The organism is Enterobacter sp. KB-221C9, from assembly GCF_041320715.1.
In the GTDB taxonomy this organism is placed as follows: Bacteria; Pseudomonadota; Gammaproteobacteria; order Enterobacterales; family Enterobacteriaceae; genus Enterobacter; species Enterobacter asburiae_D.
Window position 1 is genome coordinate 1 of sequence record NZ_JBGIWG010000019.1, and the last position, 57,671, is coordinate 57,671.

Annotated in this window: 46 protein-coding genes (1 of these 46 running past the window's edge); 43 read left to right on the top strand and 3 right to left on the bottom strand. The window is 52.5% G+C overall.

The genetic code is table 11. The annotated features are described in order from the left end of the window. The first annotated feature begins 213 nt into the window (after positions 1-213). The 8 genes from AB8846_RS20890 to AB8846_RS20925 all read left to right on the top strand — a co-directional run bounded on the left by AB8846_RS20890 (position 214) and on the right by AB8846_RS20925 (position 9,446). A complete protein-coding gene (locus AB8846_RS20890) occupies positions 214-798 on the top strand; it encodes a common pilus major fimbrillin subunit EcpA (RefSeq protein ID WP_032658856.1) in 585 nt (194 codons plus the stop codon). 51 nt (positions 799-849) lie between these two features. Further along, the gene (locus AB8846_RS20895; RefSeq protein ID WP_063144543.1) at positions 850-1,524 is read left to right on the top strand and encodes a hypothetical protein; all 675 of its coding nucleotides are present in this window, start codon (positions 850-852) and stop codon (positions 1,522-1,524) included. A gap of 56 nt (positions 1,525-1,580) precedes the next feature. After that, positions 1,581-4,073, top strand: coding sequence for a TcfC E-set like domain-containing protein (locus tag AB8846_RS20900; protein WP_370733590.1), 2,493 nt, complete (start codon positions 1,581-1,583; stop codon positions 4,071-4,073). Positions 4,074-4,077: 4 nt separating this feature from the next. Then, positions 4,078-5,691 (top strand): fimbrial protein, encoded by a 1,614-nt coding sequence (locus tag AB8846_RS20905; RefSeq protein ID WP_370733591.1) that lies wholly within the window; start codon positions 4,078-4,080, stop codon positions 5,689-5,691. Beyond that, positions 5,688-6,368: a molecular chaperone gene (locus AB8846_RS20910; protein ID WP_370733592.1), complete on the top strand. Its 681-nt coding sequence runs from the start codon at positions 5,688-5,690 to the stop codon at positions 6,366-6,368. Before AB8846_RS20905 ends, AB8846_RS20910 begins: the two co-directional genes overlap by 4 nt. Positions 6,369-6,520: 152 nt before the next feature. Then, positions 6,521-7,201, top strand: coding sequence for a winged helix-turn-helix domain-containing protein (locus tag AB8846_RS20915; protein ID WP_331411926.1), 681 nt, complete (start codon positions 6,521-6,523; stop codon positions 7,199-7,201). Beyond that, complete coding sequence (locus AB8846_RS20920; protein ID WP_370733593.1) at positions 7,176-7,649, top strand: hypothetical protein; 474 nt, start codon at positions 7,176-7,178, stop codon at positions 7,647-7,649. Before AB8846_RS20915 ends, AB8846_RS20920 begins: the two co-directional genes overlap by 26 nt. A 327-nt stretch (positions 7,650-7,976) precedes the next feature. Further along, complete coding sequence (locus AB8846_RS20925; RefSeq protein ID WP_370733624.1) at positions 7,977-9,446, top strand: EAL domain-containing protein; 1,470 nt, start codon at positions 7,977-7,979, stop codon at positions 9,444-9,446. A gap of 40 nt (positions 9,447-9,486) precedes the next feature. Here AB8846_RS20925 and yegD read toward each other — a convergent pair whose 3' ends face one another. After that, positions 9,487-10,839, bottom strand: a complete 1,353-nt coding sequence (gene yegD, locus AB8846_RS20930) for a molecular chaperone (RefSeq protein WP_045355491.1) — start codon at positions 10,837-10,839, stop codon at positions 9,487-9,489. 130 nt (positions 10,840-10,969) lie between these two features. Here yegD and alkA point away from each other — a divergent pair, with 130 nt between their 5' ends. After that, positions 10,970-11,842, top strand: coding sequence for a DNA-3-methyladenine glycosylase 2 (gene alkA, locus AB8846_RS20935; protein ID WP_370733594.1), 873 nt, complete (start codon positions 10,970-10,972; stop codon positions 11,840-11,842). Here the strand turns inward: alkA and AB8846_RS20940 are convergent. Further along, the gene (locus AB8846_RS20940) at positions 11,807-15,136 is read right to left on the bottom strand and encodes a diguanylate cyclase (protein WP_370733595.1); all 3,330 of its coding nucleotides are present in this window, start codon (positions 15,134-15,136) and stop codon (positions 11,807-11,809) included. The genes alkA and AB8846_RS20940 overlap by 36 nt on opposite strands. A 343-nt stretch (positions 15,137-15,479) precedes the next feature. On the opposite strand from AB8846_RS20940, the gene udk reads away from it, so the two are divergent. The 3 genes from udk (at position 15,480) to asmA (ending at position 18,667) form a co-directional block, all read left to right on the top strand. After that, positions 15,480-16,121 (top strand): uridine kinase, encoded by a 642-nt coding sequence (gene udk, locus AB8846_RS20945; protein ID WP_063144535.1) that lies wholly within the window; start codon positions 15,480-15,482, stop codon positions 16,119-16,121. A gap of 91 nt (positions 16,122-16,212) precedes the next feature. Beyond that, the gene (dcd, locus tag AB8846_RS20950) at positions 16,213-16,794 is read left to right on the top strand and encodes a dCTP deaminase (protein WP_023312408.1); all 582 of its coding nucleotides are present in this window, start codon (positions 16,213-16,215) and stop codon (positions 16,792-16,794) included. 22 nt (positions 16,795-16,816) lie between these two features. Beyond that, on the top strand, positions 16,817-18,667 hold the full coding sequence (asmA, locus tag AB8846_RS20955) for an outer membrane assembly protein AsmA (protein WP_370733596.1): 1,851 nt from the start codon (positions 16,817-16,819) through the stop codon (positions 18,665-18,667). A 128-nt stretch (positions 18,668-18,795) separates the two neighbouring features. Here the strand turns inward: asmA and AB8846_RS20960 are convergent, their stop codons facing one another. Further along, positions 18,796-20,379, bottom strand: a complete 1,584-nt coding sequence (locus AB8846_RS20960; protein WP_370733598.1) for a TerC family protein — start codon at positions 20,377-20,379, stop codon at positions 18,796-18,798. Between the two features lie 692 nt (positions 20,380-21,071). Here AB8846_RS20960 and AB8846_RS20965 point away from each other — a divergent pair. The 31 genes from AB8846_RS20965 to rfbB all read left to right on the top strand — a co-directional run. After that, positions 21,072-22,208, top strand: coding sequence for a polysaccharide export protein (locus tag AB8846_RS20965; protein WP_063144532.1), 1,137 nt, complete (start codon positions 21,072-21,074; stop codon positions 22,206-22,208). 6 nt (positions 22,209-22,214) lie between these two features. Beyond that, on the top strand, positions 22,215-22,658 hold the full coding sequence (wzb, locus tag AB8846_RS20970; protein WP_063144531.1) for a low molecular weight protein-tyrosine-phosphatase Wzb: 444 nt from the start codon (positions 22,215-22,217) through the stop codon (positions 22,656-22,658). A 2-nt stretch (positions 22,659-22,660) separates the two neighbouring features. Then, the gene (gene wzc, locus AB8846_RS20975) at positions 22,661-24,823 is read left to right on the top strand and encodes a tyrosine-protein kinase Wzc (RefSeq protein ID WP_063144530.1); all 2,163 of its coding nucleotides are present in this window, start codon (positions 22,661-22,663) and stop codon (positions 24,821-24,823) included. 152 nt (positions 24,824-24,975) lie between these two features. Next, positions 24,976-25,818, top strand: a complete 843-nt coding sequence (gene wcaA, locus AB8846_RS20980; protein ID WP_063144529.1) for a colanic acid biosynthesis glycosyltransferase WcaA — start codon at positions 24,976-24,978, stop codon at positions 25,816-25,818. Beyond that, positions 25,818-26,309 (top strand): colanic acid biosynthesis acetyltransferase WcaB, encoded by a 492-nt coding sequence (gene wcaB / locus AB8846_RS20985; RefSeq protein ID WP_023312402.1) that lies wholly within the window; start codon positions 25,818-25,820, stop codon positions 26,307-26,309. The genes wcaA and wcaB overlap by 1 nt, the downstream gene beginning before the upstream one ends. Then, complete coding sequence (gene wcaC, locus AB8846_RS20990) at positions 26,306-27,523, top strand: colanic acid biosynthesis glycosyltransferase WcaC (RefSeq protein ID WP_370733599.1); 1,218 nt, start codon at positions 26,306-26,308, stop codon at positions 27,521-27,523. The genes wcaB and wcaC overlap by 4 nt, the downstream gene beginning before the upstream one ends. Next, on the top strand, positions 27,498-28,718 hold the full coding sequence (gene wcaD / locus AB8846_RS20995) for a colanic acid polymerase WcaD (protein WP_063144527.1): 1,221 nt from the start codon (positions 27,498-27,500) through the stop codon (positions 28,716-28,718). Before wcaC ends, wcaD begins: the two co-directional genes overlap by 26 nt. A gap of 16 nt (positions 28,719-28,734) precedes the next feature. Beyond that, positions 28,735-29,481 carry a colanic acid biosynthesis glycosyltransferase WcaE gene (wcaE, locus tag AB8846_RS21000; protein ID WP_370733600.1) on the top strand — a complete coding sequence of 249 codons (747 nt, stop codon included), beginning with the start codon at positions 28,735-28,737 and terminating at the stop codon, positions 29,479-29,481. 15 nt (positions 29,482-29,496) lie between these two features. Next, entirely contained in the window at positions 29,497-30,045 is a 549-nt protein-coding gene (wcaF, locus tag AB8846_RS21005) for a colanic acid biosynthesis acetyltransferase WcaF (protein ID WP_029742032.1), read from the top strand. Positions 30,046-30,069: 24 nt separating this feature from the next. Beyond that, on the top strand, positions 30,070-31,191 hold the full coding sequence (gmd, locus tag AB8846_RS21010) for a GDP-mannose 4,6-dehydratase (RefSeq protein ID WP_063144525.1): 1,122 nt from the start codon (positions 30,070-30,072) through the stop codon (positions 31,189-31,191). A gap of 2 nt (positions 31,192-31,193) precedes the next feature. Further along, positions 31,194-32,159 carry a GDP-L-fucose synthase gene (locus AB8846_RS21015; RefSeq protein ID WP_013097874.1) on the top strand — a complete coding sequence of 322 codons (966 nt, stop codon included), beginning with the start codon at positions 31,194-31,196 and terminating at the stop codon, positions 32,157-32,159. A gap of 2 nt (positions 32,160-32,161) precedes the next feature. Further along, positions 32,162-32,641 carry a GDP-mannose mannosyl hydrolase gene (locus AB8846_RS21020; protein WP_023336270.1) on the top strand — a complete coding sequence of 160 codons (480 nt, stop codon included), beginning with the start codon at positions 32,162-32,164 and terminating at the stop codon, positions 32,639-32,641. Further along, complete coding sequence (gene wcaI / locus AB8846_RS21025) at positions 32,638-33,861, top strand: colanic acid biosynthesis fucosyltransferase WcaI (protein ID WP_370733601.1); 1,224 nt, start codon at positions 32,638-32,640, stop codon at positions 33,859-33,861. Before AB8846_RS21020 ends, wcaI begins: the two co-directional genes overlap by 4 nt. Before the next feature lie 3 nt (positions 33,862-33,864). Next, complete coding sequence (gene cpsB / locus AB8846_RS21030; RefSeq protein WP_023336268.1) at positions 33,865-35,301, top strand: mannose-1-phosphate guanyltransferase; 1,437 nt, start codon at positions 33,865-33,867, stop codon at positions 35,299-35,301. A 111-nt stretch (positions 35,302-35,412) separates the two neighbouring features. Beyond that, positions 35,413-36,783 carry a colanic acid biosynthesis phosphomannomutase CpsG gene (cpsG, locus tag AB8846_RS21035; protein ID WP_370733602.1) on the top strand — a complete coding sequence of 457 codons (1,371 nt, stop codon included), beginning with the start codon at positions 35,413-35,415 and terminating at the stop codon, positions 36,781-36,783. Positions 36,784-36,829: 46 nt separating this feature from the next. Then, complete coding sequence (wcaJ, locus tag AB8846_RS21040) at positions 36,830-38,224, top strand: undecaprenyl-phosphate glucose phosphotransferase (protein WP_370733603.1); 1,395 nt, start codon at positions 36,830-36,832, stop codon at positions 38,222-38,224. A gap of 1 nt (position 38,225) precedes the next feature. Beyond that, positions 38,226-39,704: a colanic acid undecaprenyl disphosphate flippase WzxC gene (gene wzxC, locus AB8846_RS21045; RefSeq protein ID WP_331411939.1), complete on the top strand. Its 1,479-nt coding sequence runs from the start codon at positions 38,226-38,228 to the stop codon at positions 39,702-39,704. 17 nt (positions 39,705-39,721) lie between these two features. Next, the gene (gene wcaK / locus AB8846_RS21050) at positions 39,722-41,002 is read left to right on the top strand and encodes a colanic acid biosynthesis pyruvyl transferase WcaK (protein ID WP_063144519.1); all 1,281 of its coding nucleotides are present in this window, start codon (positions 39,722-39,724) and stop codon (positions 41,000-41,002) included. Continuing rightward, entirely contained in the window at positions 40,999-42,219 is a 1,221-nt protein-coding gene (wcaL, locus tag AB8846_RS21055) for a colanic acid biosynthesis glycosyltransferase WcaL (RefSeq protein WP_370733604.1), read from the top strand. Before wcaK ends, wcaL begins: the two co-directional genes overlap by 4 nt. A 12-nt stretch (positions 42,220-42,231) precedes the next feature. Next, positions 42,232-43,623 (top strand): colanic acid biosynthesis protein WcaM, encoded by a 1,392-nt coding sequence (gene wcaM, locus AB8846_RS21060; protein ID WP_370733605.1) that lies wholly within the window; start codon positions 42,232-42,234, stop codon positions 43,621-43,623. Between the two features lie 176 nt (positions 43,624-43,799). Continuing rightward, the gene (galF, locus tag AB8846_RS21065; RefSeq protein ID WP_331411943.1) at positions 43,800-44,699 is read left to right on the top strand and encodes a UTP--glucose-1-phosphate uridylyltransferase GalF; all 900 of its coding nucleotides are present in this window, start codon (positions 43,800-43,802) and stop codon (positions 44,697-44,699) included. A gap of 260 nt (positions 44,700-44,959) precedes the next feature. Then, a complete protein-coding gene (locus AB8846_RS21070) occupies positions 44,960-46,357 on the top strand; it encodes a mannose-1-phosphate guanylyltransferase/mannose-6-phosphate isomerase (protein ID WP_370733606.1) in 1,398 nt (465 codons plus the stop codon). Further along, on the top strand, positions 46,357-47,742 hold the full coding sequence (gene cpsG / locus AB8846_RS21075; protein ID WP_370733607.1) for a phosphomannomutase CpsG: 1,386 nt from the start codon (positions 46,357-46,359) through the stop codon (positions 47,740-47,742). Before AB8846_RS21070 ends, cpsG (AB8846_RS21075) begins: the two co-directional genes overlap by 1 nt. A gap of 32 nt (positions 47,743-47,774) precedes the next feature. Beyond that, positions 47,775-49,091, top strand: coding sequence for an O-antigen ligase family protein (locus tag AB8846_RS21080; protein WP_370733608.1), 1,317 nt, complete (start codon positions 47,775-47,777; stop codon positions 49,089-49,091). Further along, the gene (locus tag AB8846_RS21085; protein ID WP_370733609.1) at positions 49,088-50,224 is read left to right on the top strand and encodes a glycosyltransferase; all 1,137 of its coding nucleotides are present in this window, start codon (positions 49,088-49,090) and stop codon (positions 50,222-50,224) included. The genes AB8846_RS21080 and AB8846_RS21085 overlap by 4 nt, the downstream gene beginning before the upstream one ends. Then, complete coding sequence (locus AB8846_RS21090) at positions 50,217-51,383, top strand: glycosyltransferase family 4 protein (protein WP_370733610.1); 1,167 nt, start codon at positions 50,217-50,219, stop codon at positions 51,381-51,383. The genes AB8846_RS21085 and AB8846_RS21090 overlap by 8 nt, the downstream gene beginning before the upstream one ends. After that, positions 51,380-52,873, top strand: a complete 1,494-nt coding sequence (gene murJ, locus AB8846_RS21095; protein WP_370733611.1) for a murein biosynthesis integral membrane protein MurJ — start codon at positions 51,380-51,382, stop codon at positions 52,871-52,873. The genes AB8846_RS21090 and murJ overlap by 4 nt, the downstream gene beginning before the upstream one ends. 12 nt (positions 52,874-52,885) lie before the next feature. After that, positions 52,886-54,085 (top strand): glycosyltransferase, encoded by a 1,200-nt coding sequence (locus AB8846_RS21100; RefSeq protein ID WP_331411950.1) that lies wholly within the window; start codon positions 52,886-52,888, stop codon positions 54,083-54,085. Further along, on the top strand, positions 54,063-55,244 hold the full coding sequence (locus AB8846_RS21105; RefSeq protein ID WP_370733612.1) for a glycosyltransferase family 4 protein: 1,182 nt from the start codon (positions 54,063-54,065) through the stop codon (positions 55,242-55,244). The genes AB8846_RS21100 and AB8846_RS21105 overlap by 23 nt, the downstream gene beginning before the upstream one ends. Positions 55,245-55,287: 43 nt before the next feature. Further along, complete coding sequence (wbaP, locus tag AB8846_RS21110; RefSeq protein ID WP_370733613.1) at positions 55,288-56,724, top strand: undecaprenyl-phosphate galactose phosphotransferase WbaP; 1,437 nt, start codon at positions 55,288-55,290, stop codon at positions 56,722-56,724. A 65-nt stretch (positions 56,725-56,789) separates the two neighbouring features. After that, on the top strand, positions 56,790-57,671 hold the 5' portion of the coding sequence (gene rfbB, locus AB8846_RS21115) for a dTDP-glucose 4,6-dehydratase (protein ID WP_370733614.1). 183 nt of this gene lie beyond the right edge of the window; only the first 882 of its 1,065 coding nucleotides appear in the window; the start codon lies at positions 56,790-56,792; its stop codon lies off the right edge, out of view.

Sequence of the window (57,671 nt, forward strand, 5' to 3'; positions counted from 1 at the left end):
AATAAGGTTTTAATGTTATCGTCGAGTGTTTCCAACCTATTCCTGCTAAGAAAATTCCTAGATGTGTTAAGTTTTTTCGTATTTTGTGGTGTTGTGGGGAAGGTTATTTCGAATAATACTTTTTTGGCGCAGCAAATCTCGCTCGCAATTAAATGGAGCATCCTGGTTCTTATAAAGAGTGCCTGGTTGCGCGTTTGTTCTCAGGAGAAAAAAATGAAAAAGTTATTATTGGTGGCCTCTCTGGTTTCTGTATTCGCAGCAGCAAATGCAATGGCTGATGTGACTGCATCTGCTACAGCGTCATGGGATGCAACGGCTACAAAAGATACAACCAGCATGCTGGTTGTTACTCCGCTGAACTCACTGACTTTCCAGTATGCGGAAGGCCTGAACGGGTTTAACTCTCAGGACGGCGCTTTTGACGTAACCATTCAGGGACAAGAAAGTGCGACAGATTTCGAGCTGACTGCACAGGTCATCAGCAATACACTGACCAACGCAAGCGGCGATGCGTCTACGCTGGACGTGGGTGTGGCATGGAACGGCAATGCGCTTTCCAGCGCGTCTGAAACCGTTCTGGTTAACTCCTCTTCAACCTCTGGCCTCGAAAGCCTGATGGCGGATGGTGCTTATAACGGTGCTGAGCGCGTGAGCGATCAGTCCAGCTTCAAGTTCTCCATTTCCTCTGCTACCTCTGACGGTACGACTCCGGTAACAGATTACTCAGCGCTGCCTGACGGCTACTGGACTGGCGATGTGAAAGTACAGTTCAACGCGACCTGGACCACTCCAGCGTAATGAATAAAATTCGGGAGAGTGACTCTCCCGAATTTTCTCAGGAAATAAGTAATGACTAAATATGTGCCAATAGCCATGTTGGTAGGGATTGCTACATCCTTTTCCAGCTGGGCAATTAATGTGGGTGATATTACATCGATAATGATTTCCGAAGAGAGTTCATTATCGAAAGAAATCATCAACACGACGGATTCTGCGCGCTACGTGAGTGTGACGGTAAAACAACTCTCCTCTCCGCTGCCCGGCGGCGTCGAGCTGAATGCTAATCCCGGTGAATTATTATCGACACCCGCCAGCCTTATTCTTCCTGGCGAAGCGAAAGATGTGTTCCGTTTTTTCTATAAAGGTCCGGAGGATGATAAAGAGCGTTATTACCGCCTGCAGTGGATAGACGAGCCGATCAGTGAAAGCGCAACCACCAAAGCCGGTAAAGCCGCGACGGCCACGGCCTCGGCGGAGATTGGCACCATTCTGGTTGTTGCCCCGCGCAAGGAGCGCTTCGACTACAGCCGTCAGGGCGACCTGATTACCAATACCGGCAATGTCTCATTTCGCGTGATCGCCTACGGCGCCTGCAAGGACAAGGCGCAGGATCAGGGCAGGGGCTGCCGCGAGCGTTATTACGTCATGCCGGGCACAAAAATAAGGCTGCAAAAAAGCGATGTGTCGAATAGCCGTACCCGTATTGGCATCTGGCACGGCAAGCAATTTATTACAGTGAAGTAAAAACATAACGCCATTACCGGTACCAAAAATTAAAATGCCGATGTGTAAGGATGCGTATGTCGTTTAAATATCTCATTGGGGGAAGTGTATTTCTCTCGCTAGCGTTAACACCAGGCTTTGCACATTCTGCGCCTGTGAAGATCGGGAAATACGTTATTCCTGGCGCGTTTGCCCGTTCGCTGGAGCAGGGAATGACGGTTCCGGTATTTATTCGCTATCAGGAAACGGACGAAAAGAGTCAGCAGAAAATTGCGGACGCGGTGATCTCTCTGGTCGACGGGAACATTACCGTGAAGTCGATTATGGTTTCCGACCTGCCAAATAACGCCGTGCTGTCGGATAAAACCCGCGCCATGGTAGAAAAAATCGCTGACGCTAAGTTTGTGGATAACACCGCGATTGCCCTGACGCCGGAAGCCCGCCTGCAGCTGAACGTTTCGTCGTTTCACCTGGAGATGATCGTCAGCCGGGACGCGCTAACCGAGGCGGTAGTGGCGCGCAGCACCTTATTAGGCCCGTCCAGCGTGGACAGGCTCTCTAACGTGCTTAATTACAATTTCGGCACCTATTACAACGACTATCAGAATGGCAGCAGCTCGCGCAGCTATTTAACGCTGGATAATACCCTGTCGCTTCGGGAGCATCACTTCAATATTAACGGTTCGGTATACGGTATTGGCGAGAGCAACAGTTCGAGCAAGGTGTATCGCGCGATGTACGAACGCGACTACGAGGGCTATCGCCTGGCGCTGGGGATGCTGGATACGTGGAACGTGCAGTCCATTGCCAGCCTGAACGCGCTGAACGGCGGAAAAATCTACGGCGCCAGCTACGGCAATAAAGGCAGCACAGTGGTGGAAAATACCGCGCTGTCGCTGACTCCCATTACGGTCTTTCTTCCGGCCGCCGGGGAAGTCCACGTCTTCCGCGACGGGCGCTTGCTGAGCGTGCAGAACTTCAACATGGGCAGCTACGAAATTGACACCAGCCGTTTTCCCTACGGGGTTTACGACGTGACGGTGGATATCGTGGTGAACGGCCGCACGGTGAACACCCGGGTCAGCCGCGTGAATAAAATCTTCGCGCGCCAGCAGGCCGCCGGGCTGGACCAGCTCTCATGGCAGGTGTTCGGCGGATCGCTGGATTACGATCGCGTAAGCTACAAGCGCAATCACTACCACAATGCCGGCAGCGAGCAGACCTGGATTGCCGGCGGTGCGGCCTCTCTGACGCTGGCGATCCTCTCCGGCCTGAACGTGAAGTCCACGCTGTACGGCTTTGATTCCAACGCCGTGAACGAAACCGACCTGACCTTAAACGTCAACGAATACGTGAGCGTGGGCACCCAAACGCTGGTGGCAAACGACGGTACCTGGCGCAACGTCAGCAGCGTGAGCCTTAACGCTCCCGGCGGGTTTGGCTCGGTGTGGGCGTCACGCGAGGACAGCAAGATTGGCGACCGTTTGCCGGTGCAGGAGCGCGATAACTACTCCATTGGCGGCACGATTAACCTCGGACGCTTTATTCCGCACGGAGGATCGCTGACGGTGAGCCAGACGGAAAACCGCTACTCGGGCAACAAATATCGCAACCTGGATTACAGCACCACGCTGTACGCCGGGCGTTACGCCACCGTCGGCCTGCGCGCCGGGGTGCAGCGCTATTACTACAACAACCAGAATGACGACGGTCGCCAGGAGCGTTACGTCAGCCTCGACTTCTCGCTGCCGCTGGCCTCCTGGCTGAGCGTCGGGGCATCGCGGGATCGTTACGGTGCAACGCAGGGCAACATCAGCGCCCGCAGGCAGTTTGAAGACGGGCCAATTACCTCGGCGGGGATCGCGGCCTCCTCCCGCCTGAGCGGCGAGCAGAACTACGGCAACGATTATTCCGTGAACGGCAACATGAGTTATGCCACCAAATACAACGCCGGGACGGTCTCCGTTACCCGATCGGCGGATAACGCCACCAACCTGAACTTCTCATCCCAGGGTTCGGTTGCCTGGGTGGGGGGCGATTTCGGCCTCAGCAAAGAGCGCCAGCGTTCCGGCATCATCGTGAAAACCGGGCTGGCAGGGGACGGCAAGCTGGCGGCGAAAATCAATAACCGTCACTACGTCCTGAGCGGCAAATCGAGCTTTATCGCATTGCCGCCGTACGCACAGTACAAGCTGGAGATCATGAACGACCGCAACTCCGAGGACAGCTTCGATATCGTCTCCGGGCGTAAGCAGTCGCTGAACCTCTATCCGGGCAACGTTGGCGTGGTGGCGCCGGAAGTGAAAAGCATGGTGACCGTCTTCGGGCGCGTGCGCTATCCGAACGGACAGCTCGCGGCCAATACCGATATTCATAACCACATCGGCAAAACGCGCACCGATGCGAAAGGTGAGTTCGCGATTGATATCGATAAGACATTCCCCGTCATTACCCTTGTTTCGGCGAATGGCAACATCTGCGAAGCCGATTTAGATCTGGAAAAAGCCCGCGGCGCAGCGTGGGTCGGGGACGTGCAATGCGCACTGCAATCGACTATGGCGCAGAGATAATGCTATGAAAAATGTTAACCTTATTCTTCCGTTACTCGTTGCGGGTGCATTGACGCCGCTGGCGGCGAACGCGTTGACCGCGTCATCGTCCGGCTCGGTCAGCAATAACTTTCTGTTTATTGAAAACGCCGTGGACGGTGAGTATTTCATTACCCCCTCTGCGCTCGATCCTCGCTTTAGCGGATCCAACACCTGGGTGAAATACGGCACCTCGCAGGTGAGCCTCGGCTATCTCGGCTACGTGGGCTGGACGGCTCCGGCGAATAACTATCAGGATATGTGGATCGATAATTCGCCGATTGACGGGCCGTTTAGCGGCATCCGCTGTTACAGCGGTACGCAATGCCCAACGTCCGGCTATATCTCCGGTCAGGGCCGAGACAGCAATGGTTTCTACCACGCTCAGGTCGGCTCGGTCGCGGGCGTGGTGGGCGGGGCGTACGGCTTTGCGTCGCTGAGCGATTCGGCCTACGAATATTTTCGCGCGATGCCGACCGGCAGCAGCGAAACTTATGTCTTTAACCGCTGCTATACCTCGATTAACTATGATTACGCGGGGGGCGAGCGCTGTAAGGATCAAAGCACCGGGCGCTGGAACTACGTGAACTACACCTTAACCAAGCGCGGCCATCTGGCGCTGGAATCTACCAGTGCGTTCCAGGAGCTGTGGATCGCCAGCGACGGGACGCCGAGCATTACCAATGACTCTGGCGCCTGCGAGTTGGGGGTTGTCGGAAACGTAAGCGGCGTGATCTGCAAAATGGTCAGCTACAGCCTTCAGCAGACCGCGAATCTGACCGCCTCGCTCACCTTCAGGGCCTATATCGATTCCGCCGCGCTGGGCTTTACCCCAGCGGCGTCAACGGTGCGTTATTCCGGTAACGGCTCGAACTGGTATAACTTCAGCGCGACGACGGCCTATTACAATGTCTTCTCAACGGACGGCCATTACGTCTATCTCTTTTTGTCGAAGACGTTTCTTAAAAACCTTGTCGACTCGGGCTACAGCATTACCAACAGTCAGCCTTTTACCTTTGCTTTCCGCAATAGCTTAACGCCGGAGTCGGGGCATTACGAGTTCACGCCATCGTTGCAGCTGAACATTATTCCGAAGGAGTATGGAATCAGCATTGTCTCGTCGAATAACACCACGTCGGCAAGCGGCAGCGGCACCATCGGCGATGATACCCCGATTGGCATGGACTATGTCGTCACCGTTTCCGGCCCGCGCCAGGCGGACAGTATTACCGCTCAGGTCACGGGGGACACCACGACCATTAACAATACGCCGTACTGCCTGTTTACCTCCGCGCAGGGCGGGATCAGCGTGCCGATCCCGGCGTATCTGCAGTACAGCAACCAGTCGGGCAGCGTGACGCAGGTGCGCAATAGCTGCGACGAGGCACCCATCAGCCTCAACGATGCGTTGTGGCAGCAAACGCCGTGGGATGCGAATAACACCGACGACGGAAGCTACTTCAGCACCGGCTTATCGCTGCTGTTTCCGATGAATGACTCCCGTTCGGCGCTGACGGTTGCAGGCTCCGACTGGGAAGGCGTGGTTAGCGCCAGCGGCGAAATCAAAGTCACCGCAAACTGGCTGGGTGTCACCAAATGAAGCGCTGGTATGCGGCAATCATCAGTGCGGCGCTGCTGAGCTTTTCGGCGCACGCCCTGTATCTCGATTCCACGATTTACGAGATGCCTGCGGACAAGTCATTCATCAGCAAACGTATTTTTAACGACAGCAAAAAGCAGAATGTGTATCGAATTTCTGCGGTGAAAATTGATAAGCCCGGGCCGGGCGGGGAGAAGCGCCAGGATATAGAAGAAGGAGAGCTGATCTTTGCGCCGCTGACGTTCTCGCTGGCGCCGGATGCCGGGGAGTTTTTTAAGATTTTCTACCGCGGCCCGCAGGATGACAGGGAGCGTTATTACCGGGTGCAGTTCACGGAGCTGCCCGTCACGATGTTCCCGGAGCGCAACGGGGGGAAAAGAAGCGAAGCGATACCGGCTATCGCCCTGGATACGATACTGGTGGTGCGCCCGAGAAAAATCGACCTGCGCTATACCCTGGATGAGCAGGACGGGGTGCTTAAAAATACCGGGAACACTTTTTTTAAAATCATTGTGCAGCAGGGATGCAATTCTACGGATGATGAGGCCACTATCCGTTACGTTCTCCCCGGAGAAACGTATCGAAGCAGCGGGTTAAAAAATCAAAATAAAAAATTCATTGTCGCTTTGCACAAGTATATCCCTATTGGCAATGCGTGTTTTAAACCCGACTCATAAAATCTAAATAAAAATATTCTTATATTGCTAACCTGTATAAGGTAAATATACTCTGTATAGGTTGTTTGCATAATGAACGAAAAATATAAGAGTTTGTCTGGATGAGAAAGATAATTAATGGTCGGGTTTTGTACGACTCTGAGAAACGAGAATTGAGCATACAAGATCAACAACTTGTTCTTTCCGCTTCGGTGGCAAGGTTACTGGATTTTTTTATTATAAATAATACTCGCCAATTAAGCCGCGAACTGATCATTGACGAAGTCTGGGCCAAGTATGGCATGAATCCCTCCGGACATAGTCTTAATAAAAGCATTAGTTTGTTACGCAAGGGGTTTTCTGCGCTAGGGATTGACGGTGTTATCATTACCATTCCGCGAGAAGGCTTTATTTTTCAGGCACAGGTCAACGATAACCGTGAACATATATTGGTTGCTACTGAGAAAGACGTAACGAATGTTAATCATGCAGTGACGTTTCCCTGGAACAAAACATTTTTAGTCTGGATTGTTTTTTTTCTGGTTGTGGTGGGATGTATGGGTATTTTTCTCACCGTAATGTTTCGCAGTAACGACGGCGTGGTGCATATTTCAAATGCCGGAGTCTGCGAAGTGTATACGATGGATGATAATTCGTCGGAGAAAATTTTTAAGTTTCTGCATTCGAAGCGATGGGAAGGTTTTAATACCATGTGTAACGGCACGAAGAAAACCATTATATTTTATGACGATAATAGTCTGTCTAAGGGTAATAAACTGAAAGAGCACTTCTTCAGTATTTGTATGATGGATGAAAAAGAGGTGGCGTATGAGTGCCAAAATTATTTTTATTAGCATCATGGCCGCGCTGTTCGCTCTGTTCTCCATTGTACTTCACCGCGGGGCAATCCCGGTGGCGCTGGTCTGTACCTCTAAATATCATATCGAGCTGGACACGCAAAAAGACGGGATAAAAATAAAGGGAGAGGTTCTCCAGGTATTCAGGATCTCTTCGGAAAAAGACGGGATGCTGTCGCAGGTGGGCGTGCTGGACGTCAATGATAAACAGTACGCCGTGAATCGCACAACGTCGCTGCGTTTTTTAGGCAAGGATAGCGACGGATATCTGCGTACAGAGCGCCTGGCAATAGTCAAGAACGATAATGACGATCTGCCTGACGCGATAACGGATCTGCTGATGTCAAAACAGACGCTGTTTTATTACAAGGTCATCCATATTGACGACAATGTGTATGGTATCAGGGATTTGCGCCGCACGCTGATGGTCTGTCGTGCGAAGTGATTCTCTGCCTTACAATAATTTACAGGCATTTTTCTCTGTTGATTGATTTGTTTTTAAAATTTAAGTTTGTCTGGTTGTGAATGTAAGGGCATTTGTTTGTACTTGCCGCAGCCAAGAAAATTCCCTGTTCTGGTGATGGGAATATTCTTATTATTTTAACTCTGATTGTAACCGTAGCCCGGGGGATATAAAAAGCTTTTCCGTAGCTTTGCAATGAGAATATTAATTATCTGACATGTATGTCGTTGGAAACCGAATCAATTGTGAATGTTCTCTCTATTTGAGGGAGGGGTAGCCTTTGCAATTAAAACCATGATGGTGATGATTATGAACACGAAAAAGGTCTTCCTGCTTAGTTATGACATTTATCTTTTCTCAGGGATTAGGTCATTTTTACCTAATCTGATACTGGTGGATACCGGAACCTATATCAACGATTCTGATATATCCACGCCCCAGTACAAAACCTGCCTGTTAATTATTGATAGCCGAATGCCATTTGGCCTGGTTAAAAGGTGGCTGCAAAGAAACAGCAGTCAGTTTATCAGCATCAAGAGCATGGTTATTAGGCTGAGTGAAAATAAATGTATTAACCGAGGCTTTGAATATGCGGAGTTTATCGATGCTAAACTGGACGCTAATGCCGTCTTTGATTCGCTGAAGCAGATTTTGATGGCGAATACTGAAAACGGTGCGCCCGCCAGAATAGGCCTTGTGGATGAATTTCGCCTGAGCGACTTTGAACAGGAAATGCTTAATGCCTCATTCACCCGAACCGGCCAGGAGGAATTTTGCCGGGCAAATTCGCTGGCGGTGAAATCACTTTATCGCTATCGGGATAAAATAACCCATCGTCTGGAATTTGATAATTTCAACGAGTCCATTATTTTTCTTTCCCGTAACGGCCTGCTGGCAGAAAGAATAAGTGGAAATGAAAAACCGCCGCGCTATGTCTGTGATAATAACGAGGCCGATCGATTGAGCCTGGCGCTGAAAAATGAGGAAATTATTCCGTATTATCAGCCTATCGTCGGCAGCAATGGAGAGCTGAGCGGGGTCGAGGTGCTAGCGCGCTGGCCGCTGGGTCATAATTACGCCATTTCCCAGCGTGAGTTTATTCCGCTGGCGGAAAAAAGCGGGCTTATTAATGAGCTGACCAGCTATTTAATGAATAAGGTAGCCAGCGATTTAAATCACAGCATTCACCGGCACGGACAGTCCTTTTTTGTCGCCTTTAACGTAAGCCCTTCAAGCCTGAGCAATCCCGTCTTTTACTGGGAGTGCCTTAACTTTTTAGAGTTAACGGAATCGTTGCCGATAAAGCTGATGATCGAAATAACCGAAAACCAGACGCTGGTGATCACTCCGGCAATAAAAGAGCTGATCCGCTCCCTGCGCAATCGCGGGGTGCTGTTTGCGCTGGATGATTTTGGCACGGGGTATGCGAATCTTTGCTATCTGAACGAGCTTGAACTCGATGTGATTAAAATCGACAAGACCTTTATCAACGGCATCCACGCGCATGAGCAGTCGCTGCCGATGCTGGAGTCGATAATAAACCTGGCCGCCATTCTGGGGCTGCAAACCGTGGCTGAGGGGGTGGAATATGACTACCAGCGCGACTGGCTTGTGGATAATCAGGTCGACTACCAGCAGGGGTACTTTTTTATGCCCCCGGTGGCGCTGGCGGAGTTCAAAGGCTTCATGAAGCGGTGTGAAAATATCACGAGGCCCGTCCGGGAAAAGAAGTCTCCAGGGCAGGAAAAGCAGAATAATCCGCGCCTTACCGCACCCTGAATTCGCTCGCCCCGTATCATAGTCAGGGGCGAGCGTAGTTTTAACTAAACATCACCTGCGCCCAGCGTGCCAGCCCTGCGGTAACGGAGCCAAAGTCATCCCCACCGGCAATCGGAATGCCCGGCAGCTGTTCCGCCAGCGCTTTCTTGATCAGCGGCGAACGGGCGCTCCCCCCGGTCAGGTAGATAACGTCCGGCTTCTCTTTGCCGTTCTCCAGCGCCAGCTGCACCTGCTCCAGAATGCGCTGCAGCGGCTGCGCGAGCGCCGTCTCCAGCCCGTCCTGCGAAATCGCGGTGGCCAGATCGTCGCTGATAAACGGCAAGGAGACCGCATGTTCAGCGCGGTCGGAAAGGGCTATTTTGCTCTCTTCAGCAGTACGCACCACGCGGTAGCTCAGGCGCTGACGCCACACCTTATACAGCAGGGCGACTTTTTCGGCGTCCTGCGCGTCACGCACCAGATCGTTAAGGAAGCGGCCGTTCGCGGTGCTGTAAAAATCACTCTGCGCAGGCACGTCGTTAATGGCAATCGCGTTCCACCACGGCAGGATCGGCAGGGCGATGCCTTTTTCCGTCTGGCCGCCCATGCCGAGCAGCGGCATCAGGCTCTTGAATGCCAGCGCGATATCCAGATCGTTACCGCCTACGCGACAGCCGCTGTGCCCCAGCAGGCTATTTTCGCGATCGCGACGGTTATGCCACTGCGGTCCCATCAGCAGCAGCGAGCAGTCCGTTGTACCCCCGCCGATATCCACGACTAACACGCGCTTCTCTTCCGTCAGCGTGGCCTCAAAATCCAGCCCCGCCGCAACCGGCTCATACTGGAACACCACGTCGCGGAAGCCTGCGCGGTGCGCCGCGCGCTCAAGGATCCCCTGCGCCTGCTGGTTGGCCTCGTCGCCGCCCAGCCCCTGGAAGTTGATCGGGCGGCCAATCACCGCCTGGGTAATCGCATCTGACACCTGCGTCTGCGCCTGATTGCGAATATGCAGCATCATCGCGCACACCAGGTCTTCGAACATCGCCACCTGCTGCGGCTTCAGGCCGCTGGCGCCGAGGAAGGATTTTGGCGACTTAACGAAGTAGACCTCTTCCGGGTCTTCAATATAGTGCCCGAGCGAAGAGAGGCCGAACTGCACGCTGGACGGCGAAACGTCGATGTCTTCCTCGCGGTTAAAGCTGACAGCCCGGCGCAGCAGCGCCTGGGTCTCCGCCGCCGTGGCCGGAACCTGATGGTGGCGGAACAGCCATTCGCTTACCGCTTCACGCGTCGGCGCGCAGAGCATAGAGGGCAGCAGCGTGCTCTCTTTTTCCATTTTCAGGAGCTGTGGCTGTCCGTTTTGCATAATCGCAACCGAGCAGTTTGCCGTACCGTAGTCGAATCCAATAAACACGATGAATCCCCATGCCAGTGAGAAGGGGCGAGACTTTAACGAAATGTCTTCATGGCGACAACAGGAATATGAAAGCAAGGCAATACAAGGTCTTTCCGTTTATGCTGATAAGAACAAAAAAGGAGCAACGATGTATACCCTGACATGGCTTCCCCCTTACGACTGGCAGTGGATGTTTGGCTTTCTTGGCGCGCGTGCGGTGACGGGCATTGAAACCGTTACAAACGACTACTACGAGCGCAGTTTTGCCTGCGAAGGGCATCAGGGGATATTTCGCGTCACGCCGGATATCGCCACCCATACGCTGACCGTCACGCTCAGCCCGGGGTTAATCCCGGTTGCGCAGACGTGCCTTGAACGCATCGAACGCCTGTTCGATCTCGCCTGCAACCCGCAGCACGTTGCGGATACGCTGGGGGATCTCGGTGCTGCCCGGCCAGGCTTGCGTTTGCCGGGGGCAATGGATGCGTACGAGCAGGGCGTCCGGGCGATCCTCGGACAGCTGGTGAGCGTGGCGATGGCGGCGAAACTGACGTCGCGCGTGGTGGCGCTGTGCGGCGAACCGATCGCGGATTGTCCGGGCTATCTCTGTTTCCCCACGCCGGACGCGCTGGCGGCAGCGGACCCGATGGCGCTGAAAGCGTTAGGTATGCCGGTAAAGCGGGCAGAGTCGTTAATTCATCTGGCACAGTCGGTCATCGACGGGACGTTTCCGCTTTTCCCGCCCGCGAATATTGAGGCCGGGATGAAAGCGCTACAGCAGCGGCCGGGGATAGGGCGCTGGACGGCAAACTACCTGGCCCTGCGCGGCTGGCAGGCGAAAGATGTCTTTCTGCCGGATGATTATCTGATTAAGCAACGCTTTGCCGGGATGACGCCCGCGCAAATTCGGCGTTATGCCGAGCGCTGGCAGCCGTGGCGCTCTTACGCGCTGCTGCACATCTGGTATACCGACGGCTGGGCGCCGTCAGTTGATGGCGAAATAGCTGGTGTTGAGCAGTAGATCCAGCGGCTGCGGCTCGGCGATGGTGTCCCCATAGATAAAATCAATGCCGATGCCGGAGAGCGTATCCATCATGATGGGCTGGTTGCAGGGGCCTGCGATGGTTTTCATTCCCAGACGCTGGGCGTGGCCCTGAACAATGGTCACCATCATTTCATCCATCAGATTGCCATAGACGTTGCTTACCACCTCTGCGTCCAGCATCAGATAGTCGGCCATATTGGCCGTCAGGTGGGTAAAGACGTTCATGTCGCGGCCGACCTGGCTGAAGATCACGCGGCAGCCCGCCTGGCGAAGCTTTTGCAGACTCCGCTGCAGATTTTTATCCGGGCTGCACACCACGTCGGCTGAGATAACCAGATGCAGGAGGCGGCCCGGCATCGGGCTTTTATCCAGCAGGTCGAGAAGTTCATCAACCAGCGTTACGCTCGCTAAACCAGCCTCGGAAAGCGGCAGTGCCACCCCCATGCCTTTACTGGCGACCTGTGCGGCAGAGGCGCGGAAAAATTCACTGAAAATACGTCTGTCGAGGGCGTGCAAAAGCTCTGGCTCCGCCAGGCCCGAGCGGAAGGCATGCTCCTCCTGGACTTCGCCCTGGCTGGTCCACAGGCGTAACGACAGCAGCCAGAAATTACTGCTTTCCGGGATGCGCGGGGAGGCGACGCTGCGGGCAATCATCATCAGGTGATTGTCTTTAATCATGTGCCACTGTTCATCAAGCGACATCATGCTGCGCGTGCTGTGATCCCGCTCCTGCTGGGGCTCGTAAACCGTCACCATGCCGCGCCCGCTGTTTTTCGAGGCATAACAGGCAATATCCGCCTGCGACATGATCTCCGACGCCTGATGATTATTTTCATCAATCAGCGTGATACCTGCGCTGGCGCCGATCCGGTGCAGGCGGCCTTCCCACATAAAGTGATAGTCATTGATCGCCTGGATCAGGCGACCGGCGATATAGCGTGCGCTTTCAATATTGCAGTCCGGTAAAAGTAACCCGAACTCATCCCCGCCCAGACGCGCCAGCACGTCGCTGGAGCGGAGCATGGTCAACATCAGGGAAGAGAGTTCCCGCAGCAGGGCATCCCCCGCCGCGTGGCCTGCCGAATCGTTGACGGCTTTAAAGCGATCGAGGTCGATAAAGACCAGAGCATGTCGCTGGCGCGTTTCGCGAACGGTCTGCAGGAGTCGTTTGAGATGATTTTCGAAGCTGACCCGGTTTGCCAGATGGGTCAGCGCATCGTGGGAGGCGCTATAGCTCAGCTGACGCAGCATTTTGCGCGACTCGGTCACGTCCTGGATCACGATAACCGAGCCAATATTCTGCCCATCCAGCGTGCTGAGCGGCGTAATGCTGTAATGAATATCAAAATTCCCGCCGGTACGGCAGTTCAGCACCACGTCCTGATCGATATCGGAACGGGACATGTCGCCGCTGTGAATATTCTCCATCAGCGGCCCTTTTTCACCAAAGGTGATGTGCAACACCTTCAGAACCGGCTGGCCGATAGCCTCGGTCTGCAGCCAGCCGCTCATTTTCTCGGCCACCGGGTTCATAAAGGTGACGTTCATGTTGTTATCGGTGCACAGCACCGCTTCACCGATGGAGTCGAGGGTGATGTGCAGACGCTCTTTTTCCTGGAAGAGGGCCTCGTTGAGCTGTTTAACCTCGGTCATGTCCATATTGATACCGAGCAGCCGTTCGACTTCACCCTGCTTGTTGAGCACCCGGTTCGCCAGGGAGCGAATATGGCGCACGCCTTCCTTCACGCGGATGCGGAATTCCAGCTTAAACGGCAGGCGGGAAATCAGCGAGTCCCGCAGCACCTTCTCAGCGTGGGCACGATCTTCCGGCAGCATCGTGTCATGCCAGAGCTGCCAGGTGGGCTTGATATGCGGCGGAATTTCATACAGCTCAAACATCCGCTTGTCCCAGCTGATAATGTCTGGCTCCAGATCCCACTCCCAGATGCCGATGCCGCCCGCTTCGTTGGCGAGCGTAATGCGCTCCATCAGGCGTTTATTGACCCACTCGGTGTGCTTCAGGTCGTTAATGTCTTCAATTTGGGCAATAAAATAGAGCGGCGAGCCGTCGGCATGACGCACGACGGAGACGGCAAGCAGCGCCCAAACCACTTCTCCGTCGCGGGTGTAATAGCGCTTCTCGAGGGTATAGGTATTGATGTCGCCGTTGACCAGCTGTTCAAGCTGTTCCAGGTCGGTGTGCAGATCTTCCGGCCAGGTGAGCTGCTGGAAGGTCAGTGACTGAAGCTCCGTCTGGCTGTAACCGAGGAAATTACACAGCGCCTTGTTAGCCTGAAGCCATTTTCCTTCAATGCTGACCAGCGCCATACCAATGGCGGAATACTCCATCGCATTGCGGAAGCGCTCCTCGCTTTCGGTGATGTGTTTGCGTTCGGCGCGGAAGGCGTACATCACCATGGTCATCACGTTGGCTGGCAGGAGCAGCATCAGGAACGGCAGCCAGGGGGCGTTCAGCATCGTCCCGACGTGCTGGGTGGTCAGCGCCACAGGGTTTCGGGCAATCATCAGCGACACCACCATCACGGTGACCAGAAACACCATGAACGCTTCCATCCTGGGCAAGCGCACCGCGCTCCACATAAGCAAAACGATAACGCAGGTAAAAGGCCACGGCAGCCAGGTGATGGCTGCCCAGCTGAGGGCCAGCGTTACGGCTAGCGTCGTCAGCGTTTCCAGCAGCAATCTCGGGTCACGGTGGCGCAGCAGATAATGCGGTTTAAACAACAGTCCTAACGGCACCAGCGCCAGCGCGCCAATCGCTTCTGACAGCACCCAGACGAAGAAATTGCGCAGGGGGGCAGAGCCGGGGGCCAGCAGAGACACCAGAATGCCGCCCACCAGCGGCGGTACCACTGCGCTGCCGATGGCCACGCGGATCCAGTCACTCAGATTCTGCAGCGGGTTGTACCACGGAAGTAATCTGCGCAGCAGCAGCGCGCCGATAGCGGCCTCAATGACGTTAATAGAAGGGTAGATTAGGCTGACCGATCCCCACGAAAACAACATCCACGAAGCCAGAATGTTGCCGAACGTGCAGGCGAGAGCAATGCCCGGCCACATTTTTCCTGCATGGCGGTAAAACGCCACCATCATAATCGCGGTGGGGAACCAGAGCGGGGCCAGCAGGGTGCCGAACCGGGTGAGCTCCAGCGAAAATAAGGTAAAGATAAAGGTGACCAGGCCCAGACAGACAAGTCGTATTAAAGGATGTGGGGTGGTAACCAAAACCCGCTGGTATTGTTTATTCATTACCGCTTTATCCAGAGACGCCATGCCGTCAGGGAAGATGTCCGAACGCGTGAATTTGATAATTTGGTTTATGCTAGTACAAACAATTTACAATTCATATGGTGACCGCTCAGAATTTGACACCACAGACTTATTAAATAGAGACTCCGGGAAAAAAAACGCTTAAACGCTGAAAAAACGTTCATTTAAATTTCACTCAGGGAATAAAACGCCACTTTTCAGCCAGTCTCGCAGAACCTGTGCATTCGACTGGTATCACGCCCGCGAAATCCCTATAATTGCCGCGTTTGACGCTCCGGCGTCGCCCTTCCTTAACATCCAGGTTAATCAGGTCGCTAAATTTATGACTGATAAGTCTCATCAGTGCGTCATTATAGGCATCGCCGGCGCATCGGCTTCAGGTAAAAGTCTAATTGCCAGTACGCTTTATCGCGAACTGCGTGAACAAGTAGGTGATGAGCATATCGGCGTCATTCCCGAAGACAGCTATTACAAAGATCAATCCCATCTGTCGATGGAAGAACGCGTCAAAACCAACTATGACCACCCCAATGCGATGGATCACAGCTTGCTGTTCCAGCATTTAGAAGCGCTTAAGAGCGGCAATGCGATCGAGCTGCCCGTTTACAGTTACGTAGAACACACCCGCACTCAGGAAACCATCCGCATCGAGCCGAAAAAGGTCATTATCCTTGAAGGCATCCTGCTGCTGACCGACGCCCGCCTGCGTGAATCCATGAACTTCTCGATTTTCGTCGATACCCCGCTGGATATCTGCCTGATGCGCCGCATCAAGCGTGACGTGAACGAACGCGGCCGTTCGATGGACTCCGTCATGGCGCAATACCAGAAGACGGTTCGCCCGATGTTCCTGCAGTTTATTGAACCCTCCAAACAATACGCCGATATCATCGTGCCGCGCGGAGGTAAAAATCGCATTGCTATTGATATCTTAAAAGCGAAAATCAGCCAGTTTTTTGAATAAGCCGCGTTAATTGTGTACCGTTCAGAGATAACCTGGTTTTACCCTGAGCGCTTACCGCCTCAGGGTACGATGCATGAAAGGAGAAAGTGCCGTGCGTCTTTGCGATCGCGATATAGAAGCCTGGCTGGATGAAGGCCGTTTGTCTATTACCCCACGTCCACCTGTTGAGCGTATCAATGGTGTGACCGTTGATGTACGGTTAGGCAATAAATTCCGCACATTTAGCGGTCATACCGCACCGTTCATTGATCTTAGCGGGCCGAAGGACGAAGTCAGCGCCGCGCTCGATCGCGTGATGAGCGACGAAATCGTTATCGACGAGGGCGAAGCCTTTTATCTGCATCCGGGTGAGCTGGCCCTGGCGGTGACGTTTGAATCCGTCACCCTGCCTCCTGACCTGGTCGGCTGGCTTGATGGCCGTTCTTCGCTGGCGCGACTGGGGCTGATGGTTCACGTAACCGCGCACCGTATCGATCCCGGCTGGTCGGGGCGTATCGTGCTGGAATTCTTCAATGCTGGTAAATTGCCGCTGGCGCTGCGTCCGGGCATGATGATCGGTGCGTTAAGCTTTGAACCGCTGTCAGGCCCGGCAGATCGTCCTTATAACCGTCGGCAGGACGCAAAATATCGCGACCAGCAGGGCGCGGTTGCCAGCCGTATTGATAAAGACTGATCGTTAGCCCATTGAGGATGCCATGAGAAGAGTTCTGACAACGCTGATGATTTTGCTGGTGGTGCTGGTGGCTGGCCTTTCGGCGTTGGTTCTGCTGGTTAACCCCAACGATTTCCGCGCTTACATGGTGCGGCAGGTCGAGGCACGCAGTGGTTATCAACTGAAGCTTGACGGGCCGCTACGCTGGCACGTCTGGCCGCAGCTCAGCATTCTCTCTGGCCGCATGTCGCTCACGGCGCCAGGGGCGTCCCAGCCGCTGGTGTCCGCAGACAACATGCGCCTTGATGTGGCGCTGATCCCGCTCATTTCCCATCAGCTGCAGGTTAAACAGGTGATGCTGAAAGGCGCGGTGATTCAGCTCACCCCGCAAACCGAAGCCGTGCGAGATGCGAATGCGCCGGTTGCCCCGCGCGAAAATACCCTGCCTGATGAACCGTCTGATACAGGCTGGTCCTTTGATATCGGCAAGCTGAAAGTTGCCGATAGCGTGTTGGTTTTCCAGCATGAGCACCAAGAGCAGGTGACCGTTCGCAACATTAACCTGCAGATGGAACAGGATGCTCACCATCTTGCGTCGGTGGAGTTTAGCGGGCGCATCAATCGCGATCAGCGCGATTTGACCCTGTCGCTGAATGCCAGCGTCAACGCCTCAGACTATCCGCATCAGCTTACGGCCGACGTCCAGCAGCTGGACTGGCAGCTGACGGGAGCCGATCTTCCCACCCAGGGGATCGCCGGGCAGGGAACGCTGCAGGCCGTGTGGCGCGAAGAACAGAAGCAGCTGGAGCTGGATAATCTCAACCTGCAGGCAAATGACAGTAGCCTGAAGGGGCAGGCGAGCGTCACGCTCGAAGAGAAGCCGAAGTGGGTACTGAATCTGCAGTTTGACAAGCTCAACCTGGAAAACCTGCTGCCACCTCTGCCAGCCAGCGCCACGGACAGCGATGCCGCGCAAACGGGGCAAAGCCAGGCACCGGTATCGCGTCCGGTTATCTCGTCGAATCTTGATCAGCCTGACTATAACGCCCTGCGCGGATTCACGGCGGATATCCTGCTGAAGGCCAATAGCCTGCGCTGGCGCGGCATTGATTTTACCGACGTGAGCAGCCAGATGTTTAACCGTAACGGTTTGCTGGTGATCTCCGAACTGAGCGGTAAGATGGGCGCAGGGAACCTCTCGCTGCCCGGCACGCTGGATGTCCGTAAAGACGTTGCCAGCGCCGAATTCCAGCCGCGTCTCGACAATGTTGAGATAGGCACCATCCTGAAAGCGTTTAACTATCCGATATCCCTGACGGGGCAGCTGACGCTTGCGGGTGACTTCTCAGGCACGAAAATTGATGCCGATGCTTTCCGCCGCGAATGGCAGGGGCAGGCGCATCTTGATCTGAAAAACTCCCGTATGGAAGGGCTTAACTTCCAGCAGCTGGTGCAGCAGGCGGTCGAGCGCAGCAGCGATGTGAAAGCCCAGGAAAACTACGACAGCGCCACGCGCCTCGACAGCTTCACCGCGGACCTGACGCTGGACAACGGACAACTCTCCCTCGACGGAATGCAGGGTACCTCTTCACTCTTATCAATGACGGGTAAAGGTAAGCTGGATCTGGTGAAAGAGACGGCGGACACGCGCTTTAACGTGCAGGTACTTTCCGGCTGGCAGGGTGAAAGCAAGTTCATCGACTTCCTGAAAGAGACGCCGGTCCCGCTGACCGTATACGGCAAATGGCAGGCCCTGAATTACAGCCTCCAGGTGGATCAGATCCTGCGTAAGCATCTGCAGGACGAAGCGAAACGTCGGCTTAGCGGCTGGGCGGATCGTAATAAAGATTCACAGGATGGCAAGGATGTGAAGAAGCTGCTGGATAAGCTTTGATGCCTGTTGTGCCGGGTGGCGGCTTCGCCTGACCCGGCCTACAAAAGCCTGACGCCGTTGTGCCGGGTGGGCGGCCAACAAAAGCCTGACGTCGTAGGCCGGGTAAGCGCATCGCCACCCGGCTTTTTTTACACCTCAAAATCCAGTTCTTCCTCATCCCGCAGCGGAATGAGCTGAACCTTCTGCACGCGATGGTTTTCGATTTGCAGGGTTTTCAGCAGATAGTCCCCCACCTGAACCTCTTCCCCCGGCTGCGGAATTCGCTGTAAATACTCCATCAGCAGACCGGCAATGGTGTGATATTCCCGTTTTTCATCCAGCGGTAGCGGCACAAATTGCACCAGGTCTTCAAGCGGCATATGGCCGTTAGCCGTCCACGAACCGTCTGCGTTTTTCTGAATATCATGGCGAGCGTCAATCTCATCTACCTCGTTTGGCAGATTGCCGGCGATGGTTTCCATCACGTCGCTGAGCGTGACCAGTCCTTCCACCGAACCAAACTCATCCACTACAAAGGCAAAGTGGGTGCGCGCGTTGCGGAATTGCTCAAGGGCAGAAAGCAGCGGTAGCCCCTCCGGGAAAACCAGCGGCTGGCGTACCAGGGCGCGCAGATTGAGCGGCTCGCCGTGAAGCTGCTGCTGGAGAAGGTCAATAACGTGCACCACGCCCAGCAGCTCCTCTTCCTCTTCACCGCCGGTCACCACCACGCGTGTGTGCTGGTTTTTATCCAGCAGGGCGCGAATTTGCTCTTCCGGCGCCGTCAGGTCGACATGTTCAATGTCATGCCGTGAGGTCATGATGCTGCTGACCGTCCGCTGATTCAGATTGAGCACCCGCTCGATCATTCGTCGTTCCTGCGGGTCGAAGATCAGCCCGTCGCTGTGATCGGCGAGCATGGCGGAGGATGCGGCGTCCAGCTCCGCATCCTCTTTCTTACCGCTTAACAGGCGCATAACCGTGTCGGCCGTGCGCTGACGCAGGGTCTGATTTGCGGAAAGGAAGCGGCGGCGGTTAAATATCGCCAGCTGGTTAAGCGCTTCAATCATCACGGAGAACCCGATGGCGGCGTACAGGTAGCCTTTCGGAATATGGAAGCCAAAACCGTCGGCCACCAGGCTAAAGCCAATCATCAGCAGGAAGCTCAGACAGAGGATCACGATGGTCGGGTGACTGTTCACAAAGCGGGTCAGCGCCTTGCTGGCCATCACCATCAGCGTGATGGCAATAATTACCGCGGCCATCATCACCGCAAGGTGGTCCACCATCCCGACGGCGGTGATCACCGAGTCCAGGGAGAAGACCGCATCCAGCACCACGATTTGCGCCACTACCGGCCAGAATTTCGCCCCGCGGCGCTGGGTTGGGTTCTCGCTGTCTTTGCCTTCCAGCCGCTCGTTGAGTTCCACCGTGGCTTTGAACAGCAGGAACAACCCGCCGAAGAGCATGATGAGATCGCGGGCGCTAAAACTCAGACCGTGAAGGGAGAACAGAGGCTGAGTCAGCGTGACCAGCCAGGAGATAGAGGCCAGCAGCAGTAACCTCATCACCATCGCCAGCAGCAGACCCGTCACGCGCGCGCGGTCGCGCTGGGAAGGGGGAAGTTTTTCAGCGAGGATGGCGATAAAGACCAGATTATCAATCCCGAGCACTAACTCGATGACGACCAGCGTAACCAGCCCGGCCCAGATTGAGGGATCGGCAATCCATTCCATAGTAATAGCAATACCTTCTGTTATATGACGAATGTCACACTTCGATCATGGATAAAGCTGGGGGAAATTGCAATGCCGGGCTGAGATTTCTCTTAATACGACGGTTAAAAAAGAGAGCATTCTCAACGGGGTGTAAATAAGCGAAATACGTATATTTAATTACAAGGAAAGCATTTTAGGATATATCGCAGCTAATGGTTTTTGGTTTCTTTTTGTCAATATAAAGAAAATCCTAAAAGGTCAAAAATTTGCTCTTAATATTAATCTTAAAAACTGATATTAGGACAGTTGTCTCCTTGCCTGCTATTAGGTTAGCTGCAACAATTCTCCCAGCATCAAATGTTAAATCTCGGTGTTGCTATTTTTGTTCGGTCTTCAGGGATGGTTATTCATTATCCGTCAGCTTTCTCAAGCGACTGATATATTTCCTGAAGACCTTGCTCAAGAGGGTGTCTATCCATAACACATTGTTTAGTCAGTGGATTGGTAACTGAAAGCCAAGGGCGGTAGCGTGCCTGAAAGCGTGTGAATGAGCCTCGATTATTCTGTCAATAGCCAATGGATGAATAAGCTTTTTTTAGGACTGATGCCAGTTATATTTCTATTTGATTAACTGCATGCTGAAACCCAATACGACCCGAGCTTATTTAAATTGCACAGGATAATTACTCTGCCAAAGTGATAAATAATCAATGATGAAATCCAAAATGAAATTGATGCCATTATTGGTGTCTGTGACCTTGATGAGTGGTTGCACGGTCTTTCCCGGCAGCAATATGTCAACAATGGGTAAGGATGTGATCAAGCAACAGGATGCCGATTTTGATCTCGACAAAATGGTGAATGTTTATCCACTTACGCCTCGTCTGGTCGAACAATTACGTCCACGACCGAATGTTGCCCAGCCGAATATGTCGCTGGACCAGGAAATTGCCTCCTACCAGTACCGCGTGGGGCCGGGTGACGTGATCAACGTGACCGTCTGGGACCACCCAGAACTGACCACGCCAGCGGGCCAGTACCGCAGCTCAAGCGACACCGGTAACTGGGTGCAGTCAGATGGCACCATGTTCTATCCCTACATTGGTAAAGTTCATGTTGTGGGGAAAACGCTTGCCGAGATCCGTAGTGATATTACCGGCCGCTTAGCGCAGTACATCGCCGATCCGCAGGTGGACGTTAATATCGCCGCATTCCGCTCGCAAAAAGCCTATATCTCCGGCCAGGTGAACAAATCCGGCCAGCAGGCCATCACCAACGTTCCTCTGACCGTACTGGATGCCATTAACGCCGCGGGCGGGTTAACCGACGGCGCAGACTGGCGCAACGTCGTGCTGACCCACGAAGGCAAAGAGCAGCGCATTTCGCTGCAGGCGCTGATGCAAAACGGCGATCTGACCCAGAACCGTCTGCTCTATCCGGGCGACATTCTCTACGTGCCGCGCAACGACGATCTGAAAGTGTTCGTGATGGGTGAAGTGAAGAAACAGAGCACCCTCAAAATGGACTTCAGCGGTATGACCCTGACCGAAGCGCTGGGCAATGCGGAAGGCATCGACCTGACCTCGTCGAACGCCAGCGGTATCTTCGTTATCCGTCCGCTGAAAGGCGAGGGTACGAAAGGCAAGATCGCCAACATCTACCAGCTGGATATGTCCGATGCGACCTCTCTGGTGATGGCAACGGAGTTCCGTCTCCAGCCATACGATGTGGTGTACGTCACCACCGCGCCGGTTGCCCGCTGGAACCGTCTGATCAACCAGTTGCTGCCAACCATCAGTGGCGTTCGCTACATGACGGATACGGCGCGCGACATTCATACCTGGTAATCCGCGATGTTTAACAAAATTCTGGTGGTATGCGTGGGGAACATTTGCCGTTCCCCTACGGCTGAACGGTTGTTGAAACACTACCAGCCCGAACTGACCGTTGATTCGGCAGGGCTGGGTGCACTGGTCGGTAAAGGCGCTGATGAACGCGCGACGAGCGTGGCGCGGGACCATAACCTTTCCCTCGACGGCCACGTGGCCCGCCAGGTCACTGGCCGCATGTGCCGGGAGTATGACCTGATCCTGACGATGGAAAAACGCCATATTCATGCGCTGTGCGATATCGCTCCGGAGATGCGCGGCAAGGTGATGCTGTTTGGTCACTGGGACAATGAACGTGAAATCCCCGATCCGTATCGCAAAAGCCATGAGGCCTTTGAGGCGGTTTACACCTTACTTGACCAGTCTGCCCAACAGTGGGCGCAGGCACTGAAAGTTCAGCAGGGATAACAATGACAGAAAAAACAAGACCTTCTGCCGCCCCGACTTCGGGCAGTGATGAAATTGATATTGGGCGCCTGGTCGGCACTGTTGTAGAGGCAAAGTGGTGGGTGCTTGGCATAACCGCCGTGTTTGCCGCGGCGGCCGTCGTCTATACGCTGTTCGCCACACCTATCTACAGCGCCGACGCGCTGGTGCAGATCGAGCAGAATACCGGCAACTCGCTGGTGCAGGACATCGGTTCCGCGCTGGCGAACAAACCGCCGGCATCCGACGCCGAAATTCAGCTTATCCAGTCACGTCTGGTGCTGGGTAAAACGGTTCACGACCTCGGGCTCGATATTTCCGTCACCAAAAATACCTTCCCGGTCTTTGGTGCCGGCTGGGATCGTCTGATGGGGCGAAGCAATGACACGGTTAAAGTCACCGACTTCGTGCTGCCAAAAGGGGCTGCCGATCAGACGTTTACCCTGACGGTGCTTGGCCCGAAACAGTACCAGTTAACCAGCGACGCAGGTTTTAGCGCGCGCGGTGAGGTGGGGCAGATGCTGACCAAAGACGGCGTCAGCATGATGGTCAGCGCGATTAACGCCCAGGAGGGCGGTGAATTCACCGTCACCAAATTCTCCACGCTGGGGATGATCAACAATCTGCAAAACAACCTGACCGTCACCGAAAACGGTAAGGACACCGGCGTGCTGAGCATGACCTTTACCGGTGAAGATAAGGATCAAATCCGCGACATCCTGAACAGCATTACCCGCAACTATCTTGAGCAGAACGTTGAGCGTAAGTCGGCGGAAGCGGCGAAAAGCCTGGCCTTCCTCGCGAAACAGCTCCCGGAAGTGCGCGCCCATCTGGATGACGCCGAGAACAAGCTGAACGCCTATCGTCAGGACAAAGACTCCGTTGATCTGCCGCTGGAGGCGAAATCGGTCCTCGATTCGATGGTCAACATTGATGCGCAGCTCAACGAGCTGACCTTCAAAGAGGCGGAGATTTCCAAGCTTTATACCAAACGTCACCCGGCCTACCGCACGCTGCTGGAAAAACGCCGTACCCTGGAAGAGGAGAAGGCGAAGCTCAATGACCGCGTGACCGCGATGCCGAAAACGCAGCAGGAGATCGTGCGTCTGACCCGCGACGTGGAGTCCGGACAGCAGGTTTACATGCAGCTGCTGAACAAGCAGCAGGAGCTGAAAATCACCGAAGCCAGTACCGTGGGCGACGTGCGCATCGTCGACCCGGCCATTACCCAGCCTGGCGTGCTGAAGCCGAAGAAAGCGCTGATTATTCTCGGCAGCATTATTCTCGGCCTGATGCTCTCCATCGTGGGCGTGCTGCTGCGTTCGCTGTTCAACCGCGGAATCGAAAGCCCGCAGGCGCTGGAAGAGAGCGGTATCAACGTCTATGCCAGCATTCCGCTGTCCGAGTGGCAAAAATCCCGTGACAGCGTCAAAACCATCAAGGGCGTTAAGCGTTACAAACAGAGCCAGCTTCTGGCGGTGGGTAACCCGACCGACCTCGCTATCGAAGCGATCCGTAGCCTGCGTACCAGTCTGCACTTCGCCATGATGCAGGCCAAAAACAACGTCCTGATGTTGACCGGTGTTAGCCCGTCAATCGGTAAAACCTTCGTCTGCGCCAACCTGGCGGCAGTGGTCAGCCAGACCAACAAGCGCGTGCTGCTGATCGACTGCGATATGCGCAAGGGCTACACCCACGAGCTGCTGGGTACCAACAACGTCAACGGTCTGTCGGAAATCCTGCTCGGCAAAGGCGAAATCAGCCAGAGCGCGAAACCTACAACGGTGCCGAAGTTTGACCTGATCCCACGCGGTCAGGTGCCGCCTAACCCGTCCGAGCTGCTGATGAGTGAACGCTTCACCGAGCTGGTGGAGTGGGCGAGCAAAAATTACGACCTGGTGCTGATCGATACGCCGCCAATTCTGGCCGTGACCGACGCGGCCGTTGTTGGCCGCCACGCTGGCACCACGCTGATGGTGGCGCGTTACGCGGTGAACACCCTGAAAGAGGTGGAAACCAGCCTGAGCCGCTTCGAGCAGAACGGCATTGAGGTGAAAGGGGTGATCCTGAACTCCATCTTCCGCCGCGCGACCGGGTACCAGGATTACGGGTATTACGAGTACGAATATAAGTCTGACAGTAAATAATAAAACACACCCCATACCCCTCACCCTAACCCTCTCCCCAAAGGGGAGAGGGGGACTGTTCGGTGCTGGATTTGGGGGACGAACGTAATGATAACCACTGGCTGCCTTTCACCCTCTCCCCTTTGGGGAGAGGGCCGGGGTGAGGGGAAAAAATGACCACACAACGCCCTTTAGTTTCAATCTATATGCCGACATGGAATCGTCAGCAGCTGGCGATCCGCGCAATCAAATCCGTCCTGCGACAGGATTACGATAACTGGGAGCTGATCATCGTTGATGACTGCTCTTCCTCGTATGAACAGCTGCAAAAGTTTGTGACTGACCTCAACGACCCGCGGGTGGTCTATACGCATAACGCCATTAACTCCGGCGCATGTGCGGTGCGTAATCAGGCGATTTTGCAGGCCAAAGGGGAGTATCTGACCGGGATCGACGACGATGACGAATGGACGCCGAACCGCCTGTCTATCTTCCTGTCGCATAAAGAACAGCTGGTTACGCACGCTTTCCTGTATGCCAACGATTATGTCTGTCAGGGGGAGGTGTACTCCCAGCCCGCGAGCCTGCCGCTGTATCCGAAATCACCGTACTCTCGCCGCCTGTTCTACAAGCGCAACATCATTGGTAACCAGGTCTTCACCTGGGCGTGGCGTTTCAAAGAGTGCCTGTTCGATACCGAACTCAAGGCCGCGCAGGATTACGACATCTTCCTGCGCATGGTGGTGGAATACGGCGAGCCGTGGAAAGTGGAAGAGGCCACGCAGATCCTGCACATCAACCACGGGGAGATGCAAATCACCTCCTCGCCGAAGAAGTTCTCCGGCTACTTCCATTTTTACCGCAAGCACAAGGACAAGTTTGACCGTGCCAGCCGTAAATATCAGCTCTTTACCCTCTATCAGATCCGCAATAAGCGCATGAACTGGCGCACGCTGCTGACGCTGCTGTCCGTGCGTAACGGCAAGCGCCTGGCTGACGGGCTTCGGGGGAAATAATGTTTCTGGAAGATTGCCGCGCTAACAGCTGGAGCCTGCGCCCGTGCTGCATGGTTCTGGCGTACCGCATCGCGCACTTTTGCTCGGTGTGGCGTAAGAAAAACGTGCTGAACAATATCTGGGCGGCACCCGTGCTGGTGCTATACCGCATCATCACCGAATGTTTTTTTGGCTATGAAATTCAGGCCGCTGCCACCATCGGTCGACGCTTTACCATCCATCACGGCTATGCGGTGGTGATTAACAAGTTCGTGGTCGCCGGGGACGATTTCACCATTCGTCATGCGGTCACCATCGGCAACCGTGGGCCTGACAGCCTGGCCTGCCCGGTCATCGGCAATAACGTCGAGCTGGGGGCGAACGTGGTGATTATCGGTGACATTACGATTGGCAATAACGTCACGATTGGTGCTGGCAGCGTGGTGCTGGACAGCATTCCGGATAACGCGCTGGTGGTGGGAGAAAAAGCCCGCGTGAAGGTGATTAAATGAACATTCTGCAATTTAACGTACGCCTCGCAGAAGGCGGAGCGGCAGGCGTGGCCCTGGATCTTCACCAGCGCGCGCTGCAAAAAGGACTTCAGTCTCGTTTTATTTACGGCTACGGCAAAGGCGGCAAGAAAAGCGTCAGCCACGATAACTTCCCGCAGGTGCACAAGCACACGCCGCGTCTGACCTCGATTGCCAACATTGCGCTGTTCCGCCTGTTTAACCGCGATCTTTTTGGCAACCTGAACACGCTTTACCGCACGGTTACCCGCACCACGGGCCCGGTTGTGCTGCATTTTCACGTGCTGCACAGCTACTGGCTGAATCTGGAAGAGGTGGTGGCGTTTTGTCAGAAGGTGCAGGCCCACAAGCCCGATACCCGCTTTGTCTGGACGCTGCACGATCACTGGAGCGTGACCGGGCGCTGCGCGTTTACCGACGGCTGCGAAGGCTGGAAAGATAACTGCCAGAAGTGCCCGACGTTAAGCAACTACCCGCCGGTCAAGGTGGATCGCGCGCACCGGCTGGTCGCCGGAAAGCGTCAGCTGTTCCGCGACATGCTCTCGCTCGGCTGTACGTTTATCTCTCCAAGCCAGCACGTGGCCGATGCCTTCAACAGCCTGTACGGGGCGGGGCGCTGTCAGATTATCAACAACGGCATCGACGTGGCGACGGAAGCCATTCTTGCCGAGCTGACCCCGGTGGCGGAAACCGCAGGCAAACCGAAAATCGCTATCGTTGCGCATGACCTGCGTTACGACGGCAAAACCAACCAGCAGCTGGTGCGCGACATGATGGCGCTGGGGGACAAAATAGAGCTTCACACCTTCGGCAAGTTTTCACCGTTTGAAGGGGCCAACGTGGTGAACCACGGGTTTGAAACCGACAAGCGCAAGCTGATGAGCGCGCTAAATGAAATGGACGCGCTGGTGTTCAGCTCCCGCGTGGATAACTACCCGCTGATCCTGTGCGAAGCGCTCTCAATCGGCGTGCCGGTGATTGCCACCCACAGCGATGCGGCACGTGAAGTGCTGGAAAAGTCCGGCGGGAAAACCTTCACGGAGCAGGAGGTCCTGCCCCTGGTGCAGCTGCCGAAGGCGCAGATTGCTGAGATCGTTTTTGGCACTGACCTGGAATCGTTCCGCAACCGCAGCCGCAAGGCCTACAGTGGACAACAGATGCTGGAGGAATATGTCTCGTTCTATCAGAATCTGTAGTTATCTGCTGCTGCCGCTGATCTACCTGCTGGTCAACGTAAAAATTGCCCAGCTCGGCGAAAGCTTCCCGATAACCATCGTGACCTTCTTGCCCGTTCTGCTTCTGCTGTATGTCGATAAAATCAACCTGAAGAAGCTGATGATTGCCCTGGGGCTGGGCACGGGCCTGACGCTGTTTAACTACATCTTTGGCCAGTCGCTGGATGCCAGTAAATACGTTACGTCGACCATGCTGTTTGTTTATATTGTTATTATTATCGGAATGGTCTGGAGTATTCGGTTTAAAACTATTTCTCCGCACAATTATCGGAAAATCCTTAGGTTCTTTTATATTGCCGTTGCGTTAATTGTTATGCTTGCCGCGCTGGAGATGGCGCAAATTATTCTGACCGGTGGCAGCAGCCTGATGGAGATAATTTCGAAATATCTCATTTACAGTAACAGCTATGTATTGAACTTCATCAAGTTTGGCGGGAAGCGTACTACGGCCCTCTATTTTGAACCGGCGTTTTTCGCTCTGGCGTTAATCTCAATTTGGCTCAGCATCAAACAGTTTGGTATCAAAACGCCTAAGACCGATGCTATGATTCTTGCAGGAATTGTTCTGTCTGGATCGTTCTCAGGGGTAATGACATTTATCCTGTTTTACCTGCTGGAGTGGGCGTTCCAGTACCTGAACAAAGATGCGATTAAGAAAAAACTGCCGCTGGCGATTATCTCTCTGACGGTGTTTATGGTAGGCGTGATATTTGCTTTCCCGTACATCTCAGAACGTCTGGGGGATTTGGGAACGGAAGGGTCATCGTCCTATTATCGCATCATTGGGCCACTGGTGATGGTGGGTTATTCCTTAACCCATATTGATGGTGTAGTAAGATTCGGCTCACTTTACGAATATGTTGCATCATTCGGAATCTTTAACGGTGCGGATGTCGGTAAAACCATAGACAATGGTCTGTATCTGTTAATTATTTATTTTTCGTGGTTCGCCGTACTGTTGACCCTGTGGTATCTGTTTAAAGTTTTCAAAATGATGATTAACGCGTTTGGTGATAACCAGAATTTTCGCGTTCAGCTTTATCTGTTTACTCCGGTGTCGCTGTTTTTTACCGGGTCAATATTTAGCCCGGAATATGCTTTCTTGATTGTCTGTCCGTTTATTCTGCGCAAAGCGCTTAATATTACGAACGCATGACGAAATGAGGTGATTTATGTTTCTTAGCGTCATTACTGTCGCTTTTCGTAATTACGAAGGGGTGGTAAAAACCTGGCGCTCGCTGCGCAACCTGGCGCGCGATCCAAGCCTCACCTTTGAGTGGATTGTGGTCGACGGCGGCTCGAACGATGGCACGGCGGAGTTTCTGGAAAAACTCAACGGTGAGTTCAACTTACGCTACATCAGCGAGAAAGATAAAGGCATCTACGATGCGATGAATAAAGGCATTAACATGGCGCAAGGCCGTTATGCCATCTTCCTGAATTCGGGCGACATTTTCCATGATGACGTGGCGCTATTTGCCCGTCAGCTGGCTCGCCAGAAAGAGGACGCCATGTATATTGGCGATGCGCTGCTCGATTTTGGCGACGGACATAAAGTGTGCCGCAGCGCGAAGCCAGGCTGGTATATCTATCACAGCTTGCCGGCCAGCCATCAGGCCATTTTCTTCCCGGTAAAAGGTCTGAAAAAACAGCCTTACGATTTGCAGTATAAAGTGTCTTCGGATTATGCGCTGGCTGCCAATTTGTATAAGTCAGGTTACCCGTTCCGTCGAATTAAAGGGCTGGTGTCTGAATTTTCAATGGGCGGCGTATCAACGTCGAATAATCTGGAATTGTGCCGGGATGCCAAAAACGTACAGCGTAAAATATTACGCGTGCCGGGGCTCTGGGCAGAATTGTCTTATTTATTGCGCCTGCGGACCACGGGCAAAACAAAAACCTTATATAACAAAGCCTGAATATAAGGAAACGCAATGCAGGATCTGAAAGGTTTCTCCGTGCCGAAAGGCTTTCGGGGCGGAAACGGTATTAAGGTACAGCTGTGGTGGGCCGTTCAGGCAACGTTATTTGCTTGGTCGCCTCAAATACTGTACCGCTGGCGTGCCTTTTTATTGCGCCTGTTTGGCGCAAAAATAGGAAAAAACGTAGTCATCCGACCCTCTGTGAAAATTACCTATCCGTGGAAATTAACGCTTGGGGATTACGCATGGGTTGGGGATGACGCGGTGTTATATACCTTGGGCGAAATTACGATTGGCGCAAATTCGGTGGTTTCACAGAAATGCTATTTGTGCACCGGCAGCCACGATTTTATGAGTCAGCATTTTGATATTACCGCTTCGCCTATTGCGATCGGTGAAAAATGCTGGCTGGCAACGGATGTTTTTGTTGCACCGGGTGTTTCTGTTGGCGATGGCACGGTAGTCGGTGCCCGCAGCAGCGTTTTTAAATCGCTACCGGCAAATAAAATTTGCCGTGGCAACCCCGCAGTGGTGATACGCGAACGCGTTGAAACTGATTAAATTCATAAGTAGAGGAATATAAACATGTCTAAAGTCGCTCTCATCACCGGCGTTACCGGGCAGGATGGTTCTTACCTGGCAGAGTTACTGCTGGAAAAAGGTTATGAAGTGCACGGTATTAAACGTCGTGCATCTTCTTTCAACACCGAGCGTGTTGACCATATCTATCAGGATCCTCACTCCGCGAACCCGAAATTCCATCTGCATTACGGCGATCTGACGGACTCCTCCAACCTGACCCGTATTCTGCAGGAAGTACAGCCGGATGAAGTGTACAACCTGGGCGCGATGAGCCACGTTGCGGTCTCCTTCGAATCCCCGGAATATACCGCCGACGTTGATGCCATGGGTACGCTGCGTCTGCTGGAAGCGATTCGCTTCCTCGGCCTTGAGAAGAAAACGCGCTTCTACCAGGCATCCACCTCTGAGCTGTACGGTCTGGTGCAGGAAATCCCACAGAAAGAGACCACGCCGTTCTACCCGCGCTCTCCGTATGCGGTAGCAAAACTGTACGCCTACTGGATCACCGTGAACTACCGTGAATCCTACGGCATGTACGCCTGTAACGGCATCCTGTTCAACCACGAATCACCACGTCGCGGCGAAACCTTCGTCACCCGCAAAATTACCCGCGCTATCGCCAACATCGCGCAGGGTCTGGAGTCTTGCCTGCACCTCGGCAACATGGATTCCCTGCGTGACTGGGGCCATGCCAAAGACTACGTGAAAATGCAGTGGATGATGCTGCAGCAGGAACAGCCAGAAGACTTCGTCATTGCGACCGGCGTGCAGTACTCCGTACGTCAGTTCGTTGAAATGGCCGCGGCACAGCTGGGCATCAAACTGCGCTTCGAAGGTACCGGCGTGGAAGAGAAAGGTATCGTGGTTTCCGTGACCGGCCACGACGCTCCGGGCGTGAAGCCTGGCGACGTGATTGTGCAGGTTGACCCACGCTACTTCCGTCCTGCTGAAGTGGAAACCCTGCTGGGCGACCCAACCAAAGCGCACGAGAAGCTGGGCTGGAAACCAGAAATCACTCTGCAGGAGATGGTCTCTGAGATGGTAGCCAAAGATCTTGAAGCAGCGAAAAAACACTCTCTGCTCAAGTCTCATGGCTACGAGGTTGCCATCGCGCTGGAGTCCTGAGAATGACAAAACAACGTATTTTTGTCGCCGGTCATCGCGGAATGGTGGGTTCCGCGATTGTTCGCCAGCTGGAACAGCGCGGCGACGTCGAAGTGGTTGTCCGCACCCGCGACGAGCTGAACCTGCTCGACAGCCGTGCGGTACAGGACTTCTTTGCTAACGAACGTATTGACCAGGTGTATCTGGCGGCGGCGAAGGTGGGCGGCATTGTCGCTAACAACACCTACCCGGCGGATTTCATCTACGAAAACATGATGATCGAGAGCAACATCATTCACGCGGCGCATCTGCACAACGTGAATAAGCTGCTGTTCCTCGGGTCGTCCTGTATTTACCCGAAAATGGCGAAACAGCCGATCGCCGAAAGCGAACTGCTGCAGGGCACGCTGGAAGCGACCAACGAGCCTTACGCGATTGCCAAAATTGCCGGGATCAAGCTGTGTGAGTCCTACAACCGTCAGTACAACCGCGACTATCGTTCGGTGATGCCGACCAACCTGTACGGACCGCACGACAACTTCCACCCGAGCAACTCGCACGTGATCCCGGCGCTGCTGCGCCGCTTCCACGAGGCGACCGCCGAGAACGCGCCGGACGTGGTGGTGTGGGGCAGCGGTACGCCAATGCGTGAATTCCTTCACGTGGACGACATGGCTGCGGCCAGCATTCACGTGATGGAGCTGGATCGCGAAGTGTGGCAGGAGAACACCGAGCCGATGCTGTCGCACATCAACGTCGGTACCGGCGTGGACTGCACCATTCGCGAGCTGGCGCAAACCATCGCGCAGGTGGTGGGCTACAAGGGCCGCGTGGTGTTTGACGCCACGAAACCGGACGGCACGCCGCGCAAACTGCTGGACGTGACCCGTCTGCATCAGCTGGGCTGGTATCACGAGGTGTCACTGGAGCAGGGGCTGGCCAGTACCTACCAGTGGTTCCTGGAAAACCAGCACCGCTTCCGGGGGTAACGATGTTTTTAAGTCAGGAAGATTTTGCCACGGTAGTGCGTTCCACTCCGCTCATCTCAATTGATTTGATCGTGGAGAACGAACGCGGCGAGTTCTTGCTGGGGAAACGAACCAACCGTCCTGCACAGGGCTTCTGGTTCGTGCCCGGCGGGCGCGTGCAGAAGGATGAGACGCTGAGCGATGCGTTTGAGCGTCTCACTCTGGCGGAACTGGGCCTGCAGCTGCCGATGGCAGCGGGCCAGTTTTACGGGGTCTGGCAGCACTTCTATGACGATAACTTTTCAGGCACCGGGTTCACCACGCACTACATCGTGCTGGGGTTCCGCCTGAAGGTGAGTGAGGCAGACCTGCGTCTGCCTGATTCTCAGCATGACGACTACCGCTGGCAGACGCCAGAGGCGCTGCTGGCCAGCGACAATGTGCATGACAACAGTCGTGCCTATTTCCTGGCCGATCGTCAGGCCGAGGTGCCGGGCATATGAAGATCCTCGTATACGGAATCAACTATTCGCCGGAGCTAACCGGCATCGGGAAATACACCGGCGAGATGGTCGAGTGGATGGCGAGCCAGGGACATGACGTGCGGGTCATTACCGCGCCGCCGTACTACCCGGAGTGGAAAGTCGGGGAGCGCTACTCAAGCTGGCGCTACCGTCGCGAAGAGGGTGCAGCGACCGTCTGGCGCTGCCCGCTGTATGTCCCTAAGCAGCCCTCGACGCTGAAACGGTTACTTCATCTGGGCAGCTTTGCCCTGAGCAGTTTTTTCCCGCTGATGGCGCAGCGTCGCTGGAAGCCGGATCGCATCATCGGCGTGGTGCCGACGCTGTTTTGCACGCCGGGCATGCGCCTGCTGGGCAAACTCTCCGGTGCGCGCACGTTGCTGCACATTCAGGATTACGAAGTTGACGCCATGCTGGGCCTGGGGATGGCAGGCAAAAGCAAGGGCGGCAAGGTGGCGAAGCTCGCCAGCGCGTTTGAGCGCAGCGGCTTACACAACGTGGACTACGTCTCGACGATCTCGCGCTCAATGATGAACAAGGCGCAGGAGAAGGGCGTTCCGGCCCGGAAGGTGATTTTCTTCCCGAACTGGTCCGAAGTGGCGCGTTTTCGCGACGTGACGGAGCAGGACGCTCAGGCTCTGCGCGCGCAGCTCGGTTTGCCTGAAGATCAAAAAATCATTCTTTACTCAGGCAACATCGGCGAAAAGCAGGGACTGGAGAGCGTGATTGAAGCTGCCCAGCAGCTTAGCAAACATCCGTGGACGTTTGTGATTGTCGGGCAGGGAGGTGGAAAGGCGCGGCTGGAAAAAATGGCCGGCGAACGCGGCCTGACCAATGTGAAATTTTTCCCGCTTCAGTCTTACGAGGCATTGCCTGCGCTGCTGAAGATGGGCGACTGCCATCTGGTGGTGCAAAAACGCGGCGCCGCGGATGCGGTGCTGCCGTCCAAGCTGACCAACATTCTGGCAGTGGGCGGCAACGCGGTGATTACGGCAGAAGCCGAAACAGAATTAGGCCAGCTGTGCGACAGCTATCCGGGAATTGCCGTGTGCGTGGAGCCGGAATCGGTCCCGGCGCTGGTGACCGGAATTGAAAAGGCACTTGCCATGCCAAAAGTGAACACGGTGGCACGTGAATATGCCGAACGCACGCTCGAAAAAGAGAACGTGCTGAGCCAATTTATTGCAGATATACGGGGATAAATCATGAGTCAAACCACTTTGTATCCGGTTGTGATGGCTGGTGGCTCTGGTAGCCGGTTGTGGCCGCTGTCCCGCGTGCTCTATCCAAAACAGTTCCTCTGCCTGAAAGGGGATCTCACCATGCTGCAAACGACGGTAAACCGTCTGCACGGCGTGGAGTGTGAAAGCCCGGTGGTGATTTGTAACGAACAGCACCGCTTTATTGTTGCCGAGCAGCTGCGCCAGCTGAATAAGCTTACCGAAAACATCATCCTGGAGCCTGCTGGGCGCAATACCGCGCCTGCGATCGCCCTGGCGGCGCTGGCGGCAAAACGCAGCAGCCCGGACTGTGACCCGCTGATGCTGGTCCTGGCGGCAGACCACGTTATCCAGCAGGAAGACGCGTTCCGCGACGCGGTGCGTGCGGCCATTCCTTACGCCGAGAGCGGCAAGCTGGTGACCTTCGGTATCGTGCCGGATCTGCCGGAAACCGGCTATGGCTACATCCGCCGCGGCAGCGTGACGCCGGGTGAAGGCGACAGCGTGGCGTTTGACGTGGCGCAGTTTGTTGAAAAACCGAATCTGGAAACCGCGCAGGCCTACGTTGCCAGCGGTGAGTATTACTGGAACAGCGGGATGTTCCTGTTCCGCGCCGGACGCTATCTGGAAGAGCTGCGCAAATACCGCCCGGATATTCTGAACGCCTGCGAGAAAGCGATGGCGGTGGTGGACCCGGATCTCGACTTCATCCGCGTGGATGAAGAGGCGTTCCTCGCCTGCCCGGAAGAGTCCATTGACTACGCGGTGATGGAACGTACGGCAGACGCCGTCGTGGTACCGATGGATGCAGGCTGGAGCGATGTGGGCTCCTGGTCCTCCCTGTGGGAGATCAGCGCCCATACCCCGGAGGGTAACGTCCACCACGGCGATGTCATTAGCCACAAAACGGAAAACAGCTACGTTTACGCCGAGTCCGGCCTGGTGACCACGGTCGGGGTGAAAGATCTGGTGGTAGTCCAGACCAAAGACGCCGTGCTGATTGCCGACCGTAACGCCGTGCAGGACGTTAAAAAAGTGGTTGAACAAATTAAGGCCGATGGTCGCCACGAGCACCATATTCACCGCGAAGTTTACCGTCCGTGGGGGAAATATGACTCCATTGACTCCGGTGACCGCTACCAGGTGAAACGCATCACCGTGAAGCCGGGCGAGGGGCTGTCGGTGCAGATGCACCATCACCGCGCCGAGCACTGGGTGGTGGTCGCGGGTACCGCTAAAGTCACCATTGACGGTGAAGTCAAACTGCTGGGTGAAAACGAGTCCATTTATATTCCGCTGGGGGCGACGCACTGTCTGGAGAACCCGGGGAAAATTCCTCTCGACTTAATTGAGGTGCGCTCCGGCTCGTATCTGGAAGAGGACGATATCGTGCGCTTCCAGGACCGCTACGGGCGGGTGTAGCACTCTGCATTATGCCCGGTGGCGCTGCGCTCACCGGGCCTACGAATGACAAAAAAATCAATTTGGCCATTTAGTGGTCAGGGCCGACTGTTGCCTGAAAAAGGGGTCATCATGGAAAAATTAACCTGTTTTAAAGCCTACGATATTCGCGGCAAGCTGGGCGAAGAGCTGAATGAAGATATCGCGTGGCGCATTGGCCGCGCGTACGGCGAATATTTAAAACCACAGACCATCGTGCTGGGCGGCGACGTGCGTCTGACCAGTGAATCCCTCAAGCTGGCCCTGGCGAAAGGGCTGCAGGATGCGGGCGTGGACGTGCTGGATATCGGCCTTTCCGGGACCGAAGAGATTTACTTTGCCACCTTCCACCTGGGCGTGGACGGCGGTATCGAAGTGACGGCCAGCCATAACCCGATGGACTACAACGGCATGAAGCTGGTGCGCAAGGGCGCACGCCCTATCAGCGGCGATACCGGCCTGCGCGACGTGCAGCGCCTGGCGGAAGCCAACGATTTCCCGCCGGTGAACGAGGCGAAGCGCGGCAGCTACAAAAAAATCAACCTGCAGAAAGACTACATCGACCACCTGCTGGGCTACATCAACGTGGCGAACCTCAAGCCGCTGAAGCTGGTAATCAACTCCGGTAACGGCGCGGCCGGCCCGGTGGTGGACGCGCTGGAAGCCCGCTTTAAGGCGCTGAACGTGCCGGTGACCTTCATCAAAGTACACAACACCCCGGACGGCAACTTCCCGAACGGTATTCCAAACCCGCTGCTGCCGGAGTGCCGCGATGACACCCGCAACGCGGTGATCGAGCACGGCGCGGATATGGGTATCGCCTTTGACGGTGACTTTGACCGCTGCTTCCTGTTCGACGAAAAAGGGCAGTTCATCGAGGGCTACTACATTGTCGGCCTGCTGGCGGAAGCGTTCCTCGAGAAAAACCCGGGCGCGAAGATCATTCACGATCCACGTCTTTCCTGGAACACCGTCGACGTGGTGTCCGCGGCAGGCGGCACGCCGGTGATGTCCAAAACCGGCCATGCCTTCATCAAAGAGCGCATGCGCGAAGAAGACGCCATTTACGGCGGCGAGATGAGCGCCCACCACTACTTCCGCGATTTTGCCTACTGCGACAGCGGGATGATCCCGTGGCTGCTGGTCACCGAGCTGCTCTGCCTGAAGGGGCAGACGCTGGGCGAGCTGGTGCGCGACCGCATGGCGGCGTTCCCGGCGAGCGGGGAAATCAACAGCAAGCTGGCGGAGCCAGCCGAGGCCATTGCCCGCGTGGAGCAGCACTTTGCGATTCACGCGCTGGAAATTGACCGTACGGACGGCATCAGCATGGCGTTCCCGCAGTGGCGCTTCAACCTGCGCTCGTCCAACACCGAGCCGGTGGTGCGCCTGAACGTGGAATCCCGTGCTGACACGGCGCTGATGGAAGCCCGAACGAAGGACATTCTGGCGCTGTTGAATCAGTAACAATTGCCCCTCCCGGCGGGAGGGGGAACCGAATACAGGAACAACGATGACGAATCTAAAAAAACGCGAACGAGCGAGAACGAATGCATCGTTAATCTCTATGGTGCAGCGTTTTTCTGATATCACCATCATGGTCGGCGGATTGTGGGCGGTGTGTCGGATCGGCGGGCTGCCGTTCTTATACATGCATCTGCTGATGGCACTCATTGCGCTGGTCGTGTTTCAGATGATCGGCGGGATGACGGATTTCTACCGCTCGTGGCGCGGCGTCAAAATGACCACCGAACTGATGCTGTTGCTGCAAAACTGGACCCTGAGCCTGATCTTCAGCGCGGGCCTGGTGGCGTTCAGCCATGATTTTGACAATCGCCTCGTCACCTATCTCTGCTGGTATCTGCTGACCAGCGTCGGCATGGTGGTGTGCCGTTCCCTGATCCGCTTTGGCGCGGGCTGGCTGCGTAACCGTGGCTACAATCGCCGCTTCGTGGCGGTAGCGGGCGATCTGCCGGTCGGGAAGGTGCTGCTCAACAGCTTCCGCAAAGAGCCGTGGTTAGGGTTTGAAGTGGTGGGGATTTACCACGACGCGAAGCCGGGCGGCGTGCCTGCGGACTGGGCGGGTAATTACGAACAGCTTATTGAAGACGCGAAGGCCGGCAAGATTCATAACGTCTACATCGCCATGCAGATGAGCGACGAATCCCGCATTAAGCAGCTGATGCGCGAGCTGGCGGACACAACCTGCTCCGTGATTCTGATCCCGGACGTGTTTACCTTCAACATCCTTCACTCCCGTATTGAAGAGGTGAACGGCGTGCCGGTGGTACCGCTATACGACACGCCGCTGTCGGGCATTAACCGCGTGCTGAAGCGCGTGGAAGATATTGTGCTCTCTTCACTGATCCTGCTGCTGATTTCGCCTGTTCTGTGCTGCATTGCCCTGGCGGTGAAGCTGAGTTCTCCCGGCCCGGTTATCTTCCGCCAGACCCGCTACGGTATGGACGGTAAGCCGATTATGGTGTGGAAGTTCCGCTCCATGAAGGTGATGGAAAATGACAAGGTGGTGACCCAGGCAACGCAGAACGATCCGCGCGTCACCCGCGTGGGCAACTTCCTGCGCCGCACCTCGCTGGACGAACTGCCGCAGTTTATCAACGTCTTTACCGGCGGCATGTCGATTGTTGGCCCGCGTCCACACGCGGTGGCGCACAACGAGCAGTACCGCTCGCTGATTGAAGGCTACATGCTGCGCCATAAGGTGAAGCCGGGCATCACCGGTTGGGCGCAGATCAACGGCTGGCGCGGCGAAACCGACACGCTGGAAAAAATGGAAAAACGTATCGAATTCGATCTGGAGTACATCCGTGAATGGAGTATCTGGTTCGATATCAAGATTGTTTTTCTGACCATCTTCAAAGGTTTCGTGAACAAAGCGGCGTACTAAGATGAGCTTACGTGAAAAAACCATCAGCGGGGCGAAGTGGTCAGCGATGGCGACCATCGTCATCATTGGCCTCGGCCTGGTGCAGATGACCGTTCTGGCGCGCATTATTGATAATCATCAGTTCGGTCTGCTGACCGTCTCGCTGGTGATTATCGCGCTGGCCGATACGCTGTCTGATTTTGGTATTGCCAACTCGATTATCCAGCGCAAAGAGATCAGCCATCTCGAGTTGACCACCCTCTACTGGCTGAACGTGGGGCTGGGGATTTTCGTGTTCGTGCTGGTGTTCCTGCTGAGCGACACCATCGCCAGCGTGCTGCACAACCCGGATCTCGCCCCGCTGATGCGCACGCTGTCGTTTGCTTTCGTGGTGATCCCGCACGGGCAGCAGTTCCGCGCGCTGATGCAGAAAGAGCTGGAGTTCAACAAGATCGGCATGATTGAGACAAGTGCCGTTCTGGCGGGCTTTACCTTCACCGTGGTGAGCGCCCATTTCTGGCCGCTGGCGATGACCGCTATCCTCGGATACCTGGTTAACTCTTCCGTGCGCACGCTGCTGTTCGGCTACTTTGGCCGTAAGATCTACCGTCCCGGGCTGCATTTCTCGCTCGCTTCCGTCTCGTCCAACCTGCGCTTTGGCGCGTGGCTGACGGCGGACAGCATCATCAACTATGTGAATACCAACCTGTCTACGCTGGTGCTGGCGCGTATCCTTGGCGCGAGCGTGGCGGGGGGCTACAACCTGGCCTACAACGTCGCGGTGGTGCCGCCGATGAAGCTGAACCCGATAATCACCCGCGTCCTGTTCCCGGCGTTCGCCAAGATTCAGGACGACACCGAGAAGCTGCGCGTCAACTTCTACAAGCTGCTTTCCGTGGTGGGGATTATCAACTTCCCGGTGCTGCTGGGGCTGATGGTGGTTTCCAGCAACTTCGTGCCGCTGGTGTTTGGTGAGAAGTGGAACGGCATCATCCCGATCCTGCAGCTGCTGTGCGTGGTGGGGCTGCTGCGTTCCGTGGGGAATCCGATTGGTTCCCTGCTGATGGCAAAAGCGCGCGTGGACATCAGCTTTAAGTTCAACGTATTCAAAACCTTCCTGTTTATTCCGGCGATTATCGTCGGCGGGCATACGGCGGGCGCCATCGGCGTCACGCTGGGCTTCCTGCTGGTACAGGTAGTCAATACGGTTCTGAGCTACTTCATCATGATCAAGCCGGTGCTGGGTTCCAGCTACCGTCAGTACATCCTGAGCCTGTGGCTGCCGTTCTATCTCTCATTGCCAACCCTGGCGGTGAGCTACGGCCTGGGCATCATCCTCAGTGGCCACCTGCCGCTGGCCGCGCTGCTGGCAGTGCAGGTTGCCGCGGGCGCGCTGGCATTCGTCGTGATGATTGTGCTGTCGCGCAATGCGCTGGTGGTAGAGATGAAGCGCCAGTTTTGCCGTAACGAAAAAATGAAAACGCTGCTTCGCGCAGGCTAGTTATTTAAGAGGCCATTATGAAATTATTAATTCTTGGCAACCATACCTGCGGCAACCGTGGCGACAGCGCCATCCTGCGCGGTTTACTGGATGCAATTAACACCCTTAAGCCTGAGACCGAAGTGGACGTGATGAGCCGTTATCCGGTCAGCTCATCCTGGCTACTGAACCGCCCGGTGATGGGCGACCCGCTCTACAGCCAGATGAAACAGCATAACAACGCTGCGGGCGTGATGGGCCGCGTGAAGAAAGTGCTGCGTCGTCGCTACCAGCACCAGGTGCTGCTTTCCCGCGTGACCGATACCGGCAAGCTGCGCAATATCGCTATCGCGCAGGGCTTTACCGATTTTGTTCGTTTGCTGTCCGGCTATGACGCCATTATCCAGGTTGGCGGTTCGTTCTTCGTCGATCTCTACGGCGTGCCGCAGTTTGAGCATGCGCTTTGTACGTTCATGGCGAAAAAACCGCTGTTTATGATTGGCCACAGCGTGGGGCCTTTCCAGGATCCGCAGTTTAACCAGCTCGCGAACTACGTCTTCGGCCACTGCGACGCGCTGATCCTGCGCGAGTCGGTCAGCCTCGACATGATGAAGCGCAGCGAAATTGACACCTCAAAAGTTGAGCACGGCGTGGATACCGCCTGGCTGGTGGATCACCAGAACGACAGCTTCCAGCCGAGCTACGCGGTGCAGCACTGGCTCGACGTGGCGGCGAAACAGAAAACCGTCGCAATAACCCTGCGCGAGCTGGCGCCCTTCGATAAGCGTTTAGGCACCACGCAGGCGGCGTATGAGAAAGCCTTCGCCGACGTGGTGAACCGCGTGCTGGACAGCGGTTATCAGGTGCTGGCGCTTTCCACCTGCACCGGTATCGACAGCTACAACAAAGACGACCGCATGGTGGCGCTGAACCTGCGCAATCTTGTGAACGATCCGTCCCGTTATCACGTGGTGATGGACGAACTGAACGACCTGGAGATGGGCAAGCTGCTCTCCGCCTGTGACCTGACCGTCGGCACGCGCCTGCACTCCGCCATTATCTCCATGAACTTTGGCACGCCGGCCATTGCTATCAACTACGAACACAAATCAGCAGGCATCATGCAGCAGCTTGGTATGCCTGAAATGGCCGTGGATATCCGTCATCTGCTGGATGGTTCGCTGGGGTCGATGGTAGGGGATACCCTGGGTCAACTGCCCGCCATCAATGAACGCCTGGCCGTGGCGGTGAAAGCCGAGCGCGAGAAGGGCATTGGGATGGTGAAATCGGTACTTGACCGCGTACGGGAGGGGAAATGAAGGTTGGTTTCTTCTTACTGAAATTTCCGCTGTCGTCTGAAACGTTTGTCCTGAACCAAATCACCGCGTTTATCGATATGGGATATGACGTGGAGATTATCGCCCTGCAAAAGGGCGATACCAAAAATACCCATGCGGCGTATACCCAGTATGGGCTGGAGGCGAAAACCCGCTGGCTGCAGGATGAGCCGTCCGGGAAGCTGAGTAAGCTGCGCCACCGGGCCAGCCAGACCTTACGCGGGATCCATCGCGCGTCGACGTGGCGGGCGCTGAATGTTTCTCGCTATGGGTCCGAATCTCGCAATCTGATCCTGTCGGCCATCTGCGGGCAAACGGCGCAGCCGTATCGTGCCGACGTGTTTATCGCCCACTTTGGCCCGGCGGGCGTCACGGCCGCGAAGCTGCGCGAACTGGGCGTGATTGACGGTAAAATTGCGACCATCTTCCACGGTATCGACATCTCCAGCCGCGAAGTGTTGAACCACTACACGCCGGAGTATCAGCAGCTTTTCCGCCGCGGCGACATGATGCTGCCCATCAGCGACCTGTGGGCCGGACGCCTGAAAAACATGGGCTGCCCGGGCGAGAAAATTGCCGTGTCGCGTATGGGCGTGGATTTAACGCGCTTCACTCGCCGTCCCGTCAAGGTGCCGGGAAAACCGCTGCAGATCATCTCCGTTGCTCGTCTGACCGAGAAGAAAGGCCTGCATGTGGCCATTGAAGCCTGCCGCCAGCTGAAGGCGCGCGGGGTGGATTTCCACTATCGCATTCTCGGCATTGGGCCGTGGGAGCGTCGCCTGCGCACGCTTATCGAACAGTATCAGCTGGAAGATGTCGTAGAGATGCCGGGCTTCAAGCCGAGCCACGAGGTCAAGGCCATGCTCGACGAGGCGGATGTGTTTCTGCTGCCCTCGGTGACGGGCGCCGATGGCGATATGGAAGGCATTCCGGTAGCGCTGATGGAGGCGATGGCCGTCGGTATTCCTGTGGTATCGACCCTGCACAGCGGGATCCCGGAGCTGATTAAGTCGGACCATTCCGGCTGGCTGGTGCCGGAGAATAACGCGATGGCCCTTGCGGACCGATTAGCTGCCTTCAGCGACATCGACCAGCAGACGCTGGAGCCCGTGCTCCATAACGCCCGACAAAAAGTGGAAGCCGATTTTAACCAGCAGGTGATTAACCGCCAGTTAGCGAGCCTGCTGCAAACGCTGTAACGCCGAGGATGTATGCTGAAAAAGATTACCCGACGCACCTTTGTCTCTTCTCTGTCCGTTCTGGCGGCCACGCCGCTGCTGTCGTCACGCATTGCGCGGGCGGCAGCCGGAAGAACGGTCTCTGTTAATCAGTACAATAACAACGACTGGATCGCCGCCTTTAAGCAGGCGTTTAACGAAGGGGACACGGTTGTTGTTCCTGCGGGACTGACCTGTGAAAACATCAATACGGGCATTTTTATTCCCGACGGTAAAACGCTGCTGATCCGCGGGGCGTTAACCGGCAACGGGCGCGGCCGCTTTGTTTTGCAGGAAGGCAGCAAAGTAATAGGCGAAGGTGCCGGGCGCACGGAGAACATAACGCTCGACGTTCGCGGCTCTGACTGCGTCATCAAAGGGCTGGCCATGAGCGGTTTTGGCCCGGTGACGCAGATTTACATCGGCGGTAAGAAACCCAGCGTGATGCGCAATCTTGTCATTGATAACATCAGCGTGAGCCAGGCCAACTACGCCATCCTGCGCCAGGGTTTCCACAACCAGGTGGATGGTGCCCGCATCACCAACAGTAAATTTAGCCATCTGCAGGGGGATGCGATTGAGTGGAACGTCGCCATTAACGATCGCAATATCCTGATCTCCGATCATGTCATCGACAACATCAACTGTACCAACGGCAAGATCAACTGGGGCATCGGCATTGGCCTCGCCGGCAGCACCTACGATAACGACTATCCAGAGAAGCAAACCGTCAAGAACTTTGTGGTGGCAAACATCACCGGCAGCAACTGTCGCCAGCTGGTGCACGTTGAAAACGGCAAGCATTTTGTTATCCGTAATATAAAGGCCAAAAATATAACCCCTGACTTCAGTAAAAAGGCGGGAATAGACAACGCCACGGTGGCTATTTATGGCTGTGATAATTTCATTATTGATAATGTCGATATGGTTAATAGTGCCGGAATGTTAATCGGCTATGGGGTGATAAAAGGCGATTATTTGTCCATCCCGCAGAACTTCAAGCTCAACAATATTCACCTCGATAATCGACAGCTTGCGTATAAATTGCGCGGAATACAGATTTCATCCGGTAACGCCACCTCGTTTGTGGCGATAACCAACGTGGAAATGCAGCGTGCTACGCTGGAATTACACAACAAGCCGCAACATCTTTTTTTACGCAACATCAATGTGATGCAGGAAGCGGCTGTGGGGCCCGCCCTGAAGATCAACTTCGACCTGCGCAAGGATGTGCGGGGTAAATTCATGGCGAAAGACGAGACGTTGCTGTCACTGGCGAACATTAAAGCTGTGAATGAGAAAGGGCAAAGCTCGGTAGATATTGACCGGGTCGACCAGCAGGTGGTAAATGCAGAAAGGCTGAACTTTGCGCTTCCGCACAGATAATCGACAATGTTCTGTTTTGAGACTATTCCTGGCATAAAAGCGCGATCGAATCAGATTACATCTACAGAAATTTGTGATGCGAAGGCGTAACATTGCTCAAGGATTACGGCAAATCATGCTGGCGAAAACAGGTTAAAGAGCTATAATTCGTCAACCATTTTAAGGTGGAAGAAATAATGATTAATTTGAAAGCAGTCATTCCGGTAGCAGGCCTGGGCATGCATATGCTGCCAGCCACAAAAGCCATTCCTAAAGAGATGCTGCCGATCGTCGACAAGCCAATGATTCAGTACATTGTCGACGAGATTGTTGCTGCAGGGATCAAAGAAATCGTCCTGGTTACCCACTCGTCCAAGAATGCGGTAGAAAACCACTTCGACACCTCTTACGAACTCGAAGCGCTGCTTGAGCTGCGCGTTAAGCGCCAGCTGCTGGCGGAAGTACAGTCTATTTGTCCGCCGGGCGTGACCATCATGAACGTACGCCAGGCGCAGCCGCTGGGTCTGGGACACTCTATTCTGTGTGCCCGTCCGGTTGTGGGTGACAATCCGTTTATCGTTGTGCTGCCGGATATCATTCTGGACACCGCCACTGCCGATCCACTGCGTTACAACCTGGCGGCAATGGTGGCGCGTTTCAATGAAACCGGTCGTAGCCAGGTGCTGGCTAAGCGTATGGAAGGTGACCTGTCTGAATACTCTGTTATCCAGACGAAAGAAGCGCTGGAATCGGACGGTCAGGTGAGCCGCATTGTTGAGTTCATCGAAAAACCGGATCAGCCGCAAACGCTGGATTCCGACCTGATGGCGGTAGGTCGCTATGTTCTTAATGCTGATATCTGGGCTGAGCTGGAAAAAACGAAACCCGGTGCCTGGGAGCGTATTCAGTTGACCGACGCGATTGCTGAACTGGCTAAAAAACAGTCTGTTGACGCGATGTTGATGACGGGCGACAGCTATGACTGCGGCAAGAAAATGGGTTATATGCAGGCGTTTGTGAACTACGGACTGCGTAACGTGAAGGAAGGGCAGAAGTTCCGCGAAAGGATTACGAAACTGCTCGAATCACATGATTAAACGGCAATTTTGAAGATACAGCAAAACAGGAGACTACCCTGAATTTCAGGGTGGTCTTTTGTTCTATTTAAAGTAAATAAACGCATTTTCAAATTTTGGCAATCAATGAGCCAAAATCATATTATATCTCTCCTGCATGTGGTCGGTATCGGCAGGGTGAGAAATTCAATTTCGATTATTGCTTCTGGTAGCCTAAGCCAGGGGCGGTAGCGTGCCTTTTTTACACACAAATCAGTATTGAGCAAAGCAGGAGAAGAAGGATGTTACTTCCAGTGGTGATCGCAGGAGGAACAGGGAGCCGGCTATGGCCGATGTCTCGCGAGTTGCAGCCCAAGCAATTTCTGTCATTCCATCAGGGGGGATCAATGCTTCAAAATACGATCTCTCGTTTGGACGGACTCAATGTGACAAATCCCATCGTTATCTGTAATGAAGATCATCGTTTTCTGGTGGCAGAACAGCTGAGGCAAATGCACAAACTTGCCGGGAACATCATTCTTGAACCTGTAGGACGCAATACTGCTCCAGCGATAACACTCGCTGCACTGCATGCGATTAGCTTAGGGGAAGATCCCGTAATGCTCATTCTGGCAGCGGATCATCTCATCTCCGACACCGCAGCTTTTCATGCTGTCATCACCGACGCGATCCCCTTTGCCGAAGATGGAAAACTCGTCACCTTTGGTATCGTCCCCACTCAGCCTGAAACGGGATATGGTTACATCCAGCGTGGCGAAGAGCAGCATGCTGGCAACTCAACGGCCTGGAAAATCAAAAGATTCGTTGAAAAACCTGATAAAGCGACGGCTATTTCCTATCTTGAAAGCAAAGAATATCTCTGGAACAGCGGGATGTTTATGTTCCGGGCCTCTGCGTATCTGAATGAAGTGGCTAAATTTTGCCCATCAATACTTGATGCCTGCAAGAATGCAATGCAGCAACCTGTCAACGATCTCGATTTTATTAAACTCAATAAAGATACCTTTACGGATTGCCCGTCCGACTCTATCGACTATGCCGTAATGGAGCATACGGAATTAGGGATCGTAACTGCAATGGACGCCGGCTGGAATGATGTAGGCTCATGGTCTGCTCTGTGGGAAACATCGACCCATGATACAAATGAAAACGCATTGATTGGGGATGTATTCACTCATAATACACGCTCATGCTATATACACAGCGAAGATAAATTAACTGCCGCACTGGGATTAGACGATCTTATTATCGTAAATACAAAAGATGCACTGCTTGTCTCCCATAAAAATAGCGTTCAGGATGTCAAAGTCGTAGTTGAACATCTGAAGGCAAATTCACGAAGTGAATGTCGCGAGCATACGACGCGCTATATGCCATGGGGGCATGTTGAAACATTGGTTCGCGATGCACGTTATAAAGTTAATCGCGTAACCATTATTCCTGGCGGCGAGCTTTCACTTCAATTGCATCATCACCGACTGGAGCACTGGGTTGTCTTAACCGGTACGGCGTTGATTGGTGTAGAGGATGAAGTTGTTTACCTGACTGAAAACGAATCTACAACAATTCCGGTTGGTAAAAAACATCGACTTTCAAACCCAGGAAAAATTAATCTTGAGGTTCTGGAAATTCAGTTTGGTAGCTATTTGGGTGACGATGACGTATTAAGGATTTCATAATGGAAGATAAAAATAATAAAAAGTTAACATGCTTCAAAGCCTATGATATTCGTGGGAAACTTGGCGAAGAACTTAATGAAAATATTGCCTGGCGTATCGGGCGAGCTTATGCACAGTGCTTATCTCCGAAGCAGGTAGTGATTGGCGGTGATGTTCGTTTAACTAGCGAATCATTAAAACTGGCGCTTGCAGAAGGCTTGATGGATGGGGGATGTGATGTCCTTGATATTGGGTTGTCAGGGACTGAAGAGATCTATTTTGCGACATTCTTCCTTAATGTAGACGGTGGGATTGAAGTTACCGCAAGCCATAATCCAATAGATTATAACGGGATGAAACTGGTTCGCAGAGGCGCGCGTCCTGTGAGTGGTGATACTGGCTTAAAAGATATTCAAGCGTTAGCAGAAGAAAACAAATTTACGCCCAGCAAGACAAAGGGAAGTTATAAGAAAATTAATATCCTGGACGCTTATGTTGACCATCTGCTGGGATATGTCAATCTTGATAATTTCCGCATCAAACCGTTGAAGTTGGTTATCAACTCAGGTAATGGTGCGGCGGGCCATGTTATTGACGAAATAGAATTACGATTCAAAAAAGCGGGCGTTCCTGTTGAGTTTGTCAAAGTTCATAATGAACCCGATGGCACATTTCCACACGGTATACCAAACCCACTGCTGCCTGAAGCACGACAGGATACTGCAAACGTTGTGTTAGAAACTCAGGCTAATATGGGCATTGCCTTTGATGGTGATTTTGATCGCTGTTTCTTGTTTGATGAGCATGCCAATTTTATTGAAGGCTATTATATTGTTGGTTTGTTAGCAGAAGCATTTCTTAAGAAAGAGCCCGGTGCAAAAATTATCCATGATCCACGCTTAACATGGAATACCATCGATATAGTTGAAAGTGCTGGCGGCATACCCGTTCTGTCGAAAACAGGCCATGCTTTCATTAAAGAACGTATGCGCATAGAAAATGCGGTGTACGGTGGCGAAATGAGCGCCCACCACTATTTCCGCGAGTTTGCTTATTGCGACAGCGGTATGATTCCGTGGCTCCTGGTTGCGGAACTTGTCCTGACGTCAGGTTCTTCACTGGGAGAACTCGTTAAATCGCGCATTGCAAGATTCCCTGTCTCGGGTGAGATCAATCGTAAGGTGGAGAATGCAGTCGAGCTTATTGCTGATATTGAAGCCCGCTATTCTCCGCTGGCTATTAATATTGACTATACCGATGGCTTGAGCATGTCATTTGCTGACTGGCGTTTTAATATCCGTACGTCTAATACTGAACCGTTGCTCCGTCTTAATGTTGAGACGGATGCTGACGAGGAATTAATGATAACGAAACGAGATGAGCTGTTAGAACTGATTAATAGCTGACTCTGATTTGCTCAATCGCGTGGGAAAAATTAATGATAGAAGTTTTATTAGCGGCGTTAGGTTTAATTTTATTTTTTATTTTCCTCACGCTTTCATTAAAATTCAGACTGCTGCTGGTTTTGGTTTGCAGTGTTCCGCAATTATATTTAGTCCAACTGGGTGGGGCCGATGTCCCACTTGCTTTTTTACTCCCTGCACTGCTTCTTCCTGAGTTTTTAAAGAATGCGAACCGGTTTTTAGCTAAACCTGCAATTTTGTCTTTAATTGGTCTGATCTGTATTAGTACAATCAGCCTCGCGTGGTCCGAAGAAAAATCAATGGGTATACGCGATATCGCGTATCTTATAGAGTTTATAGTAATTGCAAATGCAGTTTACGTATTGGGGCTAACAAATAAGTGGGCGCTTTATAAAGTTATTAATGCCATGCTTTTTGTAATCTGTCTTCAGGCAGTGACAGTTATCCTTTTCAGACTAAATGAAACATTAGAATTATCTATTGTTCTCTCTCCGGTAAGTAAGTATTTGATGGGCATGAATACGCTACAGGGATTGCTGGATGGGGCCAGAAATAACTTCTACGATCCTGTAAAAGCAGGTGGCGTATTATTCGTAAATGCGAATGCGGCGGCTTGCTACGCAGGCGTCTCATCATTTATGGCTTGGGGAATTTATAAAGCGCTCAACTCGAAGCTAACGCTGCTGATGGCCATTTTATTATGGGTAACAGTCTTCTTTACAGGCTCTAAAGCAGGCGTTCTTTTTGCAGTACTTATTCCTGTGTTCATCTTCTACCTGAAACTTCAGCGGCAAACAAAGATCGTTGTAGGTTCAGTTGGTGCCTCATTCGCTATTGCCCTTATCGCAATTAGCTTGATATCCAGCGTTGCTGAACAGAGCGGTTTTTTGCAAGAATCGACAAATACAGCAGAAACGCGCTATGAAATTTGGAACTATGCATTCAATGCCTTTTTGAACAATCCGCTTATGGGGCAGGGCTTTGGTGGCTGGGAAATTGACTATAGCAAGCATACGGATTATTTCCTGCCACCACACAATACCTTGATCTATCTTTGGTCCAAGTCTGGGATCATCGCTTCACTTATGGGGCTGAGTTTCATTCTGACAAGTATTGGTGTGGCATTGCGTGCAGTCAAAAATATCAATCCAGAAGAGAAGAATCTCGGTTTCTCCTTATTAATGATTCTTGCATGGCAATTTGCTCACGGCTTTGGTGAAAACTTTGGTCTGATCGGTGAACAGCATCAGATGGTGGTAATGGCAGTAATGCTTGGGTTATGTATGGCAGGAAACATATCGATGGCCCGGGAGAGTAAGGGACAACAATGAAAACAGTCGGTATTTTTCGCAATCAGCTCTTCAAGGGTTCTGAAGTTTTTATACAGCAGCAGGCCGAAGCAATTAAGAATTATAACAAGTGTTATATCGGCAGACGCATGATTGGTAAAAAACCTGAAGGTGCCACCGCGTGCGTACTTAATCCCAACGGTGATATACGGGGCAGGGTGGCTGAGTTGCTCAATGCTGTAACAACCTCAGCACAGCCATACCACACAGCGTTAAGCAATCAACCTTTAGATCTTATCCATGCACATTTTGCGATAGACGGTCTTTACGCCCTTTCGCTGGCGCAGCGAAAAAACATTCCTTTAGTGACAACGCTACACGGCTTTGATGTGACGGTGAGCAATAAAGATTTGCTTAAGTCACGTTCGCCTGCATGGATTAACTACCTTATTCATCAGCACAAAGTCAAAAAAGAGGGAGATAAATTCATCTGTGTCTCCAATTTTATCGCTCAGCAAGCAATCAAACATGGTTTTCCTGAAGATAAGCTAGTTCAGCACTACATTGGCATTGACGTTGATAAATACCAACCTCGCGACCAACGCGACGATCAGGGTATTATTTTACATGTGGCAAGGCTAGTAGAGAAAAAAGGAACTGCCATCTTGATCAAAGCGCTAAAGCATGTCCAAAAAACATGTGCAGATGCGAGATTAGTGGTAATTGGAGAGGGGCCACTGTTGGCCGAATTAAAAACGCAGGTGAGCGCATTAGGTCTTGAACAAAATGTCACGTTTACCGGTGCGCTGCCCCATCAGGACGTTATGGCATGGATGCGTAAGGCCAGTATGCTGATATTGCCGAGCATCACGGCGAAAACGGGTGATGCTGAAGGGCTGGGAATGGTACTCCTGGAAGCCGCCGTAACGGGGGTTCCTGTTATCGGAACTCATCATGGTGGTATCCCGGAGGCGATTATTGATGAGCGAACCGGCTTTTTAGTGACAGAACGCGATGATATGCAGCTGGCAGAGCGAATTTCTTACTTGCTCAATAATGGCGAAGAGCGATTCAACATGGGCAGGAATGCGCGTGAATTTATCTGCGAGAAATTCAACTTATCAAAACAAACGTTAAAATTAGAAAAAATATATCAGGAACTGATTCATGGCTGAACAAGTAATCATTTTTGCACGCTCTCTCCCATTTCATCATCTGGGAGGTATGGAAGTTGTTGCATGGGATCTTGCTGTTCAGTTGCAGGTCACTGGGTTTGATGTCAAGGTTATCACGACGGATTTTGATGCTGAAACTATATCGTCAGAGCATTATCCAGAAATTATTAAAATTAAAAACATTCCTAAAGCACAATATTCACCCGGCTGGTGGACTGAGACTGAAAAACTGATAGCAGGCTGGGATGATAAAGAAAATGTCAGTGCTGTGATCAGTATCAGTGCCGGTGCTTTCAGCACTTTAAAATATAAGCCAAGCTTCCCCAACGCAAAGTTTATCATGCAAGCACATGGAACCTCAGTGGGGGAATTAGTATCAAAGTTAAAAACCCGACAATTAAAAAAAGTATTATCAAGCGTGAAGAACTTACTGGGTTTCTATTCCGATGCTAAGCACTATAGACATTTCGACAGGATCGTAGCTGTTGGTGATGCTGTCAGTAAAGATTTAACTAGCTTCCCGACAAACATGATTTGTGATAGCAACAAAGTGGTGAAGATCGAAAACGGCATTGATGAGCATCTGTTTTCTGACGCCACAACGAGCAAAGACGTCCTGCGGGAGCAATTAGATATAGCACCGGAGTCGTTGGTTTTCTTATCGGCATCTCGGTTGCATGAACAAAAAGGTGTGGATAAGAATATTGAGCTCTTTTCTCAAGTAAAAAAAATCAGACCCAAGTCAAAACTCCTTATTTGTGGAGACGGACCTTATGAACCGCAATTAAGAAAGAAAGTGAATGATCTCGGTCTTGAGCATGATGTTATTTTTATGGGGGCTAAAAACCGAACGCAGTTAGCAAATCTTATGCAATGTGCCGATATGTTTTTATTTCTCACAAAGCGAGTTGAGGGTTTGCCTTTAAATGTGCTTGAAGCTATGAGCGCTGGACTGCCATTGATTATTTCTGAGCACCTTACGTTTAGCGCCGGTCCGAAGATATTTAAATGCAACCCAAACGATATTCCCACCGATAAAGTACAGACTTTTATTGATGACGTCACCCGGTTACAGCGGAAATCCTATATACCCGTTAAAAACACCTTGAGCTATTCAGTGGGTGAGTACATTTCATTGTTTAAAAGATCATCTAAATGAAAAAAGCTATAAGCCAGTTACTTGGCGGAAACATGCTATCAAAAGTTCTGGGATTGCTCAGGGAAATTTTGATGGCAAAATTTTTTGGTACCGGTGATATCAATGGGGCATACCGCATAGCCCAGACAGGCACCTTGGTTCCAATTAACTTCATGACAAGTGATAGCCTGAACTCTGCATTTATCCCGCTATATAAAAAATATCTAACAGAAGATGAATTTCGGGCATCAACCTTCAAGTTGTGCATGTTTTTATTTTTTGCTGTTATCTCGCTGTTGCTATTTTTTGTATTATTCTTTTTATCGGATTACTGGGTGGGCATTATGGCGCCGGGCATTAATGGCAATGCCCGCGAAATGACCAATGAATTGTTCAAAATAATGGCAATTTGCTGTCCATTTTATCTTTGCTCAGGTCTGATTAATTACATATCAATGGCACATGGTGACTACAAACCCATGTCTATGAGAGCATCCATCCAGAATGTTGGTATGCTTCTGGGGGTTGTCGCTGCCTGGTATTATAATAATTATCTGCTGCTGGCATGGGGATTCACCGGTAGCTACATTGCTTTTAGTATCTGGGCGGTGTTGAGGGCGCGCAAAGAACGCATTCTTAACCTTCCAGAACGGTTTGATATGTCTGAAGTTAAGCAGGTGATGAACAGTTTCTGGATTACTCTGCGGCCACTACTTCTGCTACCTTTGATTCTGCAGGGCAATATCACGCTTGAGAGAGCGCTCGCATCGTTAATTAGTATAGATGTTGTTTCTGCTCTGGATTACGCGCGCTTTATTACCGACACGGTCACCTTTATCCTGTCTGTGCCTATTGCCTTTGCCGGACTGCCTATCTGGTCTTCGCAATCTCCTGAAGTCGTGCGAGAGAAAGTGACAATTATTTATAATTGGTTAGCACTTCTCTCGATGAATATGTCTTTCTTTATCTTCGTTTATGCGAAAGATATTGTCATTTTACTCTTTATGAGGGGTGAATTTAACTCACACTCAGTGGCTGTTACTACCGATATTATTCAGGGGATGTGTATTGGTCTTTGGGCTCAGGTTATTGGATATATATTCATAAAGGCTTTAAGTGCACATCTGAATAACAAACAAGTGCTGATTGTCATGATCGTTGCATTGCTGGGGAATGCGCTGGTCAACTTAGCGACCTATAAGGTTTGGGGGGCATTTGGTCTCGGCGTGGGTAACTCGATATACGGCCTGGTCATGTTTGTGTGCAGTGCATGGTATCTGAAAATAGCAAAAGACCTCATACCAGCAGCATTGAGGATTGCGCCTGGCCTGATTATCTACAGTGGATTCATTATGGTATTAGGGCATGTTGTCACTGAACCATCCAGTGTGCTTATCAGATTGCTGGTCGACGGTTCACTCTTCGTCACGTTCGCAATTTTGTGGGCCATGTTATTCCCAATGTATCGAAATGGTATTAAAGGGATTTTCATAAAAAAGGGACTGAGATAACGTAATAATATTATGAAAAATAATACTGACATTAAAGATATCGTCGTCTTGTCGACAGCAGACTGGGACAATCCATTCTGGACAAACAAGCAACATGTTGCGGTAGAACTGGCCAACCGCGGCCACCGCGTACTCTATATCGAGTCGCTGGGACTGCGTAGGCCAAGTGTAAATAAGAAAGACCTTTCGCGTATCTTCCGCAGGATTGTTAAAGCGATTAAAGCGCCGAGAAAAGTAAGAGATAATATTTGGGTCTGGTCACCAATCTCAATTCCGTTTAACAACTATGCGTTCGTTCGTAGGCTCAATAAGTTCATTTTGAGCAGCGCACTCAAGTTCTGGTGCTGGCGCTTGAAGTTCAAAGATGAAACGCTCTGGACCTATAACCCGCTCACCACGCGCTTTCTTGAACCCGGTGATTTCCAGTACGTTGTGTATCATTGCGTTGACGAAATCAAAGCGCAACCCGGTATGCCTGTAGACATTCTCCAGGATGCAGAGGAAGAGCTCGTTCGACGTGCGGATATCACGTTCGTTACCTCGTTGACCTTGCTTAAGTCGCGTGAGCAGTGGAGTGATGAAGTCTATTATTTTTCTAATGTTGCCGACTATAACCATTTTTCCACTGCGCTGGATGACGATTTACCTTTGCCGTCCGATCTTCACGCCATTCCTGAGCCACGCATCGGTTTTATTGGCGCAATCAGCGGTTATAAAGTCAACTTCTCACTGCTCGAAGAGATTGCGAAAGCGCATCCTGAATGGTCTATCGTGATGATAGGTGACGTTGGTGAAGGCGATCCGAATACGGATGCAACACAGTTGACCCGCCATAAAAACATCCACTTAATTGGTCCACGCGCTTATCAGCAATTACCGGCTTATTTGAAGGGATTTACCGCAACCTTACTGCCTAATAATTTGAATGAATACACGGCCTCCATGTTCCCGATGAAATTCTTCGAGTATCTGGCAGCGGGTAAAGCAGTGGTTAGCGTTGATTTAGCGTCGTTATGTGATTTCAAGGATTATGTGCGTATTGCCCACACGTCGACCGAATTTATTTCAGCACTGGAAGATATTACTTCAGGTCAGCGAATTTCTGTTGAGAAATGTCAGGAACTTGCACAAGAGTATACTTACCAGTCGCGTACTGAAAAAATGTTTAAGTTAATTGATGAGAAGCGTAATGAAAGTAGCAATCGTTCATGAGTGGCTGAGTTCCTATGCAGGTTCAGAAAAAGTAGTTGAACAAATTCTTCGTTGCTATCCTGATGCGGATATTTTTGCGGTTTGTGACTTTTTAAAACCTAAAGACAGACATTTTCTTAACAATAAAAAAGTCACTACGACCTTTATACAGCGTCTACCTTTTGCAGCGAAAAAATTTCAGTCTTATCTACCGCTCATGCCACTGGCGATCGAGCAACTCGATATGTCGGCTTATGACGTGGTGATATCGAGCAGCCATGCGGTCTCTAAAGGCGTTATAACGGGCCCAGACCAGATTCATGTTTCTTACGTGCATTCGCCTATCCGTTATGCGTGGGATTTCCAGCATCAGTACTTACGTGAATCTGGCTTGGATAAAGGGCTGAAGGGATGGCTTGCTAAGTATCTTCTGCACAAAATTCGTATCTGGGACTATCGTACGTCTGCAGGGGTAAATCATTTCATCGGTAATTCCCAGTTTATTGCTCGCCGAATCAATAAAGTTTACGGTAGGCAAGCAGATGTCATCTACCCACCCGTGAACACGGATAAATTTGAGTTTAGCGACAGTAAAGAGGATTTCTACCTGGCAGCTTGCCGCATGGTTCCCTATAAGCGTGTCGATCTTATCGTGAGCGCCTTTGCCAAAATGCCCGATAAAAAATTGGTTGTTATCGGTGACGGCTCAGAAATGGATAAAATTAAGCAACTGGCGACTGACAATGTTACGTTGCTGGGCTATCAGGACGATGCTGCGCTTGTTGATTACATGAAGCGTGCTAAGGCGTATGTATTCGCAGCGGAAGAAGACTTCGGTATTTCCCCGGTCGAAGCGCAGGCAAGCGGCACGCCTGTGATTACCTATGGAAAGGGAGGGTGTCTGGAAACGGTTAAACCTCTCGGAAGCGAGAAGCCAACCGGTCTGTTCTTCTTTGAACAAACCGCCGAGGCTATCTGCGATGCCGTGGAAACGTTTGAAAAGCATGCGGGAGAGATCAATCCGCAGGATTGCCGGGAGCATGCTCTGACATTCTCTGAGCAACGATTCCGTGAAGAGATTATCAACTTTGTTGATAAAGCGTGGTCGCAATATTCTGAGTCATTAATAAATACTCAGGCTGCGCGTGTGCAGAACAATTATACTCATCCAGGAAAATAATGACCACGGCATAAATCTTGGGATTTATGCCAGGGAATAAATAATGAAAAGTAGCGTATTTCAAGATCAAAAGAAAGAGTTTGTTTGTCGCATCTCTTTGATGCTTTCGGATTTTTTCTGGTTAAACATCTCTTTAGGGCTTTCATTTTTAACCATCATGTTCTTCATTGGTGATTTGAATACCTTCATGCCGCTGGTTCAGATGGATGTTCGTCTTCTGTCGCATCTTGTTTTGACAACATTATGTGTACTTTGGTTTGGCGTCCGTTTACGCCACTATGCACAGAAAAAACCATTCTGGTCTGAGTTGAAAGAAACACTGCGAACTATTGTCATTTTTTCCATTTTTGACCTCGCCTTGGTTGCATTCTCAAAATGGCACTTCTCTCGATATATTTGGGCCTATTGCTGGATATATGCCATCATTATGGTTCCGGTTTCGCGAGAACTAACAAAAGTTTTGCTTAATAAACTGGGCTACTGGAAGAAGCGCACTGTCATCTTGGGTTCTGGACGCAATGCCCGTGAGGCATATTTCGCACTCCAGAGCCATGAGGTATCCGGGTTTAAAATTGATGCCTTCTGCGATTTTGATGCAACAGCGGAAACTCTGGAAGAGTGTCCTATTGTTAAAGATGAGAAGACCCTCTTAACTCATTACAATGCTTTTTCTACACAGTTCGTTGTCGCCTGTGATTTTGATGAAAAAGATAAATTTGAGAACTGGCTACGTTTCCTTGCCAGACATAAATGCCGCAATGTCATTATTATTCCTTCTCTGCGAGGATTCCCGCTTTACGGCACAAGCATGTCCTTCATTTTTAGCCATGAAGTCTTGCTGCTGCAGGTCCACAATAACCTCGCAAAACTGACATCACGTTTTATTAAACGTACTTTCGATATTGTTTGTACGTCAGCTATTCTTTTGCTTTCCTCCCCGCTGTTTGTATATCTTTGGTACAAAGTATCACGCGATGGTGGCCCGGCAATCTATGCTCATAGCAGAATAGGGCGACGTGGAGAGTCATTTGATTGCTACAAATTCCGCTCTATGGATATTAACTCAAAAGAAATACTGGCGGAATTACTTGAGAATGATCCTGAAGCTCGTGCCGAATGGGAGAAAGACTTCAAACTCAAGAACGATCCACGTATTACGCCTATCGGCAGGTTTATTCGTAAAACAAGCCTTGATGAACTTCCACAGTTATTTAATGTGCTCAAAGGTGAGATGAGTCTTGTTGGTCCTCGCCCGGTAATTCAGGAAGAGTTAGAACGCTATGCGGATGATGTCGATTATTACCTGATGGTGAAGCCAGGTATGACGGGATTATGGCAGGTGAGTGGTCGTAATGATGTCGATTATACTACCCGTGTTTATTTTGATTCGTGGTATGTTAAAAACTGGTCACTATGGAATGATATCGTAATCTTGTTCAAAACAGTGAATGTTGTCCTGTTTAGAAAAGGTGCTTACTGATTTTAATAGTATCTTAGTTAATAAACGTAATGCTGTCTGTCTTAGCCAGAAATAGTGAAGGGAATATGAAAATACTCGTAACAGGTGGAGCAGGTTTTATCGGTTCTGCCGTCGTCCGTCATATTATTAACCATACGCAGGATACGGTCTGTGTTGTTGATTGTTTGACCTACGCGGGCAACCTTGAGTCCCTGGCATCCGTTGAAAAGAGTCCTCGCTATTCATTTTCGCGTACTGATATCACGGATGCTGTGGGTATTAGCGCTCTGTTCCGCGAGTTCAAGCCGGATGTTGTCATGCATCTGGCGGCAGAAAGCCATGTTGATCGTTCTATCGATGGTCCGGCTGCGTTTATCCAGACCAATGTGATAGGTACGTTCACGTTGCTTGAAGCCGCGCGCCAGCATTATTCAATTCTTGATGATAAGCAAAAAGCGGGATTCCGGTTCCATCATATTTCTACCGACGAAGTCTTTGGCGACCTTCACGACAATGAGGGCTTGTTCAATGAAGAGAGCGCTTATGCGCCGAGCAGCCCGTACTCCGCCTCTAAAGCGGGAAGCGACCATTTAGCGCGAGCGTGGAACCGGACTTATGGTCTGCCCGTTATCATCACAAACTGTTCCAATAATTATGGGCCATATCATTTCCCGGAAAAGCTGATCCCGCTGGTCATTCTAAACGCCTTAGCGGGAAAGCCGCTGCCGGTGTACGGTAACGGAGAACAGGTGCGCGACTGGTTGTACGTAGAGGATCATGCCCGAGCTTTGTACAAAGTGGCGACGGAAGGAAAAGCCGGCGAAACGTACTGTATAGGCGGCCACAATGAGCGTAGAAACATTGATGTTGTCAAAACAGTGTGTTCAATTCTCGATAGCATCATAGTGAACAAACCGGCCAATATAAAAAGTTTTGCCGACCTGATTACCTTTGTGGAAGACCGACCA

Excerpts from the sequence above, each read along its gene's own strand:
- AB8846_RS21100 (WP_331411950.1), top strand. The coding sequence starts at position 52,886 with ATGAAAAATAATACTGACATTAAAGATATCGTCGTCTTGTCGACAGCA.
- AB8846_RS20910 (WP_370733592.1), top strand. The coding sequence starts at position 5,688 with ATGAAGCGCTGGTATGCGGCAATCATCAGTGCGGCGCTGCTGAGCTTT.
- AB8846_RS21020 (WP_023336270.1), top strand. The coding sequence starts at position 32,162 with ATGTTTTTAAGTCAGGAAGATTTTGCCACGGTAGTGCGTTCCACTCCG.
- AB8846_RS20895 (WP_063144543.1), top strand. The coding sequence starts at position 850 with ATGACTAAATATGTGCCAATAGCCATGTTGGTAGGGATTGCTACATCC.
- udk (WP_063144535.1), top strand. The coding sequence starts at position 15,480 with ATGACTGATAAGTCTCATCAGTGCGTCATTATAGGCATCGCCGGCGCA.
- wbaP (WP_370733613.1), top strand. The coding sequence starts at position 55,288 with ATGAAAAGTAGCGTATTTCAAGATCAAAAGAAAGAGTTTGTTTGTCGC.
- cpsG (WP_370733607.1), top strand. The coding sequence starts at position 46,357 with ATGGAAGATAAAAATAATAAAAAGTTAACATGCTTCAAAGCCTATGAT.
- wzxC (WP_331411939.1), top strand. The coding sequence starts at position 38,226 with ATGAGCTTACGTGAAAAAACCATCAGCGGGGCGAAGTGGTCAGCGATG.
- wcaM (WP_370733605.1), top strand. The coding sequence starts at position 42,232 with ATGCTGAAAAAGATTACCCGACGCACCTTTGTCTCTTCTCTGTCCGTT.
- wzb (WP_063144531.1), top strand. The coding sequence starts at position 22,215 with ATGTTTAACAAAATTCTGGTGGTATGCGTGGGGAACATTTGCCGTTCC.
- wcaL (WP_370733604.1), top strand. The coding sequence starts at position 40,999 with ATGAAGGTTGGTTTCTTCTTACTGAAATTTCCGCTGTCGTCTGAAACG.
- wcaK (WP_063144519.1), top strand. The coding sequence starts at position 39,722 with ATGAAATTATTAATTCTTGGCAACCATACCTGCGGCAACCGTGGCGAC.
- wcaJ (WP_370733603.1), top strand. The coding sequence starts at position 36,830 with ATGACGAATCTAAAAAAACGCGAACGAGCGAGAACGAATGCATCGTTA.
- AB8846_RS21080 (WP_370733608.1), top strand. The coding sequence starts at position 47,775 with ATGATAGAAGTTTTATTAGCGGCGTTAGGTTTAATTTTATTTTTTATT.
- alkA (WP_370733594.1), top strand. The coding sequence starts at position 10,970 with ATGTATACCCTGACATGGCTTCCCCCTTACGACTGGCAGTGGATGTTT.
- cpsG (WP_370733602.1), top strand. The coding sequence starts at position 35,413 with ATGGAAAAATTAACCTGTTTTAAAGCCTACGATATTCGCGGCAAGCTG.
- AB8846_RS20965 (WP_063144532.1), top strand. The coding sequence starts at position 21,072 with ATGATGAAATCCAAAATGAAATTGATGCCATTATTGGTGTCTGTGACC.
- galF (WP_331411943.1), top strand. The coding sequence starts at position 43,800 with ATGATTAATTTGAAAGCAGTCATTCCGGTAGCAGGCCTGGGCATGCAT.
- AB8846_RS20905 (WP_370733591.1), top strand. The coding sequence starts at position 4,078 with ATGAAAAATGTTAACCTTATTCTTCCGTTACTCGTTGCGGGTGCATTG.
- AB8846_RS20920 (WP_370733593.1), top strand. The coding sequence starts at position 7,176 with ATGAGTGCCAAAATTATTTTTATTAGCATCATGGCCGCGCTGTTCGCT.
- asmA (WP_370733596.1), top strand. The coding sequence starts at position 16,817 with ATGAGAAGAGTTCTGACAACGCTGATGATTTTGCTGGTGGTGCTGGTG.
- wcaI (WP_370733601.1), top strand. The coding sequence starts at position 32,638 with ATGAAGATCCTCGTATACGGAATCAACTATTCGCCGGAGCTAACCGGC.
- AB8846_RS21090 (WP_370733610.1), top strand. The coding sequence starts at position 50,217 with ATGGCTGAACAAGTAATCATTTTTGCACGCTCTCTCCCATTTCATCAT.
- AB8846_RS20925 (WP_370733624.1), top strand. The coding sequence starts at position 7,977 with ATGAACACGAAAAAGGTCTTCCTGCTTAGTTATGACATTTATCTTTTC.
- AB8846_RS21070 (WP_370733606.1), top strand. The coding sequence starts at position 44,960 with ATGTTACTTCCAGTGGTGATCGCAGGAGGAACAGGGAGCCGGCTATGG.
- wcaB (WP_023312402.1), top strand. The coding sequence starts at position 25,818 with ATGTTTCTGGAAGATTGCCGCGCTAACAGCTGGAGCCTGCGCCCGTGC.
- wcaA (WP_063144529.1), top strand. The coding sequence starts at position 24,976 with ATGACCACACAACGCCCTTTAGTTTCAATCTATATGCCGACATGGAAT.
- AB8846_RS21015 (WP_013097874.1), top strand. The coding sequence starts at position 31,194 with ATGACAAAACAACGTATTTTTGTCGCCGGTCATCGCGGAATGGTGGGT.
- AB8846_RS20960 (WP_370733598.1), bottom strand. The coding sequence starts at position 20,379 with ATGGAATGGATTGCCGATCCCTCAATCTGGGCCGGGCTGGTTACGCTG.
- wcaF (WP_029742032.1), top strand. The coding sequence starts at position 29,497 with ATGCAGGATCTGAAAGGTTTCTCCGTGCCGAAAGGCTTTCGGGGCGGA.
- gmd (WP_063144525.1), top strand. The coding sequence starts at position 30,070 with ATGTCTAAAGTCGCTCTCATCACCGGCGTTACCGGGCAGGATGGTTCT.
- AB8846_RS20940 (WP_370733595.1), bottom strand. The coding sequence starts at position 15,136 with ATGAATAAACAATACCAGCGGGTTTTGGTTACCACCCCACATCCTTTA.
- wcaC (WP_370733599.1), top strand. The coding sequence starts at position 26,306 with ATGAACATTCTGCAATTTAACGTACGCCTCGCAGAAGGCGGAGCGGCA.
- murJ (WP_370733611.1), top strand. The coding sequence starts at position 51,380 with ATGAAAAAAGCTATAAGCCAGTTACTTGGCGGAAACATGCTATCAAAA.
- AB8846_RS21105 (WP_370733612.1), top strand. The coding sequence starts at position 54,063 with ATGAAAGTAGCAATCGTTCATGAGTGGCTGAGTTCCTATGCAGGTTCA.
- wcaE (WP_370733600.1), top strand. The coding sequence starts at position 28,735 with ATGTTTCTTAGCGTCATTACTGTCGCTTTTCGTAATTACGAAGGGGTG.
- wzc (WP_063144530.1), top strand. The coding sequence starts at position 22,661 with ATGACAGAAAAAACAAGACCTTCTGCCGCCCCGACTTCGGGCAGTGAT.
- wcaD (WP_063144527.1), top strand. The coding sequence starts at position 27,498 with ATGTCTCGTTCTATCAGAATCTGTAGTTATCTGCTGCTGCCGCTGATC.
- AB8846_RS20890 (WP_032658856.1), top strand. The coding sequence starts at position 214 with ATGAAAAAGTTATTATTGGTGGCCTCTCTGGTTTCTGTATTCGCAGCA.
- AB8846_RS20900 (WP_370733590.1), top strand. The coding sequence starts at position 1,581 with ATGTCGTTTAAATATCTCATTGGGGGAAGTGTATTTCTCTCGCTAGCG.
- cpsB (WP_023336268.1), top strand. The coding sequence starts at position 33,865 with ATGAGTCAAACCACTTTGTATCCGGTTGTGATGGCTGGTGGCTCTGGT.
- AB8846_RS21085 (WP_370733609.1), top strand. The coding sequence starts at position 49,088 with ATGAAAACAGTCGGTATTTTTCGCAATCAGCTCTTCAAGGGTTCTGAA.